At 54.8% G+C, this 57,671-nt stretch carries 35 protein-coding genes, 5 tRNA genes, 3 rRNA genes, 6 pseudogenes and 1 other annotated feature (1 of these 50 running past the window's edge); of the genes and pseudogenes, 27 read left to right on the top strand and 22 right to left on the bottom strand.

The genetic code is table 11. The features are described 5' to 3' along the window. The 11 genes from ACQ86O_RS00245 to ACQ86O_RS00195 form a co-directional block, all read right to left on the bottom strand. Positions 1–668: the 5' end (the start) of a beta strand repeat-containing protein gene (locus ACQ86O_RS00245; RefSeq protein ID WP_431223665.1), read on the bottom strand. It extends 1,726 nt beyond the left edge of the window; only the first 668 of its 2,394 coding nucleotides appear in the window; its start codon is at positions 666–668; its stop codon lies off the left edge, out of view. 62 nt (positions 669–730) lie between these two features. Beyond that, a complete protein-coding gene (locus ACQ86O_RS00240; RefSeq protein ID WP_431223664.1) occupies positions 731–6,196 on the bottom strand; it encodes an Ig-like domain-containing protein in 5,466 nt (1,821 codons plus the stop codon). Next, positions 6,169–9,807, bottom strand: coding sequence for a beta strand repeat-containing protein (locus tag ACQ86O_RS00235; protein ID WP_431223663.1), 3,639 nt, complete (start codon positions 9,805–9,807; stop codon positions 6,169–6,171). Before ACQ86O_RS00235 ends, ACQ86O_RS00240 begins: the two co-directional genes overlap by 28 nt. Then, on the bottom strand, positions 9,804–12,230 hold the full coding sequence (locus ACQ86O_RS00230; RefSeq protein ID WP_431223662.1) for an Ig-like domain-containing protein: 2,427 nt from the start codon (positions 12,228–12,230) through the stop codon (positions 9,804–9,806). The genes ACQ86O_RS00235 and ACQ86O_RS00230 overlap by 4 nt, the downstream gene beginning before the upstream one ends. After that, entirely contained in the window at positions 12,227–13,441 is a 1,215-nt protein-coding gene (locus ACQ86O_RS00225) for an Ig-like domain-containing protein (protein ID WP_431223661.1), read from the bottom strand. The genes ACQ86O_RS00230 and ACQ86O_RS00225 overlap by 4 nt, the downstream gene beginning before the upstream one ends. Then, on the bottom strand, positions 13,438–14,652 hold the full coding sequence (locus ACQ86O_RS00220; RefSeq protein WP_431223660.1) for an Ig-like domain-containing protein: 1,215 nt from the start codon (positions 14,650–14,652) through the stop codon (positions 13,438–13,440). The genes ACQ86O_RS00225 and ACQ86O_RS00220 overlap by 4 nt, the downstream gene beginning before the upstream one ends. Further along, entirely contained in the window at positions 14,649–17,075 is a 2,427-nt protein-coding gene (locus ACQ86O_RS00215; protein ID WP_431223659.1) for an Ig-like domain-containing protein, read from the bottom strand. Before ACQ86O_RS00215 ends, ACQ86O_RS00220 begins: the two co-directional genes overlap by 4 nt. Next, a complete protein-coding gene (locus ACQ86O_RS00210) occupies positions 17,072–17,959 on the bottom strand; it encodes an Ig-like domain-containing protein (protein ID WP_431223658.1) in 888 nt (295 codons plus the stop codon). The genes ACQ86O_RS00215 and ACQ86O_RS00210 overlap by 4 nt, the downstream gene beginning before the upstream one ends. Next, entirely contained in the window at positions 17,920–19,041 is a 1,122-nt protein-coding gene (locus tag ACQ86O_RS00205) for an Ig-like domain-containing protein (protein ID WP_431225613.1), read from the bottom strand. Before ACQ86O_RS00205 ends, ACQ86O_RS00210 begins: the two co-directional genes overlap by 40 nt. A 143-nt stretch (positions 19,042–19,184) precedes the next feature. Further along, entirely contained in the window at positions 19,185–19,568 is a 384-nt protein-coding gene (locus ACQ86O_RS00200; RefSeq protein WP_431223657.1) for a BapA prefix-like domain-containing protein, read from the bottom strand. Positions 19,569–20,266: 698 nt separating this feature from the next. After that, on the bottom strand, positions 20,267–21,646 hold the full coding sequence (locus ACQ86O_RS00195; RefSeq protein ID WP_431223656.1) for an MFS transporter: 1,380 nt from the start codon (positions 21,644–21,646) through the stop codon (positions 20,267–20,269). A gap of 223 nt (positions 21,647–21,869) precedes the next feature. Between ACQ86O_RS00195 and pncC the strand changes: the two are divergent. The 13 genes and pseudogenes from pncC (at position 21,870) to luxS (ending at position 31,685) form a co-directional block, all read left to right on the top strand. Next, a pseudogene (gene pncC, locus ACQ86O_RS00190) lies at positions 21,870–22,356 on the top strand (nicotinamide-nucleotide amidase). Positions 22,357–22,468: 112 nt separating this feature from the next. Further along, on the top strand, positions 22,469–23,533 hold the full coding sequence (gene recA, locus ACQ86O_RS00185; RefSeq protein WP_431223655.1) for a recombinase RecA: 1,065 nt from the start codon (positions 22,469–22,471) through the stop codon (positions 23,531–23,533). Positions 23,534–23,592: 59 nt separating this feature from the next. Beyond that, complete coding sequence (recX, locus tag ACQ86O_RS00180; protein ID WP_431223654.1) at positions 23,593–24,120, top strand: recombination regulator RecX; 528 nt, start codon at positions 23,593–23,595, stop codon at positions 24,118–24,120. Positions 24,121–24,254: 134 nt separating this feature from the next. Continuing rightward, a pseudogene (gene alaS / locus ACQ86O_RS00175) lies at positions 24,255–26,881 on the top strand (alanine--tRNA ligase). 252 nt (positions 26,882–27,133) lie between these two features. Continuing rightward, positions 27,134–27,319, top strand: a complete 186-nt coding sequence (gene csrA, locus ACQ86O_RS00170; RefSeq protein WP_004091602.1) for a carbon storage regulator CsrA — start codon at positions 27,134–27,136, stop codon at positions 27,317–27,319. A gap of 310 nt (positions 27,320–27,629) precedes the next feature. Next, a tRNA-Ser gene (locus tag ACQ86O_RS00165) sits at positions 27,630–27,722 on the top strand. Positions 27,723–27,725: 3 nt separating this feature from the next. Then, a tRNA-Arg gene (locus ACQ86O_RS00160) sits at positions 27,726–27,802 on the top strand. Between the two features lie 59 nt (positions 27,803–27,861). After that, a tRNA-Arg gene (locus tag ACQ86O_RS00155) sits at positions 27,862–27,938 on the top strand. Between the two features lie 51 nt (positions 27,939–27,989). Continuing rightward, positions 27,990–28,066 (top strand) — tRNA-Arg (locus ACQ86O_RS00150). A gap of 300 nt (positions 28,067–28,366) precedes the next feature. Beyond that, entirely contained in the window at positions 28,367–28,933 is a 567-nt protein-coding gene (gene yqaB / locus ACQ86O_RS00145) for a fructose-1-phosphate/6-phosphogluconate phosphatase (RefSeq protein WP_431223653.1), read from the top strand. Then, complete coding sequence (locus ACQ86O_RS00140; protein WP_431223652.1) at positions 28,930–29,358, top strand: YqaA family protein; 429 nt, start codon at positions 28,930–28,932, stop codon at positions 29,356–29,358. The genes yqaB and ACQ86O_RS00140 overlap by 4 nt, the downstream gene beginning before the upstream one ends. 82 nt (positions 29,359–29,440) lie before the next feature. Next, positions 29,441–31,003: a glutamate--cysteine ligase gene (gene gshA, locus ACQ86O_RS00135; RefSeq protein ID WP_431223651.1), complete on the top strand. Its 1,563-nt coding sequence runs from the start codon at positions 29,441–29,443 to the stop codon at positions 31,001–31,003. Between the two features lie 166 nt (positions 31,004–31,169). Further along, positions 31,170–31,685, top strand: coding sequence for an S-ribosylhomocysteine lyase (luxS, locus tag ACQ86O_RS00130; protein ID WP_431223650.1), 516 nt, complete (start codon positions 31,170–31,172; stop codon positions 31,683–31,685). Between the two features lie 63 nt (positions 31,686–31,748). Here luxS and ACQ86O_RS00125 read toward each other — a convergent pair. Together ACQ86O_RS00125 and ACQ86O_RS00120 are read right to left on the bottom strand one after the other, a co-directional pair. Continuing rightward, positions 31,749–33,037 (bottom strand): annotated as a pseudogene (locus tag ACQ86O_RS00125) (HlyC/CorC family transporter). 63 nt (positions 33,038–33,100) lie between these two features. Then, entirely contained in the window at positions 33,101–33,892 is a 792-nt protein-coding gene (locus ACQ86O_RS00120) for a cytochrome C assembly family protein (RefSeq protein WP_431225612.1), read from the bottom strand. Between the two features lie 166 nt (positions 33,893–34,058). On the opposite strand from ACQ86O_RS00120, the gene ffh reads away from it, so the two are divergent. From ffh to rplS, 5 genes and pseudogenes are all read left to right on the top strand, one after another. Beyond that, positions 34,059–35,420, top strand: a complete 1,362-nt coding sequence (ffh, locus tag ACQ86O_RS00115) for a signal recognition particle protein (RefSeq protein WP_431223649.1) — start codon at positions 34,059–34,061, stop codon at positions 35,418–35,420. A 215-nt stretch (positions 35,421–35,635) separates the two neighbouring features. Next, positions 35,636–35,884 carry a 30S ribosomal protein S16 gene (rpsP, locus tag ACQ86O_RS00110; RefSeq protein ID WP_004932501.1) on the top strand — a complete coding sequence of 83 codons (249 nt, stop codon included), beginning with the start codon at positions 35,636–35,638 and terminating at the stop codon, positions 35,882–35,884. Positions 35,885–35,902: 18 nt separating this feature from the next. Further along, positions 35,903–36,451 (top strand): ribosome maturation factor RimM, encoded by a 549-nt coding sequence (rimM, locus tag ACQ86O_RS00105; RefSeq protein WP_431223648.1) that lies wholly within the window; start codon positions 35,903–35,905, stop codon positions 36,449–36,451. Between the two features lie 38 nt (positions 36,452–36,489). Beyond that, positions 36,490–37,247 (top strand): annotated as a pseudogene (gene trmD, locus ACQ86O_RS00100) (tRNA (guanosine(37)-N1)-methyltransferase TrmD). A gap of 77 nt (positions 37,248–37,324) precedes the next feature. Next, complete coding sequence (gene rplS / locus ACQ86O_RS00095; RefSeq protein WP_431223647.1) at positions 37,325–37,681, top strand: 50S ribosomal protein L19; 357 nt, start codon at positions 37,325–37,327, stop codon at positions 37,679–37,681. Between the two features lie 61 nt (positions 37,682–37,742). Here the strand turns inward: rplS and ACQ86O_RS00090 are convergent, their stop codons facing one another. The 5 genes from ACQ86O_RS00090 to ACQ86O_RS00070 form a co-directional block, all read right to left on the bottom strand. After that, positions 37,743–37,961 carry a DNA-binding transcriptional regulator gene (locus ACQ86O_RS00090; RefSeq protein ID WP_431223646.1) on the bottom strand — a complete coding sequence of 73 codons (219 nt, stop codon included), beginning with the start codon at positions 37,959–37,961 and terminating at the stop codon, positions 37,743–37,745. 73 nt (positions 37,962–38,034) lie between these two features. After that, positions 38,035–38,577 carry a lysozyme gene (locus ACQ86O_RS00085; protein WP_431223645.1) on the bottom strand — a complete coding sequence of 181 codons (543 nt, stop codon included), beginning with the start codon at positions 38,575–38,577 and terminating at the stop codon, positions 38,035–38,037. Then, the gene (locus tag ACQ86O_RS00080; protein WP_431223644.1) at positions 38,561–38,779 is read right to left on the bottom strand and encodes an HP1 family phage holin; all 219 of its coding nucleotides are present in this window, start codon (positions 38,777–38,779) and stop codon (positions 38,561–38,563) included. The genes ACQ86O_RS00085 and ACQ86O_RS00080 overlap by 17 nt, the downstream gene beginning before the upstream one ends. 280 nt (positions 38,780–39,059) lie before the next feature. Further along, a complete protein-coding gene (locus tag ACQ86O_RS00075) occupies positions 39,060–39,824 on the bottom strand; it encodes a DUF481 domain-containing protein (RefSeq protein WP_431223643.1) in 765 nt (254 codons plus the stop codon). A gap of 284 nt (positions 39,825–40,108) precedes the next feature. Continuing rightward, on the bottom strand, positions 40,109–41,455 hold the full coding sequence (locus ACQ86O_RS00070) for an anaerobic C4-dicarboxylate transporter (protein WP_431223642.1): 1,347 nt from the start codon (positions 41,453–41,455) through the stop codon (positions 40,109–40,111). Positions 41,456–42,089: 634 nt separating this feature from the next. Between ACQ86O_RS00070 and ACQ86O_RS00065 the strand changes: the two genes are divergently transcribed. Next, a complete protein-coding gene (locus ACQ86O_RS00065) occupies positions 42,090–43,163 on the top strand; it encodes a 3-deoxy-7-phosphoheptulonate synthase (protein ID WP_431223641.1) in 1,074 nt (357 codons plus the stop codon). A 6-nt stretch (positions 43,164–43,169) separates the two neighbouring features. Further along, a pseudogene (tyrA, locus tag ACQ86O_RS00060) lies at positions 43,170–44,290 on the top strand (bifunctional chorismate mutase/prephenate dehydrogenase). A 39-nt stretch (positions 44,291–44,329) separates the two neighbouring features. Here the strand turns inward: tyrA and pheA are convergent. The 4 genes from pheA to bamD form a co-directional block, all read right to left on the bottom strand. Continuing rightward, the gene (gene pheA, locus ACQ86O_RS00055; protein WP_431223640.1) at positions 44,330–45,487 is read right to left on the bottom strand and encodes a bifunctional chorismate mutase/prephenate dehydratase; all 1,158 of its coding nucleotides are present in this window, start codon (positions 45,485–45,487) and stop codon (positions 44,330–44,332) included. A 100-nt stretch (positions 45,488–45,587) separates the two neighbouring features. Further along, positions 45,588–45,713 (bottom strand) — a sequence feature (Phe leader region). Further along, positions 45,665–45,712, bottom strand: a complete 48-nt coding sequence (gene pheL, locus ACQ86O_RS00050; RefSeq protein ID WP_192958309.1) for a pheA operon leader peptide PheL — start codon at positions 45,710–45,712, stop codon at positions 45,665–45,667. It overlaps the preceding feature by 48 nt. A gap of 124 nt (positions 45,714–45,837) precedes the next feature. Then, complete coding sequence (gene raiA, locus ACQ86O_RS00045; protein WP_431223639.1) at positions 45,838–46,179, bottom strand: ribosome-associated translation inhibitor RaiA; 342 nt, start codon at positions 46,177–46,179, stop codon at positions 45,838–45,840. A 317-nt stretch (positions 46,180–46,496) separates the two neighbouring features. After that, the gene (bamD, locus tag ACQ86O_RS00040; RefSeq protein WP_431223638.1) at positions 46,497–47,228 is read right to left on the bottom strand and encodes an outer membrane protein assembly factor BamD; all 732 of its coding nucleotides are present in this window, start codon (positions 47,226–47,228) and stop codon (positions 46,497–46,499) included. 132 nt (positions 47,229–47,360) lie between these two features. Here bamD and rluD point away from each other — a divergent pair. From rluD to rrf, 7 genes and pseudogenes are all read left to right on the top strand, one after another. After that, positions 47,361–48,337, top strand: a pseudogene (gene rluD / locus ACQ86O_RS00035) (23S rRNA pseudouridine(1911/1915/1917) synthase RluD). Beyond that, positions 48,337–49,068, top strand: coding sequence for a purine nucleoside phosphorylase YfiH (gene yfiH / locus ACQ86O_RS00030; RefSeq protein WP_431223637.1), 732 nt, complete (start codon positions 48,337–48,339; stop codon positions 49,066–49,068). Before rluD ends, yfiH begins: the two are co-directional and overlap by 1 nt. Positions 49,069–49,198: 130 nt before the next feature. Continuing rightward, complete coding sequence (clpB, locus tag ACQ86O_RS00025; protein ID WP_431223636.1) at positions 49,199–51,772, top strand: ATP-dependent chaperone ClpB; 2,574 nt, start codon at positions 49,199–49,201, stop codon at positions 51,770–51,772. Between the two features lie 561 nt (positions 51,773–52,333). Further along, positions 52,334–53,875 (top strand): 16S ribosomal RNA (locus ACQ86O_RS00020). A 204-nt stretch (positions 53,876–54,079) separates the two neighbouring features. Beyond that, positions 54,080–54,155 (top strand) — tRNA-Glu (locus ACQ86O_RS00015). A 374-nt stretch (positions 54,156–54,529) separates the two neighbouring features. Then, a 23S ribosomal RNA gene (locus ACQ86O_RS00010) occupies positions 54,530–57,437 on the top strand. Positions 57,438–57,544: 107 nt separating this feature from the next. Continuing rightward, positions 57,545–57,660, top strand: a 5S ribosomal RNA gene (rrf, locus tag ACQ86O_RS00005). Together the 16S, 23S and 5S rRNA genes with 1 tRNA gene alongside form the textbook arrangement of a ribosomal RNA operon. Positions 57,661–57,671: the final 11 nt, after the last annotated feature.

Raw genomic sequence — 57,671 nt, 5'->3', positions numbered from 1 at the left:
TGGGTCACGGTGTTCCCTGCGGCATCGGTGAGTGATGTCGTCACATTGGTTAAGCCATCCAGCAGACCTTGCAGATCCAGGGTGGGGATCGGCAACTGCCATTTTCCGGTGGCATCGACGGTGGTGGTGTAGGTATGGCTACCCAGCGTCAGGCTGATGAGGGTTCCCGCCGCGACGTTGGTGGCAACCCCGCCCAGGGTTTGTGGCGTGAGCAGATCGGTGAGGTTCAGCACACCGTCGCCGAACAGTGGGTTCAGCGTCAGCGTTGGCAATACCGTCGCCACGTTGAGGCCTACGCTGGCACCGCTGGTGTTGCCTGCCGGATCGGTCACTGTTGCGCTAACCGTCAGATTACCTGCCAACAGCCCGGAAAGTTGCAACGGGGTGATGCTGGCAGTCCAGGTTCCGTCGTCCCCCACGATGGCATTCAGGGCCAGAGTACCTACCTGAATAGCCACTTTAGAACCGGCCGCCGCATTGGTGGTGGTGCCGCTGATGGTCTGCGTCAGCAACGCTTCCGCCGCGTTGAGGAAACCGTCCCCGCCAAACAGCGGGTTCAGTGCCAGCGTTGGCAATTTGTTGACGATCACTCCGATCGTCGTATTCAGCACGCCGGTGTTGCCGGAGCCGTCCAGCACCGAAACACCCACGGTGAGATTGCCATCCACCAGCGCCTTCAGATCTACCGGCTGTATCGCCAGGCTGAACTTGCCGTCTGCCCCAACGGTGGTCAGGAAATCTTTACCCCCAACGACACCTTGACCTGAGCGCCCTGGCTGGCAAAGTCGACCGCGCCGCTGATGGTTTGCGCCACCAGCGCTTCGGTGGCATTGAGGAAGCCATCGCCGCCGAACAGGGGATCGAGGGTTATCACCGGCAGTTTTACCTCCAGCTCCAACCCGGCGGTAGCGCTGGTGGTATTACCCACCGCATCGGTCGCCGAAGCGGTAACGGTAAAGTTACCGTTGCCCAGCCCTTGCAGTATTGCCAGGATATCCGGCGTGACGCTGGCGCTCCATTTACCGCCGTCGCCCACCGTGGCGCTCAGAGTTTGCGAACCGGCAATATCCACCTGGATAGTCGCCCCTTTCGCCAGATTGGTCACAGTGCCGCTGATGGTCTGGTTCAGCAACAGATCTGTCACGTTGAGGAGGCCGTCGCCAAAGATCGGATCCAGAACGATGTGCGGCAGGTTGTGGATGATAGCGGTAATATCAATGTTCTTGCTTACCACATTACCGGCCGAGTCGGTAACCGCCACACCCAGAGCCAGCTTGCCGTCGCTCAGTGCCGCCAGATCCAGCGGCGGGATCGCCAGGCTCCAGATGCCGTCGCTGCCTACGCCGACGGTATACTGCTTGGTGCCCAGTGTGAGGGTAACGCTGCCACCGCCGATACCCAGGTTGTTAATCACCCCGCTAACGGTTTGTGACACGCCAGCTTCCACGGCATTGAGCAGGCCATCGCCGAAGGCGGTGACTGGGCCAATGACCGGCAGGTTTTGCGTGAGAACATCAATATCGATCAGATCATTGACCACGTTGCCGTGCGAGTCGACGATTTGTACCTGCACCTGAGCCAGACCGTCACCCAACAGGTTGAGTTGGCTTGGCAGCAGCGACACGCTCCATTGGCCGTTACCGCCCACGTTGGCATCCAGGGTGATACCGGCGATGGTGACGTGAACTACCGCACCGTTGTAGTCACCGGTAGCGTTGCCGCTGATCACCTGAGTCAGCAGTGATTCAGCCAGATTCAGCACGCCATCGCCGCCGAACAGGGCGTTAACCCCGGCGCCGAGCGTTTTGTTCAGCGCAACGTTCAAATTGACATCGGTATGGCTGCTGTTACCGGCAGTGTCCGTCAGGGTGACGCCGATAATCTGCGGCCCGTCAGTCAGGCTTTGCAGGTCAAGAGTGGGTAACGGTATGCTCCATTTGCCGTCTGGGCCGACTACCGCGCTGGCCGTCAATGGCCCCAGCGTGATGGTGACGGTTTCACCAAGGCCGCCGGTACCGGTCAATGTCTGGCCCAGCAGGGCTTCTGCCAGCGTCAGGATATTATCGCCAGTCAGCAGATCGACCGACAGCAATGGCGCCGTAGTGTCGGTGGTGATGATGTGCGTCGCTGACGCACTGTTACCTGCAGCATCCGCCAGGGTAGCGTTGATGGTGCTGCTGCCCTGCGGCAGGTTAACCAGGTCTGCCGGTGGCACATTAACCGACCAGGTACCGGTGGCGCTGACCTGCGCACTGTAAGTTTTGCCATTCAGTGTCACCGTGACTATGCGACCAGCTTCGGAGACAGAGGCCGTGCCGGAAATCGCCTGGGAAACGGTGCTTTCGCTGCCGTTCAGCACATCATTCCCTGCGAAGGTATTGATGTTGAGCGTTGGCGGAATGCGGTCGACCAGAACGGTTTCACTGGCGGTAAACACCGTAGGCAGCGGTGACAGCAGGGTGGTGCTGGCCGATACCACGATATTGCCGTCAACCGGGAAGGTGACTACGGTGCTGAAGGTGCCATCCGCCAGCGTGGTGACAGGGATGCCAAGTGGCAAACCGCCCACGGTAATGGTGACAACCTGCCCAAGACCGATGCCGCCAACCACTTTACCTGTCAGGTTGATGACTAACCCGACTTCGCCGGCATTCACGATGTTATCGCCGGTAACCGGATCGAGCGTAATGGTCTGGCCAGGAGGTGTCAGGTTAACAGTGAAGATGTGGTTATCAACCGCCAGATTCCCGGCCTGATCGCTGACCTGCGCCGTGATATTTGGCGTGCCGCTCAGCGCTTTCAGATCGGCTGGCGGGACTGACACGCTCCAACTGCCATCTGCCAGCACGACCCCGGTGTAGGTTTTACTGTTCAGCGTGACGGTTATCTGCTGGCCGACCGCCACGTTCTGGCTGGTACCGGTAATCAACTGCACCGTCTGGCTTTCGGCATAGTTGAGGATATTATCCGCCGTAACGTTGCTGATGGTGACAGAAGGCAGGGTAATGACCGAGATATGCACCGATGAACCGGCCGTACCCTGGTTGCCTGCGGCATCCGTGGCGGTGACGGTGATGGTGTTATCCCCTTCTGCCAGCGCTTTCAATTGCAGCGGGGTTAGTGGCAGGCTCCAGCTACCGCCGCTGACTTGCGCAGTAAAGGTCTGGCTGCCGATCTTCACGCTTACCGAGGCTGCATCACCTGCGGAACCGCTCAGGGTTTGCCCCAGATTGGCTTCGGCCAGGCTGAGGAACCCATCGCCAAATGGGGTGTTGATGGTTGGCAGCGGTGCGGTGAGATCGCTACTGAAGTTTAGTCTGTTGCTGTTGACGTTGCCAGCGGCATCGGTCGCAGTCACCGTCAGCAGGTGCGGCCCATCAAGCAGCGTACTCAAGGTGCCAGCAGGCAGTGGCAGCGTCCAGTTACCGCTGCTATCTACCAGCGCGTTGTAGCTCACTCCATTGACATCAATCACCACTTTCACCGCCTGGCCCGTGCCGTTCACGCCGGTGGTCCCGGTGATATTCAGGGCGGTGGCAGCTTCGCTGATGCTCAGAATGCCATCAATACCAAAAGGTGGCACGATGGTTGGCAGTGGCAAGGTCAGTAAAGCACTGACATCCAGCGGCGTAGTCGTGGCGGTATTGCCACCCCGATCCTCAACGGTCACCTCAAGGGTATGAGCTCCGTTGGTGAACACGCCAAGCTGTGCCACCGTGAGTTGCAGTGACCAGCCACCCAGACCATCGGCCAGTGCGGTAAAGCTCTGCTCATTAACCGTCCCGGCATCTACCGTCACCGTGACAATCTGGCCATTGCCCAGCAGACCGGTTTTTCCGGTCAGTGTTTGAGCCAGCGCCGCTTCTGCAATATTCAGCAGGCCATCGCCGAAAGGCAGATCCAAGGTTGGCAGCGGCAGTTTGTTGATCAAAATCTCCAGCGAACCGTTGGCGCTGTTGGTGTTGCCCACGCTGTCGGTTACCGTTACGGTGATCGGCCAGTTACCGTCTGGCAGACTGAGCAAGGTGGCGCTGTCGAGTGGCAGTGTCCAGGTGCCGTTGGCATTTACCGTGGCCGCCAGGTTCAGGCCGTTTACGTTGACCATCACCTTCTGGCCAAGATTGCTGGCCAGCCCGGTAGTGCCGGTAAGCGCGCCGCCGAGCTGCGCTTCGATAAGGTTGACGATGCCATCAATAAACGGTATATCCAGCCCGGCCAACGGCAGCCCGGTAAGAATGCTGTCGAAGTCCAGAGTGACGCCGTGGCTATTGCCGCCTTTATCGGTGGCCACCACGCTGATGGTGTGTGTGCCATCAACCAGATCCAGCAGATCGGCCGTTGGCAAGGTGACGCTCCATTGGCCATTGTTGCCTACGGTCGCGTTGTAGTCCTGGCCGTTGAGGCTGACCACCACCTTCTGACCGCTGCCGATAATGCCGGTGGTACCGGTCAGCAACTGGTCGACGCCCGCTTCGGCCAGGTTCAGCGCGCCATCGACAAACGGCAGGTTGATGGTTGGGTTTGGCAGGATATGCGACAGGATCTCCAGCGAACCGGCAGCACCCGCCGGGTTACCCGCAGTATCTACCGCAGAGACCACCACCTGCACGGTGCCATCTGCCAGCAAGGCCAGGGCATTGGCTGGAATGAGCGCGCTCCAGGTGCCATCACCATTGACGATGCCGTTAACCACGTAGCTGCCAATGGTGACCAATACCGGGGTGTTTACCAGCAGGTTGGCAGCGGCGCCGCCGATTGGCGTCGCTACACCGAGTTCGGCAATGTTGAGAATGTTATCGCCAAACAGCGGGTTCAATGTCAGCGATGGCAGCGTATGGGTATTTACCGCCACGGTGATGGAGTCGGAAGTCCCGTTGCCAGCTGCATCAGTGACGCTGACGCCAATAGTGACGCTGCCATCGAGCAACCCTTGCAGCACGTTGCTTGGGATATTGACGTTCCACACCCCGCTTGGATCTGCGAGGGCGGTGTAAACGTTAGCGCCCAACGTCACCGTAACGGTCAACCCAGGATCGGTGTGGCCGCTCAGCACCTGCCCCAGCAAGGCTTCTGCCAGGTTCAGGATGCCGTTGCCAGCAAAAATATCGATATCCAGCAGCGGGGGCACGGTATCGACAGTAACGGTATGCGTTGCGCTGGCCGGGTTTTCGGCGGCATCGGTGACCGTCGCGGTGACGGTCTGTGGGCCCTGTGGCAATGCCTGTGCATCGGCGGACGGAACCGTTGCGCTCCAGCTACCATCGGCTCCGACCACCGCCGTGTAGGTTTTGCCGTTGAGTAACACGCTGACCACCTGGCCAGCCTGCACATGGCTGGATCCACCGCTGATGATAATGGCGGATTTCGCTTCATTGACATTGATAATGTCATCCCCGGCAATCACATTGACCGACAGGTGCGGCAGATTTGCGGCGTCGGTGATCACGGTGACATTGTGGGAGGTATTGGCCGGGTTGCCGGAGGCATCGGTGACCGTCGCGGTGACGATGTCCTTACCGTCCGGCAAGGCTCCGACATCAACCGCCGGCACCTGCAGGCTCCAATTGCCGTCTGCGCCCACGGTGGCAGTATAGGTTTTGCCATTCAGGGTCACGGTGACCTGTTGATCTTGTTCGACACGTTGGCTGCTTCCGCTGATGGTCAGCGGCAGGCCGGATTCCGCCAGGCTGATGTAGTCATCACCGGACAAGGTGTTGATGGTCAACAGCGGAGCCTGGTTTGGATCGGTATCCAGCGTGATGCCGTGGCTGACGCTGCCGGTATTGCCTGCGGCATCGGTCAGAGTCGCGGTGATGGTGGTGCCACCGTTTGGTAGATTTGCCAGATCGCCAGCAGGAATGGTGATGCTCCAGGTGCCATCAGCCAGCACCAACCCGTTGTAGGTCAATCCGTTGATAGTCACTTTCACCACCACCGGCTGGCCGCTGTCGTTCAGCGGTGCGGTACCGGTGATCTGCAGCGGTTGCTGGCTTTCCGCGATGTTGATGATGTCATCGTTGCTCACGGTATTGATGGTCAGCACTGGCAAGGTCAGATCCACCGAGGCGCTGGCATTGACGCTGGCAGTATTGCCAGCCACATCGCTGACGGTAACCGCAATGCTGGCGATCCCATCTGGCAGGGCGGCCAGATCGGCAGTGGGTACGCTTACGCTCCAGTTGCCACTGGTATCCACGGTGCCGGTATAGGTTTTACCCCCAGTATCAAGCTGACGGTTTGCCCGCTGCCGGTTACCCCGGTGGTGCCGCTCAGCGTCTGATCGCTGGTGGATTCCACCTTATTGAGATAACCATCACCGAACGGTGTGTTCAGCGTAGCAATCGGCAAACTGTTGATCAGCACACCTAACTGCTGCGAACCGGTTACCTGATTGCCCACTTCATCAGTAGCACTGACGGTAACGGTCAGTTTGCCATCGCCAAGAATGGTCAGATCGGCCGGCGGGATATTGGTGCTCCAACCTCCACCGGCCTGCACCTGCGCCTGGTAGAACTTGCCGTTGAGCGCGATAGTGACGGTGGCACCGACGGCAACGTTGGTTGAGCTGCCGCTGATGCTGATCCCGGCGGCGGCCTCGATAGCGTTTAGCTGGTTATCGCCGGTAATTGGGGCGATCGCCAACGCGCTCTGGTCTAGATCGACCGTAATGTCATGGGTGGCGTTGGCTGGATTACCGGCCTTATCGGCGACTTGGGCGGTGATTGTCAGGCTGCCGTTAGCCAGCAAGGCCAGATCGGCGGCGGGGACGCTGGTGCTCCAGGAACCATCAGCTTGCACGCTGGCAGTATAGGTTTTGCCATTAAGGGTGATAGAGACAATCTGCCCGGCTTCAACATGATTGCTGCTACCGCTCAGGGTCTGGAGCGTTTGTGCTTCCGCCCCATCGATAATATTGTTGCCGGCAAAGGTACCGATGGTTAACACCGGGGCGTTCAGCGAGCTGGCATCTACCGCCACGGCATGGGTGACGCTGGTGCTGTTACCTGCGGCATCACTCAGCGTGGCCACCAGGTTATAGCTACCGTCGGCCAGTGCGGTGAGATCGGCGGTTGGCAGCGTGGTACTCCAGGAGCCGTCCGGCTGCACCACGGCGGTGTAGGTTTTGCCATTCAAAGTCAGTGTGACCGAGCGCCCCGCATCGGCGACAGAGGCGGTGCCGGAAACGGTCTGGTTGAGTAACACCTCGGCGCTGTTGAGCACATCATCAACACCAATCGCGGTGACAGTGAGCGTTGGCGCGGTTTGATCAACGGTTACGGAGCCATTCAGCGTATTGCTGTTGCCCGCTGCATCGGTCACCGCTACGTTGAGCACCGGAGTCCCGTCTGGCAGTGCCTGCAGATCGGTGCTGGGTACGTTAACACTCCAGTTACCGCTGCCATCCACCACGCCGGTATAGGTTTTTCCTCCTAAGGTAACGGTGACGGTTTGCCCCGGCGAAGTGATGCCGGTGGTGCCCGTGATCGTCTGCGGCTGACCGGCTTCGGTTACATTCAGAATGCCATCACCAAACGGCGTATCCAGCGTGGCCTGCGGCAGAGCGTGAATAAACACACCAAGCGTATGGCTGCCGCTGACCGGGTTACCGGCCTGATCGACCGCGGAAACGCTCAGGTTGATGTTGCCATCGGCCAGCAATGCCAAATCGGCGGCTGGCACCTGGATCGTCCAGGAACCGTCAGCCAGCGTGGTGCTGGTGTAGTTTTTCCCGTTCAAGGTCACGGTGACCGTGGTGCCAGTGAGCAGGTTGAGGCTGCTACCATTGACGCTCAATGGCAGCAGGCTTTCGGCCAGATTCAGCTTGTCATCACCGGCAATGGTGTCGATGGCGATACCGCTCAGGGCCGTATTGACCACCACATTATGCGTGCCGGTCGCCGGGTTACCAGAGGCATCATTGACGCTGACGTTAATGGTGCTGCTGCCCGGAGCCAACTGCCCCAGATCGGCGGCAGATACGCTGGTGCTCCAGGTACCGTCCGCCAGCACGGTGGCGCTGTAGGTTTTGCCATTAAGGGTGATAGTGACAATCTGGCCGGCTTCGACATGAGTGGTGCTGCCGCTCAGCGTCTGGCTGGTTTTGACTTCCGCGCCGTCAATGATGTCGTTACCGGCAAACACATTGATGCTCAGCGTCGGCAGATTCAGTGGGTTGGCATCGATTGTCACGCTATGGGTGATCGTGGTGGTGTTGCCCGCGGCATCGCTCAGTGTGGTGGTTAATGGATAGTTGCCATCGGCCATCGCCTGCAGATCGGCATGGGGAACCGTGGTGCTCCAGGTTCCGTCGTTGGCTACCACCGCGGTATAGGTTTTGCCGTTGAGGGTTACCGTTACGGTGCGCCCAGCGTCACCGATCGAGGCGGTGCCAGACACCACCTGATCGCTGAGGCTTTCCAGGGCGTTAACTTTGTCATCCCCAGCGAAGGGTTGCATTGCCAGCGTTGGCGCTACCAGATCGACCTGCGCCGTGGTGGTGCCGGAAACACTGTTGCCAGCGCTATCCGTAGCGGCCACGCTGATAGTATTGCTGCCAGCAGGTAAGGATTGCAGATCCGCCGATGGGACGGAAACGCTCCAGTTACCACCCGCATCGACGCTAGCGGTATAGGTTTTCCCACCCAGGCTGACAATCACGCTTTGCCCTGTGCCGGTGATACCGGTAGTCCCGCTCAAAGGTTGTGCCGTGGCGGCCTCGGCCTGGTTCAGATAGCCATCGCCAAACGGCAGGTTGATGGTTGGAGCCGGTAAGGTATGGGTATGAACATCCAGCGTATGGCTGTCGCTCACCGGATCAACGCCCGGGTTGGACACGCTAGCGGTGACCGTAGCCAGACCATCTTGCAGTGCGAGCAGGTCGGTGCTGTTAACCGAGACGCTCCAACTGCCATTGGCCAGAACCACGCCGCTGTAGGTTTTGCCATTGAGCGTGACGGTAACGGTTTGCCCTGCATTCACATTTACCGTGGTGCCGCTGATAGTCAGAGGCTGTGAGGCTTCCGTCAGATTCAGCTTGTCGTCACCGGCAATCAGATTGATGGCAATGCTTTCAACCGCCGTATCAACGCTGATGTTATGGCTGCTGGTGGCCGGGTTGCCTGCCTGATCTGTCACACTGGCGGTGATGGTTGCCTGGCCATTGGCCAATAGAGCCATATCCTCCGCTGGGACATTGACACTCCAACCGCCCCCTGCCTGCACGGTAGCAAAATAAGTCTTGCCATTGAGTGTCAGGGTCACGGTGCGCCCGGCTTCCACCTGGGTGGTGGTACCTGACAGAGCCTGAATGACCAGCGCCTCAGCACCGTTAACAATATCATCTCCGGCAAACACGCCGATACTCAGGGTCGGCAGGGTGGCCGCCGCTGCATCCACGGTGATGGCATGGGTGACGCTGGTGCTGTTGCCGGCGGCATCACTCAGTGTGGCCACCAGGTTATGGCTGCCATCGGTGAGGGCTTGCAGGTCCGCCGTGGGCAGGCTGGCACTCCAGGTGCCATCCGGCTGTACCACGGCGGTGTAGGTTTTGCCATTGAGCGTCAGGGTGACGGTACGGCCGGCGTCCGCCAGCGAGGCGCTGCCGGTGACGGGCTGGTTGGCCAGCACTTCGGCGGCGTTAAGCACATCGTCCCCGGCGATCACGTTGACGGTCAGGGTAGGCGCGGTGGCATCGACGGTCACGGTGGTGTTGAGGGTATTGCTGTTGCCCGCCGCATCGGTGACCACCACGCTCAGGGCTGGCGTGCCGTCCGGCAGGGCCTGGAGATCCGCAGCCGGAACGGTCACGCTCCAGTGGCCGCTGCCATCGACGGTACCGGTGTAGGTCTGGCCCCCAGGGTGACGGTAACGGTCTGGCCCGGGGTGGTGACGCCGGTTGAACCGGTCAGGGTCTGCGGTTGTCCTGCTTCGGTGCCATTGAGAATGCCGTCACCAAACGGCGTATCCAGCGTGGCCTGTGGCAAGGTATGGGTAAATACGCCCAGGCTATGGCTGCCGCTGACCGGGTTCCCGGCCTGATCGACGGCGGTCACGGTCACGATGGTGGTGCCATCCGCCAGCAGTGCCAGATCGGCGGCCGGGACCGAGACGCTCCAGGAGCCATCGGCCAGGGTGGTGCCGGTGTAGGTCTTGCCGTTCAGCGTAACGGTGACGGTGGTGCCGGTGGTCAGGTTGACACTGCTGCCGGTAATGGCCAGCGGTGCAGCGGCTTCGGCGGCATTGAGTTTATCGTCGCCCGCGAGGGTATCGATGGACAGCCCGCTCAGGCTGGTATCGACGGTGACGGTGTGGCTGGCGTTGGCCGGGTTACCGGCGCTGTCGCTGACGCTGGCGGTGATGGTTGCCTGGCCGTTGGCCAACAGCGCCAGATCGGCGGCAGGTACGCTGGTACTCCAGGAGCCATCGGCGAGGACGTTGGCGCTGTAGGTTTTGCCGTTCAGCGTGACGGTGACGGTGCGCCCGGCTTCCACCTGGGTGGTGCTGCCGGACAGGGTCTGGCTGGTCTTGACTTCCGCGCCGTCGACAATGTCGTTACCGGCAAACACGCCGATACTCAGGGTCGGCAGGGTGGCCGCCGCCGCATCCACGGTGATGGCGTGGGTGACGCTGGTGCTGTTGCCAGCGGCATCACTCAGTGTGGCCACCAGGTTATGGCTGCCATCGGTGAGGGCTTGCAGGTCCGCCGTGGGCAGGCTGGTACTCCAGGTGCCATCCGGCTGTACCACGGCGGTGTAGGTTTTGCCATTGAGCGTCAGGGTGACGGTACGGCCGGCGTCCGCCAGCGAGGCACTGCCGGTGACGGTCTGGCTGGCCAGCACTTCGGCGGCGTTAAGCACATCGTCCCCGGCGATCACGTTGACGGTCAGGGTAGGCGCGGTGGCATCGACGGTCACGGTGGTGTTGAGGGTATTGCTGTTGCCCGCCGCATCGGTGACCACCACGCTCAGGGCTGGCGTGCCGTCCGGCAGGGCCTGGAGATCCGCAGCCGGAACGGTCACGCTCCAGTGGCCGCTGCCATCGACGGTGCCGGTGTAGGTTTTGCCCCCCAGGGTGACGGTAACGGTCTGGCCCGGGGTGGTGACGCCGGTCGAACCGGTCAGGGTCTGATCCTGGCCCGCTTCTGCGTTATTCAGAATGCCGTCACCAAACGGTGTATCCAGCGTGGCCTGTGGCAAGGTATGGGTAAACACGTCCAGGCTATGGCTGCCGCTGACCGGGTTCCCGGCCTGATCGACGGCGGTCACGGTCACGGTGGTGGTGCCATCCGCCAGCAGTGCCAGATCGGCGGCCGGGACCGAGACGCTCCAGGAGCCATCGGCCAGGGTGGTGCCGGTGTAGGTCTTGCCGTTCAGCGTAACGGTGACGGTGGTGCCGGTGGTCAGGTTGACGCTGCTGCCGGTAATGGCCAGCGGCAACTGGCTTTCAGCCAGATTGAGCCGGTCATCCCCGGCGATCGGGGCAATGGCGATGGCGCTGATGTCGGTATCGACGGTGACGGTGTGGCTGGCGTTGGCCGGGTTACCGGCGCTGTCGCTGACGCTGGCGGTGATGGTTGCCTGGCCGTTGGCCAACAGCGCCAGATCGGCGGCAGGTACGCTGGTACTCCAGGAGCCATCGGCGAGGACGTTGGCGCTGTAGGTTTTGCCGTTCAGCGTGACGGTGACGGTGCGCCCGGCTTCCACCTGGGTGGTGCTGCCGGACAGGGTCTGGCTGGTCTTGACTTCCGCGCCGTCGACAATGTCGTTACCGGCAAACACGCCGATGCTCAGGGTCGGCAGGGTGGCCGCCGCCGCATCCACGGTGATGGCGTGGGTGACGCTGGTGCTGTTACCCGCCGTATCGGTGAGCATGGCCACCAGGTTATGGCTGCCATCGGCCAGTGCCGCCAGGTCGGCGGCAGGCAGGCTGGTACTCCAGGTGCCATCCGGCTGCACCACGGCGGTGTAGGTTTTGCCATTGAGCGTCAGGGTGACGGTACGGCCGGCGTCCGCCAGCGAGGCGCTGCCGGTGACGGTCTGGCTGGCCAGCACTTCGGCGGCGTTAAGCACATCGTCCCCGGCGATCACGTTGACGGTCAGGGTAGGCGCGGTGGCATCGACGGTCACGGTGGTGCTGAGGGTATTGCTGTTGCCCGCCGCATCGGTGACCACCACGCTCAGGGCTGGCGTGCCGTCCGGCAGGGCCTGGAGATCCGCAGCCGGAACGGTCACGCTCCAGTGGCCGCTGCCATCGACGGTGCCGGTGTAGGTTTTGCCCCCAGGGTGACGGTAACGGTCTGGCCCGGGGTGGTGACACCGGTCGAACCGGTCAGGGTCTGATCCTGGCCTGCTTCGGTGCCATTGAGAATGCCGTCACCAAACGGCGTATCCAGCGTGGCCTGCGGCAAGGTATGGGTAAATACGCCCAGGCTATGGCTGCCGCTGACCGGGTTCCCGGCCTGATCGACGGCGGTCACGGTCACGGTGGTGGTGCCATCCGCCAGCAGTGCCAGATCGGCGGCCGGGACCGAGACGCTCCAGGAGCCATCGGCCAGGGTGGTGCCGGTGTAGGTCTTGCCGTTCAGCGTAACGGTGACGGTGGTGCCGGTGGTCAGGTTGACGCTGCTGCCGGTCATGGCCAGCGGTGCAGCGGCTTCAGCGGCATTGAGTTTATCGTCGCCCGCGAGGGTATCGATGGACAGCCCGCTCAGGCTGGTATCGACGGTGACGGTGTGGCTGGCGTTGGCCGGGTTACCGGCGCTGTCGCTGACGCTGGCGGTGATGGTTGCCTGGCCGTTGGCCAACAGCGCCAGATCGGCGGCGGGGACGCTGGTACTCCAGGAGCCATCGGCGAGGACGTTGGCGCTGTAGGTTTTGCCGTTCAGCGTGACGGTGACGGTGCGCCCGGCTTCCACCTGGGTGGTGCTGCCGCTCAGCGTCTGGCTGGTCTTGACTTCCGCGCCGTCGACAATGTCGTTACCGGCAAACACGCCGATGCTCAGGGTCGGCAGGGTGGCCGCCGCCGCATCCACGGTGATGGCGTGGGTGACGCTGGTGCTGTTGCCGGCGGCATCACTCAGTGTGGCCACCAGGTTATGGCTGCCATCGGTGAGGGCTTGCAGGTCCGCCGTGGGCAGGCTGGCACTCCAGGTGCCATCCGGCTGTACCACGGCGGTGTAGGTTTTGCCATTGAGCGTCAGGGTGACGGTACGGCCGGCGTCGGCCAGCGAGGCGCTGCCGGTGACGGTCTGGCTGGCCAGCACTTCGGCGGCGTTAAGCACATCGTCCCCGGCGATCACGTTGACGGTCAGGGTAGGCGCGGTGGCATCGACGGTCACGGTGGTGCTGAGGGTATTGCTGTTGCCCGCCGCATCGGTGACCACCACGCTCAGGGCTGGCGTGCCGTCCGGCAGGGCCTGGAGATCCGCAGCCGGAATGGTCACGCTCCAGTGGCCGCTGCCATCGACGGTGCCGGTGTAGGTTTTGCCCCCAGGGTGATGGTAACGGTCTGGCCCGGGGTGGTGACACCGGTTGAACCGGTCAGGGTCTGATCCTGGCCCGCTTCGGTGCCATTGAGAATGCCGTCACCAAACGGCGTATCCAGCGTGGCCTGCGGCAAGGTATGGGTAAACACGCCCAGGCTATGGCTGCCGCTGACCGGGTTCCCGGCCTGATCGACGGCGGTCACGGTCACGGTGGTGGTGCCATCCGCCAGCAGCGCCAGATCGGCGGCCGGGACCGAGACGCTCCAGGAGCCATCGGCCAGGGTGGTGCCGGTGTAGGTCTTGCCGTTCAGCGTAACGGTGACGGTGGTGCCGGTGGTCAGGTTGACGCTGCTGCCGGTAATGGCCAGCGGTGCAGCGGCTTCGGCGGCATTGAGTTTATCGTCGCCCGCGAGGGTATCGATGGACAGCCCGCTCAGGCTGGTATCGACGGTGACGGTGTGGCTGGCGTTGGCCGGGTTACCGGCGCTGTCGCTGACGCTGGCGGTGATGGTTGCCTGGCCGTTGGCCAACAGCGCCAGATCGGCGGCGGGTACGCTGGTACTCCAGGAGCCATCGGCGAGGACGTTGGCGCTGTAGGTTTTGCCGTTCAGCGTGACGGTGACGGTGCGCCCGGCTTCCACCTGGGTGGTGGTGCCGGACAGGGTCTGGCTGGTTTTGACTTCCGCGCCGTCGACAATGTTGTTACCGGCAAACACGCCGATGCTCAGGGTCGGCAGGGTGGCCGCCGCCGCATCCACGGTGATGGCGTGGGTGACGCTGGTGCTGTTGCCGGCGGCATCACTCAGTGTGGCCACCAGGTTATGGCTGCCATCGGTGAGGGCTTGCAGGTCCGCCGTGGGCAGGCTGGCACTCCAGGTGCCATCCGGCTGTACCACGGCGGTGTAGGTTTTGCCATTGAGCGTCAGGGTGACGGTACGGCCGGCGTCCGCCAGCGAGGCACTGCCGGTGACGGTCTGGCTGGCCAGCACTTCGGCGGCGTTAAGCACATCGTCCCCGGCGATCACGTTGACGGTCAGGGTAGGCGCGGTGGCATCGACGGTCACGGTGGTGCTGAGGGTATTGCTGTTGCCCGCCGCATCGGTGACCACCACGCTCAGGGCTGGCGTGCCGTCCGGCAGGGCCTGGAGATCCGCAGCTGGAACGGTCACGCTCCAGTGGCCGCTGCCATCGACGGTGCCGGTGTAGGTTTTGCCCCCAGGGTGACGGTAACGGTCTGGCCCGGGGTGGTGACGCCGGTTGAACCGGTCAGGGTCTGATCCTGGCCTGCTTCGGTGCCATTGAGAATGCCGTCACCAAACGGTGTATCCAGCGTGGCCTGCGGCAAGGTATGGGTAAACACGCCCAGGCTATGGCTGCCGCTGACCGGGTTCCCGGCCTGATCGACGGCGGTCACGGTCACGGTGGTGGTGCCATCCGCCAGCAGTGCCAGATCGGCGGCCGGGACCGAGACGCTCCAGGAGCCATCGGCCAGGGTGGTGCCGGTGTAGGTCTTGCCGTTCAGCGTAACGGTGACGGTGGTGCCGGTGGTCAGGTTGACGCTGCTGCCGGTCATGGCCAGCGGTGCAGCGGCTTCGGCGGCATTGAGTTTATCGTCGCCCGCGAGGGTATCGATGGACAGCCCGCTCAGGCTGGTATCGACGGTGACGGTGTGGCTGGCGTTGGCCGGGTTACCGGCGCTGTCGCTGACGCTGGCGGTGATGGTTGCCTGGCCGTTGGCCAACAGCGCCAGATCGGCGGCAGGTACGCTGGTACTCCAGGAGCCATCGGCGAGGACGTTGGCGCTGTAGGTTTTGCCGTTCAGCGTGACGGTGACGGTGCGCCCGGCTTCCACCTGGGTGGTGGTGCCGCTCAGGGTCTGGCTGGTCTTGACTTCCGCGCCGTCGACAATGTCGTTACCGGCAAACACGCCGATGCTCAGGGTCGGCAGGGTGGCCGCCGCCGCATCCACGGTGATGGCATGGGTGACGCTGGTGCTGTTGCCAGCGGCATCACTCAGTGTGGCCACCAGGTTATGGCTGCCATCGGCCAGTGCCGCCAGGTCGGCGGCAGGCAGGCTGGTACTCCAGGTGCCATCCGGCTGTACCACGGCGGTGTAGGTTTTGCCATTGAGCGTCAGGGTGACGGTACGGCCGGCGTCCGCCAGCGAGGCACTGCCGGTGACGGTCTGGCTGGCCAGCACTTCGGCGGCGTTAAGCACATCGTCCCCGGCGATCACGTTGACAGTCAGGGTAGGCGCGGTGGCATCGACGGTCACGGTGGTGTTGAGGGTATTGCTGTTGCCCGCCGCATCGGTGACCACCACGCTCAGGGCTGGCGTGCCGTCCGGCAGGGCCTGGAGATCCGCAGCCGGAACGGTCACGCTCCAGTGGCCGCTGCCATCGACGGTGCCGGTGTAGGTTTTGCCCCCCAGGGTGACGGTAACGGTCTGGCCCGGGGTGGTGACGCCGGTTGAACCGGTCAGGGTCTGCGGTTGTCCCGCTTCTGCGTTATTCAGAATGCCGTCACCAAACGGCGTATCCAGCGTGGCCTGCGGCAAGGTATGGGTAAACACGTCCAGGCTATGGCTGCCGCTGACCGGGTTCCCGGCCTGATCGACGGCGGTCACGGTCACGGTGGTGGTGCCATCCGCCAGCAGCGCCAGATCGGCGGCCGGGACCGAGACGCTCCAGGAGCCATCGGCCAGGGTGGTGCCGGTGTAGGTCTTGCCGTTCAGCGTAACGGTGACGGTGGTGCCGGTGGTCAGGTTGACACTGCTGCCGGTCATGGCCAGCGGCAACTGGCTTTCAGCCAGATTCAGCCGGTCATCCCCGGCGATCGGGGCAATGGCGATGGCGCTGATGTCGGTATCGACGGTGACGGTGTGGCTGGCGTTGGCCGGGTTACCGGCGCTGTCGCTGACGCTGGCGGTGATGGTTGCCTGGCCGTTGGCCAACAGCGCCAGATCGGCGGCAGGTACGCTGGTACTCCAAGAGCCATCGGCGAGGACGTTGGCGCTGTAGGTTTTGCCGTTCAGCGTGACGGTGACGGTGCGCCCGGCTTCCACCTGGGTGGTGGTGCCGCTCAGGGTCTGGCTGGTCTTCACTTCCGCGCCGTCGACAATGTCGTTACCGGCAAACACGCCGATACTCAGGGTCGGCAGGGTGGCCGCCGCTGCATCCACGGTGATGGCATGGGTGACGCTGGTGCTGTTACCCGCCGTATCGGTGAGCGTGGCCACCAGGTTATGGCTGCCATCGGCCAGTGCCGCCAGGTCGGCGGCAGGCAAGCTGGTACTCCAGGTGCCATCCGGCTGTACCACGGCGGTGTAGGTTTTGCCATTGAGCGTCAGGGTGACGGTACGGCCGGCGTCCGCCAGCGAGGCGCTGCCGGTGACGGTCTGGTTGGCCAGCACTTCGGCGGCGTTAAGCACATCGTCCCCGGCGATCACGTTGACAGTGAGGGTAGGCGCGGTGGCATCGACGGTCACGGTGGTGCTGAGGGTATTGCTGTTGCCCGCCGCATCGGTGACCACCACGCTCAGGGCTGGCGTGCCGTCCGGCAGGGCCTGGAGATCCGCAGCCGGAATGGTCACGCTCCAGTGGCCGCTGCCATCGACGGTGCCGGTGTAGGTTTTGCCCCCAGGGTGACGGTAACGGTCTGGCCCGGGGTGGTGACACCGGTCGAACCGGTCAGGGTCTGATCCTGGCCTGCTTCGGTGCCATTGAGAATGCCGTCACCAAATGGTGTATCTATGGTTGCCTGCGGTAAATCATGGATATAAACATCCAGATTATGGGTTGTCGTCACTGTTGAGCCATCGTGACCTGTAACGCTGGCAGAAATGCTGTTGCTGCCTTCGGCAAGCAGTTGCAGGTCGGCACTCGGCACCTGCAATGTCCAACTGCCATCGGCCAATATCTGCGCGGTATAGGTTTTGCCATTCAGCGTAACGGTGACGGTAGCACCGACGTCCACATTGGCTGTAGTCCCGTTAATCGCCAGTGGCAACCCGGCTTCTGTGGCATTGAGCCTATCGTCGGAAGAAACGATACCGATATTGATTGCTGAAGCATGACTGTCGACGGTGACAACTTGTGGTGCAGTTGTTGTGGTGTTGCCCGCCAGATCGGTGATCGTGGCGATCATGTTGTAGGTACCATCGGTCAGTGCGGCCATATCGGCTACGGGTACACTGATGCTCCATTTGCCATCGGCACCCACAATACCGGTGTAGGTTTTGCCATTGAATGACACACTGACCGTCAGCCCGGCCTCGCTGAGGGAGGCGGTGCCGGTGATATTTTGTGCTGCGGCTTGCTCATCGATAGTGACCAGATCGTCCCCGGTAAACTTATCGAGTGTCAGCACCGGTGGCAGGGTATCTACCTGCAGATGTTCTGTCACGGTAGTGCTGTTGCCAGCGGCATCGGTGGCGGTTACGGTGAGGGTATTATCCCCTTGGGCCAGAGCCTGCAAATCGGCGGCTGGCAGCTCAACGCTCCATTTGCCATCCCCCCGGTGGTCGCAGTGTAGGTTTTGCCGTTCAGGGTAATGGTGACAACCTGGCCTGGGTTACTGGTACCACTGAGTGTTTGTGATACCTGGGCTTCCTCGGTGTTTAGCTGATTGTCCCCGGTCAGTTTGTTGACAGCCAGTTCAGGGGCGATCAAATCAACGGTAACAGTCTGATTGCTATTGGCAATCTGCCCGGCTTGGTCTGTGACGCTGGCACCCAACGTAATGGAGCCATTAGCCAATGCTGCCAGATCGTCGGCGGGCAATGAGAGTGACCAACTGCCATCGCTTTGTACCAACGCGGTGTAGGTCTTGCCGTTCAGGGTGATAGTTACGGTTTGCCCTGCCTCGACATGCTGTGTTTGGCCACTCAGCGTCTGGGGGCTTTTCACTTCGCTGGCATTGAGCAGGTTATCGCCGGTCAGGGCGTTAACAGAGATTTGTGGGGTAGGATTATCCCCTGAAGTATCAACGCTAATAGTCGATTCGAGGGTGCTCTGGTTACCCGCTTTATCGGTGGATGTCACGACCAGGTGGTAATCACCGTCTTTCAGTGACGCCAGATCGGCCGCAGAGAGTTGCAGGCTCCACTTACCGTCATTGCCGACCGTTGTGGTATAGGTTTTACCGTTAAGGGTAATAGTGACTGTCAGGCCTGCTTCACCGGTACCTGTCAGAGCTTGTGCGGCTTTCAGTTCCACAGCATCCAACTGGTTATCGCCCGTCAACTTATTGATGGTTAGCGCTGGAGGAGTGGTATCCACCAGCACTGCGATAGTTTTCTCAACACTGACACCATTCTGGTTGGTCACTTTAACGGTCAGTTGGTAATTGCCGTCTTTCAGGCCTGAGAGTGCTAATGGGCTGAAATCAAAGCCCCATTTACCATCCGCACCTACGGTAGTGGTGTAACTTTTACCATTGAGTATAAGGGTGATGGTTTGGCCAGCAGCAACACCGGTTGTCAGGCCGCTCAGCAACTGCGCAATTTTGATTTCATTGGCGTTAAGAACGTTATCCTGGCCCAACTTGCCGACGGTCAGTGTAGGCTGTTCCGGCTGTGGAGAAGGGTCACTTTCGTGATTATCACTTTTCCCCGTACCGGTTGCGATGGCGACACCGGCACCCAGAGCGAGACCAGCCAGAATAGCGGCGATGGCGCTATTAGATAAATCATGATTGGTGATCAGCAGGGGGAAATGTCAGAAAGCGTTTCGAATTGCGGTGTGATCAGGACAGTCTGAGTGGCAGAGGCATCTGTAGCCGCCGGGAAAATCGCATGCATGATGGCACCATTGCCATCATCAAAAACCAACTCACTGTGTTTTCCGTCAGCATCCACATCAAAAAAGCTTTGATAACGTACGGTTGTACCATCTTTCATGTGGACAATCAGATCGTTACCTTGACGTTCATAGCTACTTACCAATGCCTGAGTGCCGTGGATACGTACGATACTGCTTTGAGACAAAGTGACCGAACGTGAGCCAGCTGCTACGTCAACGATTTTTGTGCCGCCATGACGAGCAATGATATCAACGGTCCCAAGGGTAAAATTGGATTGTGCCATGTTGTGAGCCTCTGAACGCCAAAGTTAATTTGCATAGCGCGCCGAAGCCATTTGACTGGCTTTTGTTGCGCGCAGAAATGCCCGGTGAGTGATTTCCCGGGCTCAATTCGACCTGGTTATAGATGGTTAATTAATGCAAAAGGAAAGCGTCAGACTTACCCGAAAGGGTTATTTTATTAAATTTACTAATTTATCTGTGAGATAACATATAAGCGAGCTTTGATAAAATTGCCATAAACTCCATTAATTTTTATTTGACGATGTTTTTGATAAAAAAATCCTATTTAGAACGTAATTTTAATAATTGATATTAAATGAAAATTTTTTCACTGTTCAAGTGAGCTTATTTTTCAATGTTTAAAGTGCATTTCATTTACTATTTAAATGTGGGTGATGAATAATTTAAGTCATAGTAATCATGGTGATAAAATTACTGTCGATCTGTTTTTGCATATTATTTTTTTATGCTAGCAGGCATAATGAATAGCTAAATAGCATCAAAATAAAAGTGGGTATTGTGGAGCTTGATCTCGCTTTAGTGGAGAAATAACGGTTTTTTTATTTTTGCAGTGAATTTATTGATTTTGATTAATTAGCTGGGTAAATGAATTGGGGGGTGTGTCCTGCTGATTGGTAAGGCTTTTTGTTAAGTAAAACTTTACTTTCTACCGCGGGCTGCTGCCACAGCCCCGCCCGGCCTATAGCATGGTGTAGGCTTTTTTCAGCCCAGTGTCATCTTCCGGGTCTGCGCCTTGAGGAGACGCGGGGGGATCCTCTGCTGAAGGAGGCGAACCTGCCGGATCTGGTGCCGCTTCCGGCGCTGGCATGGTCTCTTGAATGGTCTGTTCATCAAAGGTCGGGTTTAAGGCTGGTGAAAGCGGGGAGCTGGAAAGGCTGTCTGGTATAGCAATATGGGGGACTGGCGCATCCTGCACAAACTGTGACTCATCTTCTTTAAGCGTTCTGCTGCAGGCCATAATCAAGACGCCACACAGGGCGAAAAAGGCATACAGAATATTGCCGCCCAGAGGTTGGATCAGCGCGCCAACGGCCAGTGGCCCGATACTGGCACCTACGCCAAAGGCCATCAACAGGCAAGCCGCCAGCGAAACTCGGCGTTCTGGTTCAATCATGTCATTAGCCAATGCAACCGCCAGCGGGTAAAGCGTGAACTGCAGCATGCTGACTATAAAACCCACGACCAATAACACCGGGAAATCGATATGCGGCAGCAGCGCCAGTGGCAAAGCCGCAATAATCAGCAATAACGCATTAATCCGCATCAGCAACGTTCGGTTATAGCGATCTGACAGCCAGCTCAGTGGGAACTGGGCCACTAGCCCGGCAAAGATGGCGATGGCCATAAACAGGCCGGTCTGCTGTGTGCTCAACGCTTGCTGGCTGGCGTAAACCGGGGCCAGACCATAGAAGGAGCCTACAACCATACCTATCACCAACGTGGTGGCCAGCACCTTGGGAATGGCATTGACAAAATAACGCAGTTCCATTGGTGCGGGTGACATATGGCGGGCATTGGTGCGAGTGGTCAGGGCGATCGGCACCAGACAAAGGGAAAAACACAGCGCAATCAGTAACAATGTGGCGATGCCGAGATCGGTTTGCAGCATCAGGACGATTTGCCCCAGCGACATGCCAAGGTAAGACGCGGCCATATAAAAGCCGAATACCATGCCGCGCTGGTTGGATTCTGACTGATCGTTCAGCCAACTCTCCAGCACCATGTACTGGCACATCATGCACAGCCCGATAATCAGCCGCAGCACAACCCAGACCGGAATATATTCCGTTAAGCCATGGCCCAGCACGGCTGCGGTAATGATACCGGCGCAGGAGACATAGGCGCGGATATGCCCGACGCGGGCAATCAGAAAGTGGCCAACCTTGCCACCGATCACCAGGCCGATATAGTTGGCAGCGATAATGGCGCCAATCAAGGCTCCACTCACGTTGATGGAAGTTAACCGCAGGGAGATGTAGGTGGTGAGCAATCCTGAGCCCAGTAGCATCAACAGAGTGGTGGTATACAGCGGAAAGAATACACCTAACGTTTTTTTCACACGGTCTCCCTGTCTTTTTCGAAGCTTTGTTGATGGCTGAACAAAAGGGCGTGTAATCCCCTCATGGCAATCTACAGCTCAGTCATCCCGATACTAGCAGCTCAGGCCACAGCTTAAAACCGCATCCCTGCGAAGCACGGCGCATTTGCACTATCGAACCGCCGGTTGCGCTTGATAAATGCTACTATCGGGCGCATATACCTTGATTCACCAAGGAGTGACGATGAGTGAGAACCAACTGCGTGAACTCAGTATTTCATTAGGGCAAAGATTGCAGGGTAGCGGCCAGTGGATCACCTGTGCTGAATCTTGTACCGGTGGGGGCATAGCCAAAGCGATTACCGATATTGCCGGCAGTTCGGCCTATTTTGATCGTGGTTTTGTCACCTACAGCAATGCTGCAAAGCACCAATTACTGGGGGTGGCAGAAGCGACCTTGCAGGCGTATGGCGCGGTCAGTGAAGACGTTGTGCGGGAGATGGCGCAGGGGGCGCTACATGCGGCCAACGCTGATTTGGCGCTTTCGGTAAGCGGCATTGCGGGCCCGGAGGGGGAGTGCGGAAAAACCGGTCGGCACCGTCTGGTTTGGCTTTGCCGAACGTTCTGGGCGTGTTCTGGCCCGCAAGATGCAGTTTGCAGGCGATCGTGATGCGGTGCGCTTGCAGGCAACGGTTTTTGCACTGCAAACGGCGCTTGACGAATTTTTGTAAAATTAGGCTTGATACTGTATGACCATACAGTATAATTAGTGGCATTTCCTGCACAACATACATTCAGCGGCAGTGCGGAGCGACACCGGCATTGCGAAACGAAGGAGCAAAAATGGCTATTGATGAGAACAAGCAAAAGGCGTTAGCTGCAGCACTGGGCCAAATTGAGAAACAATTCGGCAAAGGCTCCATCATGCGTCTGGGTGAAGACCGCTCCATGGACGTAGAAACAATCTCCACCGGCTCGCTTTCGCTTGATATCGCACTGGGCGCTGGCGGTCTGCCAATGGGCCGTATCGTCGAGATTTATGGCCCAGAATCCTCCGGTAAAACCACCTTGACCCTGCAGGTAATCGCCTCCGCTCAGCGTGAAGGTAAAACCTGTGCGTTTATCGATGCCGAGCATGCGCTGGATCCTATTTATGCGAAAAAGCTGGGTGTGGATATCGATAACCTGCTGTGTTCTCAGCCGGATACCGGTGAGCAGGCGCTGGAAATCTGTGATGCCTTGACCCGTTCCGGTGCTGTTGACGTAATCATCGTCGACTCCGTGGCTGCGTTGACACCAAAAGCAGAAATCGAAGGTGAGATTGGTGACTCACACATGGGGCTGGCGGCACGTATGATGAGCCAGGCAATGCGTAAACTGGCCGGTAACCTGAAAAACGCCAATACCTTGCTGATCTTCATCAACCAGATCCGTATGAAGATTGGCGTGATGTTTGGTAACCCAGAAACCACTACCGGTGGTAACGCCTTGAAGTTCTACGCTTCAGTCCGTCTGGATATCCGCCGTATCGGCGCGATCAAAGAGGGTGATGAAGTGATTGGCAGCGAAACCCGTGTGAAAGTGGTGAAAAACAAAATCGCTGCACCATTCAAGCAAGCTGAGTTCCAAATCCTGTACGGCGAAGGGATCAACAGCCGTGGCGAGTTGGTCGATCTGGGCGTGAAGCACAAGATGATCGAGAAAGCCGGTGCCTGGTACAGTTATAACGGTGAGAAGATCGGCCAGGGTAAATCAAATGCCTGCAACTTCCTGAAAGAAAACCCGGCGATTGCCGCCGAGCTGGACAAGAAACTGCGTGACCTGCTGCTGCACAGCAATAGTGAACTGGTTGCTGCCGGTGCTGAAGATGCAGACGACAACGAAGCAGAAACCAGCGAAGAGTTTTAATCTAGCCGGTACTCATACGCACCCAAGCGGTGCGTATGTCGATCACCAAGGTTTAGGATATGCATGAAGTCCATTCCCCAGGCCATAAGCTAAATGCGTTGATAAGCCGCGCCATGCGCTTATTGTCGCAACGTGATCACAGTGAAACCGAGCTGCGCCGCAAACTTGCGGCGCAGCCATTTGTTGCAAATGCCAAATGCGCTGGCAGCCCCTCCTCAGAACCCCTGGAAGAGCCCGTCGATCCCGCAATCATTGAGCAGGTGGTAGCCTATTGTTACCAGCATAACTGGCTGGACGACCGGCGTTTTGCCAATAGCTTTATAGCTAGCCGAAGCCGCAAAGGTTACGGTGCCCAGCGCATCCGCTCGGAGCTGATGCAAAAGGGCGTGGAGAAAGAGATTGTGCAGGCCGCACTGGCAGAATGCGAAATCGATTGGTGCGAACAGGCCAGGGAGATCGCGCTGCGGAAATTTGGCGATCCGCTACCCGTAGAGTGGAAAGAGAAAACCAAGGTTCTACGTTATTTACTCTATCGTGGCTTCTACCAGGAAGAAATTCAGTCAATTTACCGTGATTTTGCGCAATGAACGCACACGGGGTTTTACTTCCCCCTGAAGAAAATTTATCTTATCCCCACATTTAGTTCGTAAACCAGAAGATATCGTCAGGATGTCGGGTCTCTGGTTCACGAGTCGTTATTTTAGCCTTATCCGGGAAAATTATGAGCAAGAGCACCGCTGAGATCCGTCAAGCGTTTCTCGATTTCTTTCATAGTAAAGGCCATCAGGTTGTAGCAAGCAGCTCCCTGGTACCTAACAATGATCCGACATTGCTGTTTACCAATGCCGGCATGAACCAATTTAAGGACGTTTTCCTGGGGCTGGACAAGCGAGCATACTCGCGTGCAACCACTTCACAACGTTGCGTGCGTGCCGGTGGTAAGCACAACGATCTGGAAAACGTCGGTTATACCGCCCGTCACCATACTTTCTTTGAGATGCTGGGTAACTTCAGCTTTGGTGACTATTTCAAGCATGATGCCATCAGTTATGCGTGGGAACTGCTTACCGGCGAAAACTGGTTCAATCTGCCAAAAGAGAAGCTGTGGGTCACCGTCTATGAGACCGATGACGAAGCCTTCGACATCTGGCAAAAGCAGATTGGCGTTCCTGCGGAGCGTATTATCCGCATCGGGGATAATAAAGGCGGAGCCTTTGCTTCCGATAACTTCTGGCAGATGGGTGATACCGGGCCGTGTGGTCCTTGCACCGAAATCTTCTACGATCACGGTGACCATATCTGGGGGGGCCTCCAGGCAGCCCTGAAGAAGACGGCGACCGCTATATCGAGATCTGGAATATCGTATTTATGCAGTTCAACCGTCAGTCTGACGGTACCATGCTCCCGCTGCCTAAGCCTTCCGTGGATACCGGCATGGGCTTGGAGCGTATCACCGCGGTGCTGCAGCATGTGAATTCCAACTATGATATCGATCTGTTCCAGACCCTGATTACTGCCGTCGCCAAACTGACCGATGCAACCGATCTGAGCAATAAATCCCTACGCGTTATCGCCGACCATATCCGTTCTTGCGCATTCCTGATTTCCGATGGTGTTATCCCTTCGAATGAGAACCGTGGCTACGTGTTACGCCGTATCATTCGCCGTGCGATCCGTCATGGCAACATGTTGGGCGCAAAGGATACCTTCTTCTACAAACTGGTTGCACCGCTGATCGAAGTGATGGGCCCGGCTGCTGATGAGCTGAAGCGCCAGCAGGCACAGGTCGAGCAGGTATTGAAAACCGAAGAAGAGCAGTTTGCCCGCACGCTTGAGCGTGGCCTGGCGCTGTTGGATGACGAACTGGCCAAGCTGCAGGGAGATACCCTGGATGGCGAAACGGCGTTCCGTCTGTATGACACCTACGGTTTCCCTGTGGATCTGACAGCCGACGTCTGCCGTGAGCGTGGCCTGAAAGTTGATGAGGAAGGCTTCGAGCAGGCGATGGAGGCACAGCGCCGCCGCGCCCGTGAATCCAGTGGTTTTGGCGCTGATTACAACAGCATGATCCGCGTTGACGGTGCCAGTCAGTTCAATGGTTACGATCGCGAAGAACAACTGGCCAAGGTGATCGCCTTGTTCCGCGATGGCCAGCCAGTGGATGAGATCCATGCTGGTGAAGAGGCTGTCGTGGTGCTGGATGAGACTCCGTTCTATGCAGAGTCAGGTGGCCAGGTTGGCGATAAAGGTGTGCTGAAAGCGGCTGGTATCGAGTTTGTAGTCAATGATGCACAAAAATATGGTCAGGCAATCGGCCATTTAGGCAAGTTGACTGCCGGGACACTGAAGTTGAGTGATCGCGTTGATGCGGCAATCGACAGTGCGCGCCGCAACCGTATCCGTTTGAACCACTCGGCGACTCACCTGCTGCATGCGGCACTGCGTCAGATCCTGGGTGATCACGTGGCGCAAAAAGGCTCATTGGTCAATGACAAGTACCTGCGTTTCGATTTCTCGCATTCAGAAGCGATGAAGCCAGAACAAATCCGTGCGGTAGAAGATTTGGTTAACCAGCAGGTTCGCCGTAATCTACCCGTGCAGACCGAAGTAATGGCGTTGGACGATGCCAAAGAGAAGGGCGCTATGGCGCTGTTTGGCGAAAAGTACGACGACAATGTGCGTGTACTGACCATGGGCGATTTCTCTACCGAGCTTTGTGGTGGTACGCACGCCAGCCGTACTGGGGACATTGGTCTGTTCCGTATCCAGAGTGAGTCTGGTACTGCTGCCGGTATCCGCCGTATTGAAGGGGTTACAGGGGAAGGAGCGATAGCAACCCTGCACCAGCAAAGCGATCTGCTACAGAACGTTGCCCAGCTGGTGAAAGGCGACAGCAATAACCTGAGTGATAAAGTGCGTGCAGTGCTTGATCGCACCCGGGCATTAGAAAAAGAATTGCAACAGCTGAAAGATCAGCAGGCTGCGCAGGAAAGCGCTTCGCTGTCGAGTAAAGCAAAGCTGGTCAATGGCGTGAAGCTGTTGGTTAGCCAGTTAGATAACGTGGAGCCAAAGATCTTGCGTACCATGGTTGATGATCTTAAAAATCAGCTAGGTTCGGCAATTATCGTGTTGGCCACCACGGAAGAAGGCAAGGTCAGCCTGATTGCGGGTGTAACCAAAGATTTGACTGACCGGGTTAAAGCCGGCGATCTTATCGGTCATATTGCGCAGCAGGTTGGCGGTAAGGGCGGTGGCCGCCCGGATATGGCAATGGCGGGGGGCAGCGATACCAGTGCTCTGCCTGCGGCATTGAACAGCGTAGAAGCCTGGGTGGCCTCGAAGCTGTGAATATAAATAAATAGCACACCATAACGCCAAAATCCCTTAAAGATTATGGCGTTATTAAACAGTGCTAACACAATGTAGTTACAATTACGGGAACAAAGTTTTTCAGGTCGGCTAAACTTATCCTTAATCTAGAGTGACACCAAGTCTGCTTACATTTATTGTGGGCTATTGACTTACGTTTTCACTGTATATGATGGATAATGGCGGGGAAACTGAGAGACCCGACTCTTTTAATCTTTCAAGGAGCAAAGAATGTTAATTCTGACTCGTCGAGTTGGTGAAACCCTCATGATTGGCGATGAGGTCACGGTCACAGTGCTAGGGGTTAAAGGCAACCAGGTACGTATTGGTGTAAATGCTCCCAAAGAGGTGTCTGTTCACCGCGAAGAAATCTATCAACGGATCCAAGCCGAGAAGTCTCAGCAGACGACTTATTGATTTCTAAGTAGCGTCTCGTTCCATAACGAGACGCTATTGCCATCCTCACTACCCGTTTTCCTCCATCCTTGGTATTTCTCCCAATAATCTTTCTGTTCTCGCCAAACTTTTCTGCACGGTATGACTGCGTTTGTTAGTTGATAAAACACTCTTTTTGCCGTCAAATCACTCATGTTGCCTGTGATTTGTGCAAACGCGCATTGGTTGGGAAAAATTGTTTGACTTATAAGTGGGGGAAAGTAATATGTGCGCCACGCAGTGCCGATGAGCTTCTCTAAAGCAAGTTAGGCACAATTCGCAAGAAGCGTATGGTGAGGTGGCCGAGAGGCTGAAGGCGCTCCCCTGCTAAGGGAGTATGCGGTCAAAAGCTGCATCCGGGGTTCGAATCCCCGCCTCACCGCCATTTGCATCCATAGCTCAGCTGGATAGAGTACTCGGCTACGAACCGAGCGGTCGGAGGTTCGAATCCTCCTGGATGCACCATATTTTGCAGTATGGTGGGGTGGTAACAACGACCATACGGCATCAAAAAGAATTCCTGTGCATCCATAGCTCAGCTGGATAGAGTACTCGGCTACGAACCGAGCGGTCGGAGGTTCGAATCCTCCTGGTTGCACCATTCTTCAGTGAAGTTTCACGGAACGAAACAAATTCGCTACACAATTAAACTGCATCCATAGCTCAGCTGGATAGAGTACTCGGCTACGAACCGAGCGGTCGGAGGTTCGAATCCTCCTGGATGCACCATATTATAAGTATTCGTCTGAGAGTGTTCACTTTCAGAGGGTGCGAGCTGAAAGGCAGCACAAAGGGGATAACGTTGCTTCAGCAACGGCTCTGTGGGTAAAGCGCGTTGCGCTGAATCATCTCCTTGAATACACCTTCTATACAGAAAAACCCGCTTCGGCGGGTTTTTCGCTTTTAATCACTTTCTACTCTTCTCAACATCGCTCCGATACAGCATTTTCCATCATTCTCTGCCCGCGACAACCCTCCGGCTTTACGCTAAAGTAGCTTTCTTTCCTCATCAATGGTCATGGAGTAACGATGTACGATCGCTACCAAGGTCTGATATTTGACATGGATGGCACTATTCTGGACACGGAGCCGACGCACCTCAAAGCGTGGCATGAAGTGCTGGCACGCTATGGCATGACGTTTGATGGAGCGGCGATGACAGGGCTTAACGGATCACCCACCTGGCGTATTGCCCAGGCAGTTATTGCCGCGCATCAGGCAGATCTCGATCCTCATCATCTTGCCGCAGAGAAAACCCGCGCGGTGGAAGAGATGCTGTTGGACAGCGTGCGCCCATTGCCGCTGATTGAAGTCGTAAAATCTTATCGAGGCCGTCGCCCTATGGCGGTGGGAACTGGAAGCGAACACCGAATGGCAGAGATGCTGCTGCGTCATTTAGGGCTGTTCGACTGTTTTGATGCGATCGTCGGGGCTGATGATGTTCAACGCCATAAGCCAGAGCCAGATACTTTCCTGCGCTGTGCGGAGTTAATCGGTGTACCTCCACAACACTGTGTGGTGTTTGAGGATGCCGATTTTGGCATCCGGGCGGCAAGAAGTGCCAATATGGCTGTGGTAGACGTTCGTACACTGTGAGTAGTACGCTGGCCGTCATGTCGTTGTTTGGCAGCAGTTTCCTCAGTGCGACGCTGTTGCCAGGTAACTCAGAGGTCTTGTTGGTCGCGCTGTTGACCAACAGTAATGCCTCACCAAGTCTATTGGTGCTGGCTGCAACGTTGGGAAATACCCTGGGTGGGTTGACCAATGTCATTATCGGGCGCCTGTTACCGGCGTTAAAACCACAGCGAGGGCTGGAAACGGCACTTGGTTGGTTAAAACGTTTTGGCCCTGCTGCGCTGTTGCTCAGTTGGCTACCGGTTGTGGGCGATTTGTTGTGCGTGTTGGCAGGTTGGCTGCGCATGCCATGGGGCTCTGTTATGCTGTTTCTGTGTGTCGGAAAGGCGTTGCGTTACGTCATATTGACTATGATTACGCTGCAGGGGATCGCCTGGTGGCAATAGCCAAGTGAATATAACTCAATATTCTCTTGAGCGCGGTTTCAGTATGCTTACGGGTTATCGTTTTTAGAAGCGGGAGGTCAATTTGATCCCGGACGTATCACAAGCGCTTGCTTGGTTGGAAGCCCATCCTCATGCATTAAAAGGGATCCGGCGCGGTATTGAGCGTGAAACACTGCGGGTTACCGCCGATGGCACGCTCGCCAGCACTGGTCACCCAGAAAAACTGGGGGCGGCATTAACGCATCATTGGATCACCACAGATTTTGCCGAGGCGCTGTTAGAATTTATTACGCCGGTTGATGACGACCTCGATCATTTGCTGACGTTCTTACGTGATATCCATCGTCACGTAGCCCGTAATCTTGGTGATGAGCGCATGTGGCCGCTGAGCATGCCGTGTTTCATCGAAGCCGAGCAGGATATCGAGCTGGCGCAGTTTGGTTCATCCAACATAGGCCGGATGAAAACGCTGTACCGTGAAGGGCTGAAGAACCGCTATGGCGCGTTGATGCAGACCATTTCCGGTGTCCATTACAATTTCTCCCTACCGCTGGAGTTCTGGCAGGCGTGGGCTGGTGTAAAGGACGCAGAAAGCGGCAAAGAGCAGATCTCGGCCGGGTATTTCCGCCTGATCCGCAATTATTACCGCTTTGGCTGGGTGATCCCGTATCTGTTCGGGGCATCACCGGCTATCTGCTCTTCGTTCCTGAAAGGGCGCGAAACCGCTTTGCCGTTTGAACGCAATGAGCGGGGCATGTGCTATTTGCCGTATGCCACTTCGCTGCGTCTGAGCGATCTGGGGTATACCAATAAATCGCAAAGCAATCTGGGGATTACCTTTAACGATCTGCAAAGCTACGTGAAAGGTTTGAAGCGCGCGATAGCCACGCCGTCTGAAGAATATGCCAAGCTGGGAGTCAAAGAGGGCGATCGTTATCTGCAACTGAACAGTAACGTATTGCAGATCGAAAACGAGCTCTATGCGCCGATCCGGCCAAAACGTGTAACCAACAGCGGTGAGTCACCGTCAGATGCGTTGCTGCGTGGCGGTATTGAATATATTGAAGTGCGGTCGCTGGATATCAACCCGTTCTCGCCAATCGGCGTGGATGCGGTACAGGCGCGTTTCCTGGACCTGTTCCTGGTCTGGTGTGTGTTGGCCGATGCGCCGGAAATGAGCAGCGATGAGCTGCTGTGTACCCGTAAAAACTGGAATCGCGTGATCCTGGAAGGGAGAAAGCCTGGCCAGACCATCGGTATTGGCTGTAATGATACCCGTGAACCATTGGATAAAGTCGGTAAAGCGCTGTTTGACGATCTGAGGCGTGTTGCCGAAGTGCTGGATAGCGAAGCTGGCAATCAACATTATCAGCAGGTTTGTGATGAGCTGGTTGCCGCGTTTGATGATCCGGAGCTGACCTTCTCGGCCCGTATCCTCAAGGAAATGAAAGCGGAAGGCACTGGGCGTGTTGGCCTGGAGCTGGCAGAAAAATACCGTCAGATGCTGATGAAAGAGCCGTTGGAGATCCTGACTGAAGAGCAGTTGGCTCAGGAACAGCAAGCCTCATGGCAGCGCCAGCGCGACATAGAAGCCAGCGATACGCTAAGCTTTGAAGAGTTCCTGAAGGCAAACGGCGGAAGCTGAAAAAGAAAAAGGCCACATCAATGTGGCCAAATATGCATCTCTGATGACAGGGATGATGATAACAAATGCGCGTCTTTCAAGTATTCAGACTCGTAGAGTTAGAAAAGGTTTCATCGGTACGAAAAAAGTTTCGAAATAAATGCACTTTTTACGAGGAGGTGACGACATGCCACTGTTGGATAGCTTTACCGTAGACCATACGCGCATGGCAGCTCCTGCTGTCCGCGTTGCCAAAACCATGAAAACTCCGCATGGCGATACCATTACCGTATTCGATCTGCGTTTCTGCCGCCCGAATCTGGAAGTGATGCCGGAGCGTGGTATTCATACTCTGGAACACCTGTTTGCGGGCTTCATGCGCGATCACCTGAACGGTAACGGTGTCGAGATCATCGATATCTCGCCAATGGGATGCCGCACAGGCTTTTACATGAGCCTGATTGGCGTACCGGAAGAGCAACGTGTAGCCGATGCCTGGCAAGCGGCGATGAGCGACGTGCTGAAAGTGACCGACCAGCGTAAGATCCCTGAACTTAACGAATTCCAGTGCGGTACCTACCACATGCACTCGCTGGAAGAAGCGCAGGAAATAGCCAAGCATATTCTCGATCACGGCGTAGTGGTAAATCACAACGAAGAGTTGGCGCTGCCGAAAGAGAAGCTGCAGGAGCTGCATATCTAGTTCCAGAATTAAAATTCAGTGATAAAAAAAGACGCGATTTGCGTCTTTTCTTTTGGCCCGGGCTTAGTGGTTTTGCACGCTGGATTGCAGCGATTTTATCGGCGTAACGCGCACCTGTTTGATCATATTGTCCTGCACGTCGAGGATGTCGATATCATAGTGGCTGATCCGCACTCTGGTACCGATATTGGGGATATCCTCAAGCTCTTCGAGCAGCATGCCGTTGATGGTTCTGGCTTCGGTGGCTGGCAGAGTCCAGTTGAAAGCCTTATTCAACTCACGCACATTGGCGGTGCCATCGATCAACACAGAGCCATCACTCTGTGGATTGACCTCCTCTGCCAAGGTTGGCGACATCGAGGTAGTAAAATCACCGACGATCTCTTCAAGAATATCTTCCACGGTGACCAAGCCTTGAATATCACCGTATTCATCGACCACAATGCCGACTTTCTCTTTATTGCGCTGGAATTTTACCAACTGCACGTTGAGCGGGGTGCCTTCCGGTACGTAGTAAATCTCATCGGCCGCACGCAGCAGGTTCTCTTTGTTGAACTCTTTTTCTCGGTCATCAGCCGGTAGGCTTCACGCACCCGCAGCATACCGATGGAGTCATCCAGCGAATCGCGATACAGCACGATGCGCCCATGAGGTGAATGCGTCAATTGGCGCATGATCGATTTCCAATCGCCATTGATGTCGATACCGACGATCTCATTGCGTGGCACCATGATATCGTCCACCGTCACCTTTTCCAGATCCAGCACTGAAATCAGCATGTCCTGGTTGCGGCGCGAAATCTGCGATTGGGATTCGTTGACTATAGTGCGCAGCTCATCTTTGCTTAGCGCGCCACTGATACGCACATTGGTGCGGATGCCGAAAATACGCAGCAGCAGGCTGGTGATACCATTGAGCAACCACACCAGCGGGAACATGATTTTTTGCATAGGCATCAGCAGGAAGCTGCTGGGGAAGGCGATACGCTCGGGGTAGAGTGCTGCGAAGGTTTTCGGTAACACCTCGGCAAATAGCAGCACTACGAAGGTTAATACCCCGGTAGCAATCGCTACACCAATATCGCCATACAGACGCATCCCGACAACTGTCCCAAGGGCTGAGGCCAGAATATTGACCAGGTTATTACCGATCAGCACCAGGCCAATCAGACGATCGGGTTTTTGCAGCAGTTTCTCTACCCGGCGTGCGGATCGATTACCTTGCTTGGACAGGTGGCGCAGGCGATAGCGGTTGAGCGTCATCATGCCGGTTTCGGATGCTGAAAAATAAGCGGAGACCACAACCATCATCACCAGAATGAGGATGAGGGTCCCTGTCGAAACGTGCTCCAACGCGGTATTCCTTTTATGGGAGAAAAGAAAGCCTCATCGGGATGAGGCGGGCCAACTTTTATTCTAGCGCACCATCACTTCCTGGATCAGGCGACTGCCGAAGTAGGCCATGGTAAGAAGAAATGAACCGGCGAAGCTGAACCAGACGACACGACGCCCACGCCAGCCTTCATGGTAATGCCCCCACAGCAGAACGATGTAGACAAACCATGCCATGATAGACAACACGGCCTTATGTACGTTCTCTTTGCTGAACAGGTTATCCATATACAGCAGGCCGGTACACAGAGTCAGTGTGAGCAGCACTACACCAATCTGGGTAATATGAAACATTTTGCGTTCAATGCTCATCAGCGGCGGCATGTCGGCACTGAACCTGAGTTTTTTGTGCTTTAACAGGTAATCCAGCCAGGCGAGTTGCAGCGCGTATAGCGTGGCGATTATCAAGGTCGCGTAAGAAAACAACGCCAGACCGATATGCACCATCAGCTCGGGGCTGGCCTCAAGGTGGGTAATAAATTCCCCTGGCAAAAAGCTGGCGAAGGCTAGATTGATCATGGCAAAGCTGTAGACGATCGGCAGCAGGAACCAGCCGCGATCGCGCGATGCAGCGAAGGTCATCACCGAGCAGATTATCAGGCTGACGATAGAACCGATATTAAGCAGGCTGAGGTTTTGCCCGGCGCTAACGTCAAAAATACGCTGTTGCAGCGCAATGGCATGGCAGATTAGCGCCACAATCGCCGAGACAATGGCCAGCCGACGGTATGCGCTATTCTTCCGCAATAAACTGGGAATGATCAGTCCAAGGCTGAGCAGGTAGGCCATCAGAGCCACAATAGAGAAAACAGGCATAGCGTTATTTAGCATCGGCATGGTTAATTAGAATGCCAGTATAGCGTCGAGCGAGCCCTACTCCAACCAATCTCCAACGCCAGAGCAGAGATCGTTTGCTCTTCGTGTTATAATCGCCGCAATTGTGTCGCCACTGCGGCCTGACTCTTACGTTGAGCATGAGACGATGTTTGAAAATTTAACCGATCGATTGTCGCGCACCCTGCGCAATATCAGCGGCCGTGGGCGGCTGACCGAAGAGAATATCAAAGACACCCTGCGTGAAGTGCGTATGGCACTGTTGGAAGCGGACGTTGCGCTGCCGGTAGTGCGTGACTTTATCAACCGCGTAAAAGAGAGCGCGGTTGGGCATGAGGTCAACAAGAGCCTGACGCCTGGCCAGGAATTCGTCAAAATCGTCAAGAGCGAGCTGATTGCCGCTATGGGCGAAGTGAACACTGAGCTGAACCTGGCGGCACAGCCACCGGCAGTGGTGTTGATGGCTGGCTTACAAGGGGCGGGTAAAACCACCAGCGTGGCCAAGCTTGGCAAATTCCTGAAAGAAAAACAGAAGAAAAAAGTTTTGGTGGTTTCTGCCGACGTATATCGCCCTGCGGCGATCCGGCAGTTGGAAACCCTGGCGGAAAGCGTAGGTGTCGACTTCTTCCCGTCTGACGTTAAAGAAAAACCGATCGACATTGTTAATCGTGCGCTGCAACAGGCCAAGCTGAAATTTTACGATGTACTCATCGTCGATACTGCGGGCCGTTTGCACGTAGACGAAGCGATGATGGATGAGATCAAACAGGTTCATGCGGCCATCAAGCCGGTGGAGACCCTGTTTGTGGTCGATGCCATGACCGGCCAGGATGCGGCCAACACCGCCAAGGCTTTCAATGAGGCGCTGCCGCTAACCGGCGTGGTGCTGACCAAGGTTGACGGTGATGCGCGTGGTGGTGCGGCGCTGTCTATCCGCCACATTACCGGCAAACCCATCAAGTTCCTTGGCGTGGGCGAGAAAACCGAAGCGCTGGAACCTTTCCACCCGGATCGTGTTGCCTCGCGCATTCTCGGCATGGGCGACGTGTTGTCGCTGATCGAAGATATCGAAAGCAAGGTTGACCGCGAGCAGGCGGAAAAACTGGCCAACAAGCTGAAGAAAGGGGACGGTTTCGATCTGACCGACTTCCTGGAACAGCTGAAGCAGATGCGTAATATGGGCGGTATGGCCAGTATGCTGAGCAAGCTGCCAGGCGCCGGCCAACTGCCGGACAACGTAAAATCGCAGATGGACGATAAAGTGCTGGTGCGTATGGAGGCGATCATTAATTCAATGACGCTGAAAGAGCGGGCCAAGCCGGAAATCATTAAAGGCTCCCGTAAACGCCGTATCGCGATGGGATCCGGGATGCAGGTGCAGGATGTTAACCGCTTGTTAAAGCAGTTTGACGATATGCAGCGCATGATGAAAAAGATGAAAAAAGGCGGAATGGCGAAGATGATGCGCGGCATGAAAGGTATGATGCCGCCGGGTTTCCCAGGCCGTTAAAACCGAGCCGCAGGCTTGATGCGGCTGGTTTACTGATTTGCCGTTAGTGGTAAAAACCGTCCGGAAATAAAATGGCTGCAAAAACGAATTCTGGGCAATCTACGCTTTAGATTGCTTTTTGCGCCAAAATGAGTAAAATTTTCGGGCTTTTTATATTGCAACCGGGCCCCGTCCCTCAATGGGGCCCGGCTGTTTTATTAACTAAAGAGGATGTTATGGTAACAATTCGTTTGGCACGTGGCGGCGCTAAAAAGCGTCCGTTCTATCAAGTAGTAGTGACCGACAGCCGCAATGCTCGTGATGGTCGTTTCATCGAGCGTGTAGGCTTCTTCAACCCGATCGCATCTGGTCAGGCTGAAGCACTGCGTCTGGACCTGGACCGCATTGAGCATTGGGTTGGTCTGGGTGCTACCGTTTCTGATCGCGTTCACGCGCTGATCAAAGACGCTAAGAAAGCAGCTTAATCTGTCGCGGTGGTGGCAATGAGCAAGCAACTCAAACCGGTAGCACCGATCGCGCCGATTGTACTCGGTAAAATGGGATCTACTTACGGCATTCGTGGTTGGCTCAGAGTGTTTTCATCCACCGAGAACGCCGAAAGCATATTTGACTACCAGCCCTGGTTTATCCAGCGCTCAGGTCAATGGCAGCTTGTCGAGTTGGAAGACTGGAAGCGCCACAGTCAGGATCTGATCATCAAGGTCAAAGGCATTGACGATCGGGATGCGGCGAATTTACTGACGAATTGCGAAATCGTTGTAGATTCCAAGCAATTGCCTCCGCTGGAAGGCGATGATTATTACTGGAAAGACCTGATGGGCTGCCAGGTAATCACCACTTCCGGATACGAACTGGGTAAAGTCATCGATATGATGGAAACCGGTTCAAACGACGTAATGGTCGTGCGGGCAAACCTGAAAGATGCATTCGGCATGAAGGAGCGGTTGGTCCCGTTTCTTCATGGGCAGGTTATCAAGAAAGTCGATCTCGCTGCCAAGGTAATCGAGGCAGAATGGGATCCTGGTTTTTGACCTCGGAATGTAATGGTCGAAGCATGTGGAATTGCAATATGGGGATGGGCTGGTGTTCATTGGTATCGTAAGCCTGTTTCCTGAGATGTTCCGCGCAATCACCGATTACGGGGTAACTAGCCGGGCAGTAAAAAATGGCCTGCTGAGCGTGCAGTGTTGGAGTCCACGTGACTTCACCTACGACCGGCATCGTACCGTGGATGATCGCCCTTATGGCGGTGGCCCGGGAATGTTGATGATGGTGCAACCTTTACGGGAAGCCATTCATGCAGCAAAAGCAGCGGCAGGCGAGGGAGCAAAGGTGATTTATCTGTCACCTCAGGGGCGCAAACTGGATCAAGCCGGTGTGTGTGAACTGGCGGCTAATCAGAAGATGATTCTGGTGTGTGGCCGCTACGAAGGGATAGACGAGCGCGTGATCCAAACCGAAATTGACGAAGAATGGTCAATCGGCGATTACGTTCTCAGCGGCGGTGAACTGCCAGCAATGACCCTGATCGATTCGGTCGCCCGTTTTATACCGGGTGTTCTGGGCCATCAGGCGTCAGCGGAAGAGGACTCTTTTGCTGATGGATTGCTGGACTGCCCGCACTATACCCGCCCGGAGGTATTGGAAGGGATGGAGGTTCCGCCAGTTTTGCTGTCGGGCAACCATGCCGAGATACGTCGCTGGCGCTTAAAGCAGTCGCTGGGCCGTACCTGGCTTAGAAGACCTGAACTTCTAGAAAGCCTAGCTCTGACTGACGAGCAAGAGGTGTTGCTGGCGGAGTTCCAACGGGAACATTTAGCCAAGTAACAGGACTATGAAGGGAACGTCGGAGCATTGTCTCGACGAGACCGATATATCAGTTTACCTAGGGTAAGAGACATATTATGAGCAACATTATTAAGCAAATTGAACAAGAGCAGATGAAGCAAGACGTGCCTGCATTCCGTCCGGGTGATTCCGTGGAAGTGAAGGTATGGGTCGTTGAAGGTAGCAAAAAACGTCTGCAGGCATTCGAGGGCGTGGTTATCGCTATCCGTAACCGCGGTCTGCATTCTGCATTCACTGTTCGTAAGATTTCCAACGGCGAAGGTGTTGAGCGTGTATTCCAGACTCACTCCCCAGTAATCGACAGCATTACTGTCAAGCGTCGTGGTGCCGTTCGTCAAGCCAAACTGTACTACCTGCGTGAGCGTACTGGTAAGTCTGCTCGTATCAGAGAGCGTCTGAACCGCGTAGGCTAACGCTGCATCCAAAAGTTAATAATTATCAGGGGATTACCGTCAAGGTAATCCCCTTTTTTGTTTACAGAGCTGCCACGCGCTGCTTGCTGACTGCCGGGTGCGGTTGCGCTGGAATGATGTCGCCTGGTTTGACGATGACACGGGCAAGCGATTCATGAGTAGCGAATGTACAGCTGCAATTAATATTCCGGCATTGGTGATAGCGTTCTTTGGTTGATTCACTCAGGTAACGGCTGGAACGGGTGTGTGCCACGCTACCGCACAGTGGACAATGCATCATAGAAACCCCCTCTTGGTAAAAATGGTGAAAAACTATTCGGTTAACCCTGGCCAGAGAAACGCCTCTAGGTGGGTTATTCTTTCCCTAAAAAAACTGTCGGGCTCGCCTGATTGAGGCCTTGTAGGCACAGATGTTGTTCGGCGGCCCGGCGGCGTTCAAGCCCGCTGCTCTTTACTCCATTGGCGTAGATCCAGCGTGGCAGTTGATCACATGCCTGTTGCCATTGGTGTTGGTTCAGGAAATGAACCAAGGTTGAGCGGCAGGCGGCACCGTTGCCGACGTTAAAAGCGAAGGCAATGACGGCGTCATAAATCGGCTGGGGCATATCTGGCGGCAGACAAGCCGCCATGCGTGTTTCAACTTGGCGAATATCGTCCAGGAGATCCTTAGCTGCCTGTTCCGGTGTAATGGGCTTGCCTGGAAGCACACCGGCAGTGTGGCCAACTCCCTGCGTCCAGACCCCGGCGCTGCATTGATAGGGGGCCAACTGGCATCCTTCAAAATCTGCAATCAGATAAAGCCCCTTCTCGGATGTATTGATTCGATCAAACTGCGGTAGAAGCATGGCGAGAGCCATAATTGCCAATGCACTACAGCGTTTAACGATTGAGTTCATCGTAAAGCCTCCGTGACGCGGCATCGCGCTCAATGGTTTTCAAGATCTGCAGGCTTTTACGTCTGTAGTACCAATTGACCAGGAAGGTGCCAATCCCTACCGCAGCACCCACTAAAAAAGCGATATCCTGAGGTGAGAGCCCACCAAGCCAGGCGAGAAACAACGCCGCAGAATAGGTAATGAATGAGGTAACTTTCTCCATTGCATTAGCTCCGCATGGGTTGGGGCTGAAGGAAATTTTGTAGGATAGTGGTGCTGCCGATCTCAATAAAAAAGACCCTGCTGCTTTTTTTATTCGGGTTTCTCATGGTCTGTTCCTCAAGAATAATTACTGTATATGCATACAGTATTAAGCTAAATGCTAAAGTCGTCAAGCGAGATATTTATCTTTTTAGCAAAATGTGGAAAGACGCTATGGAGGCATAAAAAAAGCCCATTAATGATGGGCTTAGTTGAGAAAACTTATAAAGGACGCCAGGAGATTACAAACCGTACACCACAGTCACTGAGGTTGTAGTATCTGTATTCTTAGGTGCGGAAGCCGGTGGTTTGCTGTTGTAGGTGAGGGTGTAGGCCAAGCGTAGGGAGAAGTCGTTATTGATAGCGACGTTCAGCGCGGTTTCCGAGTTAACTGTGGTTTCATCGTTAGCCAATGCAGATAGACCTTCGGAGAGACGAGCATTGTCTGTCAGCCTGTAGGAGTAGTTGGCAGCGCCGTAAGCCAGTGCGCGAGTGGTGCGGCCACCGCCCTGGTATTCATCATGACGGACACCCGGGCCAAATTCGACACGCAGATCGTGAAGTGGACCGTTAAAAATCTGACGGCCATAGCCACCGGTTAAAGTAGTACGGGAATCATAGCCATTAAAACGATCGTTCAACCAGCCCAACTGCCCGAACATATAGTTACGGTCTGTCAGATTGTAACGGGTACGGCCACCTGCCTGATACCTTTCTGAAGAACGAACATTTGAAGAAGTGGTGTTGTTCGCCGCACCCCATAGGCTGTAAGCCGTATCGGCGTTAAACCAGGTCATCGTGGTGTTGGCCAGCAAGGTGGAGCTTTGCGAATTGCCAGACTGTGAGTTATAGCCAGCCTGAACATTGCCATCAAAAGGCTTCTTGGCAGTGGCCGGGTCGTCCATTGCAGTGAACAGGGTATTGTCGGCAAAGGTTGAAACACTGGTGAAGGCGGTCAAGCAGCTAAAAAACAGCGGAATGGCGCGACGAGCGCGTAAAGAAAGCATTTTGGATCCAGTTGTTAAGATTGAAATTATACCCTCTGGATTTCAAGTTGTAGCGAATCCTGCTGAAGCTCGAAAGTGACGGGTAAAGGTGATAACGGTCACATTATATCGATTAGCAATGGGGACAAAAATAGCCTCGATTAGCTTAAGTTTTTAATATAACAACGCTGCTTATTCACTTTTCGTCTACTGACGGTTGCCGGACAGAGCGGGATGGCCAACGGGAAAGTGCGGGGTGATAGACGGCAACGGGAATGACCCCGTCGCCGTGTCGCAGTAGGAGATTACAGGAAGGTGGTGACCAGGAGATAACCGGTGATACAAGAGCACAGTACGCCGATCAAGCCTGGAATAATGAAACTGTGGTTGATGATAAATTTGCCGATTTTTGTTGTCCCGGAACGGTCAAAGCCGATACAGGCCAAATCACTTGGGTAAGTTGGCAACACGAAGTATCCGTAAGCTGCCGGGAAGAAGGCAAGCAGCATTTTGGGATCGACACCCAACTGTAAACCCATCGGGGCGATGGCGGCCAGTGCGGCAGCCTGGCTGTTAACCAACTTGGAAACCAGGAACAGCACGATGGCATAAGTCCAGGGTTGGTTTTTCACCACATCTTCCAGCAGCAGCTTTAAATCTCCCATATGTGCCTGGAAGAAAGTATCACTCATCCATGCCACACCGAATACGGAGAATATGGCTACCATACCCGCTTTGAATACGGCCCCGTTGGCAATGTCACTAGGTTTGACTTTGCAGCCCATCAGGATAACGGCACCGGCAATCAGCATCATCATCTGGATCACCAGATTCATCGATAGCGGTTTCAATGTACCTTTGGCGTCTGCAAATGAAGGGCGCAAATCAGCGAAAGCGCCCAGCATGACCACGATAGCGATGGCAGCGAAGAAGATGAGGGTGGACCAGTAAGCCTGCTTCGGGAATTTTTGGTTGAGCAGGGTTTCAGTGCTGCCATAGATATAGGCGCGTTGCTCCGGATCTTTGATTTTTTCCTGAAACTCAGCGTCTTTATCCAGATCTTTACCGCGGCGCAAACTCCATAATGCCGCCATCAGTACACCGACCAACGAAGCCGGGATCGAGACGGCAAGGATCTCAAGCAGTGAATAGGCTTTACCAACCCCATGCCCTGCAGCAATGATTGAAACCAAGGACACCACGGCTACGGAAACTGGCGAAGCGGTGATCGCCATTTGTGACGCGACAGAGGCAACGGCCATGGGGCGTTCTGGGCGGATCCCTTTCTTGATGGCGATATCAGAAATGATCGGGAACATGGTGTACACCACATGGCCAGTACCGCACAGGAAAGTCAATGTCCAGGTGGTGAATGGGGCTAACAGTGTAATGTGTTGAGGGTGGCGCCGCAGTAGCCGTTCGGCATATTGCATCATGACGTTCAGACCGCCTGCGGTTTGTAAAACCGAAGCACAGCCGATTACGGCCAGAATGGTCAGCATAACATCTACGGGGGGCTTACCAGGCTCCAGTCCGAATATAAAACAAAGCAGAAATAAACCAATCCCGCTTATTAAGCCTAGCCCCATACCGCCAAATCGGGTACCGACTAATAAGCAGATAATAATAATTGCAAATTCCAGTGTAATCATGAGAATCCCTTGTCAGAAAAGAAAAACTACCAGCACTCATAGCCCCTCGATGCAGATGGTACGGGCTCTGTCTATGCAGATTACCCCTAAAGAGGTGCAAGTGATTTAGGGCCATGATTATTTATTTCGCGAAGGATAACTGTGAGATTCCGCAATATTTATCTAATACACCTTATTAATCTTCCACTATAAACAGAAATGAATAATGAATGAAAAGCAAATACCAGTTAATTGTATGTTAATTGTATTTCAGATGTTTAATTTAGGTGCTGATTCAATTCCCCAGCCAGGAATTGCCATTTGCTGAATTTTGTTGGCTAGGTTGTTTGCGGAAACCGCAATGAAACACAATAAAAAACGAAATGTACAAATATATTTACACATACTGTGATTCTGCTCTTCTTTAATCAGCTGCTTAATGGTGATTTCTTGCGTTATTTTTCAGCTTAATCTTATCTAAAACAATCAATTAATCACTAATTTCATGAATTCAACTTGTTCTGCTTGAGTGTGGTAATTTTTTATTTACAGCAAATGGATTGAAATCTTTACAATGCGTGGTAATGTAGAGACCTGTAACGCTCAAAGTTCCATCCACGCTCACGCATAACGGCAAATGACAGGAAACAGCATCATGCAAAAAGACGCGCTCAACAACGTACATATCAGTGCAGAACAGGTTCTGATCACCCCGGAAGAGCTGAAGAACCAGTTCCCGCTCAGTGTCAGCGATGAAAACGAAATCGCGGCGGCCCGCCAGACCATTGGCAACATTCTAAAAGGCCAGGATCACCGCCTGCTGGTAGTTTGCGGCCCCTGTTCGATTCATGATCCCGACGCCGCGTTGGATTATGCGCGTCGTCTGAAATCCCTGTCGGCTGAATTGAGCGATCAGCTGTATATCGTTATGCGTGTCTATTTTGAAAAACCAAGAACCACAGTCGGCTGGAAAGGCCTGATCAACGATCCGTTTATGGATGGATCTTTTGATGTAGAAGCCGGTTTGCACATCGCGCGTCGCCTGTTGTTGGATCTGGTTGGGATGGGGTTGCCGCTGGCGACGGAAGCGTTGGATCCTAATAGCCCGCAATATCTGGGCGATCTGTTTAGTTGGTCAGCGATCGGTGCCCGAACTACCGAGTCTCAAACGCATCGTGAAATGGCCTCTGGCCTCTCAATGCCGGTAGGTTTCAAGAATGGCACAGACGGTAGCCTGAGCACGGCGATCAATGCTATGCGTGCAGCGTCAATGGCACACCGTTTTGTGGGCATTAATCAGGCAGGGCAGGTTTGCCTGCTGCAAACCCAGGGCAACCCGGATGGCCATGTGATCCTGCGCGGTGGTAAAGCACCAAACTATAGTGCTGAGCATGTTGCGGCCTGCGAAAAACAGATGCAGGAAGCGGGACTCTATCCGTCCTTGATGATAGATTGCAGCCATGGCAACTCTAATAAAGACTATCGTCGTCAACCGACCGTTGCCGAGTCCGTTGTTGATCAGATCAAGGCGGGTAACCGTTCGATCACTGGCATTATGCTGGAAAGCAACCTTCATGAGGGTAGCCAATCTTCTGAGCAACCACGTGTGGATATGCGTTACGGTGTTTCAGTGACAGATGCCTGTATCAACTGGGAAAGCACAGAGACGCTGTTGCGCCAAATGCACCAGGAACTCGGCGCTGTGCTGATGGCACGCACTGGAGAGTAGTGAGTTATGGTGGCTGAACTGACCGCATTGCGGGATCAAATTGACGAAGTGGATAAAGCGTTGTTGGCCCTGTTGGCAAAACGCCTGGAACTGGTAGCTGAAGTAGGAGAAGTCAAAAGCCACTACGGTTTACCGGTCTATGTACCAGAGCGAGAGGCGGCAATGCTGGCCTCTCGCCGCAAAGAAGCTGAAGGCCTCGGTGTTCCCCGGATTTGATCGAGGATGTGCTGCGCCGGGTAATGCGTGAATCTTACACCAGTGAGAATGACAAAGGATTCAAGACGCTGTGCCCGCAGCTGCGCCCGATAGTCATTATTGGTGGTAACGGCCAGATGGGGCGTCTGTTCAACCGGCTGCTGACGCTGTCCGGTTATCAGGTAAAAGTGCTGGATCAGGAAGACTGGCCGCAGGCGGATACTTTGCTGGCGGATGCCGGAATGGTAATTATCAGTGTGCCAATTCATGTTACGGAGCAGGTGATAAGCCAATTGCCACCGTTGCCTGAAGATTGCATTCTGGTCGATCTGGCCTCGGTTAAGAACCGACCACTGCAGGCGATGTTGGCGGTGCATAGTGGGCCAGTACTTGGTTTACATCCAATGTTTGGCCCGGATGTAGGCAGCGTGGCCAAACAGGTGGTGGTGTATTGCGATGGTCGCCAGCCGCAAGCCTACCAGTGGTTGCTGGAGCAGCTACAGGTTTGGGGGGCACGCTTGCACCGTATCAGTGCCGTTGAACACGATCAGAACATGGCTTTTATCCAGGCGTTACGCCACTTTGCCACTTTTGCGTACGGTCTGCATCTGGCCGAAGAGAACGTTCAGTTGGAGCAGTTACTGGCGCTTTCTTCACCAATATATCGCTTGGAATTGGCCATGGTAGGGCGCCTATTTGCCCAGGATCCGCAGTTGTATGCGGATATCATCATGTCATCAGATGAGAATATTCGCCTGATCAAACGTTACTATCAGCGTTTTGGTGAAGCGATCGAACTGCTGGAGCAGGGGGACAAACAGGCCTTTATTCAGAGCTTCCAAAAGGTGGAGCACTGGTTTGGGGATTACGCCCAGCGCTTCCTGGTTGAGAGCCGCTCGTTATTACGGCAAGCGAGCGACAGCCGCCAATGACAGACTAAGGGTTCGGCAATGCCGAACCCTTTTTCTCTATCAGGAAGGGTTTACCGGAACGACGTTTTCGCTCGGGTAGCATCCCAGCACTTTTAACGAGCGGGTGATTGGCGCCAGGCTTTTCAGCGCCTTCTCCATCGCTTCAGAACGCAGGTTAGCCTGCACATCGATATAAAACATCTCTTCCCATGGGTTGCCATTAATCGGGCGTGATTCCAGCTTGGTCATGATGATGCCGTTGTCTCGCAGAACCAGTAAGGCTTCAACCAAAGCACCAGACTGTTGGCCGGTGGCCATAATCAGCGTGGTTTTGGCTGGAACCTGCTCGGAAACCTCAATCGATTTGCGTGCCAGAATAATGAAACGCGTGATGTTCTGCTGCTGATTAGCCAGGTTATGCTCAAGCACCTGCAGGTTGTACAGCGCACCGCCGGCCTCACTTCCCAATGCAGCGGCTTTTGGTGAGTTCAGTTTGGCTACTTTTTCCATGGCAGCAGCAGTGCTTTCACAATACTCGATCTTCCATTGCGGATAACGATTAATAAACTGGCTGCACTGCTGGAAAGGTTGTGGATGGCTGTAAACGATCTCAACCTGGTTCAGATCGGTCGTTCCAGCAACTAATACACAGTGGTCAATAGGCAACGTTAACTCGCCGACGATCGCCAGATTGGTGTGTTGCAGCAGGTCGTATACATCATTGATGGAACCGGAACTGGTGTTTTCGATAGGCAAAATGGCGTAATCCGCCTGACCGGTTTCAACCTGGGTGAAAATATCCTGGAATTTCTGACAGCCACATTCGATTAACTGATCGAAATGGCGGGCGGCATATTGGCGGGCGGCCAGGTGTGAGTAGGAACCCTTTGGCCCGAGGAAGGCAATACGAGCAGAATGCTGGCTGATTTGGTTAAGCTGGTGCTGTAACAAGGCCTGCTGAGTCAGAACGGAATCTTCGATAATCAGTTGGAATAGACGGGTGACGTAGAAACCGTCAAGGTCGTAAGGTTTGGCAGCGGTAATCAGCGCATCCAGCAGATCGCGTTCGCGCTCTTTATCGCGGATCGGTCGGTGTGAATGCAATTTGGTCTTGCCCACTTCTACTGCCAGCTCACGGCGCTCTGCCAGCAGGGCCAGCAATTTCATATCCAATGCGCTGATACGTTCGCGCAGTACGAGTAACGGGTTATCTGTCATAGTCAGCTTTGCCTTGTATTCATTCTTATATCCCAGCGTCTTTCAAACTGCGGCCTTGATACTGCAACTTGAAATTCATAGGGCGAGTTGTCAAATAGCCATAAAAAAAGCCCCCTGTTTCAGGAGGCTTTGTTGTTCGTCTTCGCATTCTTTCTTACACGACGAAACGCCTCCCGATCAGGGGAAGGTAAAAAAGAATGCGAAGAAGAACGGTTTACGGCTCATGCTTTTCCAAAAGGTATGGGGATCAGGCTTTAAAGTAACCGCTGGCTTTTCTCTCTGTCAATAAAAACCGGCAGACAAAAAACGCGCCCTCGAGCGCGTTTGATGCGAAACAACCGCTTAGGGGATTATTCCTCTTCCGGAATGACTTCCGGAACGATGTCTTTCACACTGGCATAAGCGCGGCGCGCTTCGCTTTTATGTTGTACCTTGTTCAACTGACGCTCCAGTTTGGCAATCAGTTCATTAACGGCGGTATACATGTCTTCATGTTTTGCACTGGCGACCAGTGGGCCGTTAGGTGTGGTGATGGTGGCGTCTACAGAAAACCCTTTAGGTTCTTTGGATAAGACAATATGCGGGTTAATCAGCTGCGCCTGCCATTTTTCCAGTTTGGTGAGACGGTCTTCGACATGGCTACGGATTGCGGGGGTGATATCCATTTGTTTGCTGGTAATGTTGACTGTCATATAACTTACCTCTCTGTCTTTCTTTCCGTCTTGGATAGGTTCAGCATACCCCGCTTTTTGCCGAAATGCGTGAGAGAAATCACGTATTTTTGTCACTTTTTGCAAAGTTAGTTCAATCTGTGATTTAGCCTCTGAAACGGCCATCTAACGCTTGAGTCTTACCGTAAGATCGCGCATTATCGATAAGTTAATCGATGGTGCAACCTTGCTAACATCGTGTTTTTTCTTGTGTATTTATCCAATAATGGTTGAATTTACAACAAATGAAAACGGCAGCCGAAGCTGCCGTTTTGTCTTTCTGCTGTGGGGCAGAATGCTTAAGCCGGATTGGCGGCGATGATTTTCGCTACTTTATCTGCCTGAGCATTCAATTCCATCTGGCGATAGGCATTTTCCATCAACGGCAGCGCATCACGGGTCGCTTTGGTATCCGGGAACTCGCGCATCATCTGCTCAACACGATTAACTACCGCGACGTAAGCACCACGTTTAGTGTAGTATTCCGCCACTGAAAGCTCATACTTGGACAGGCGGTCCTTCAGGAACACCAAACGCTTATAGGCGTCTGTCGCATATTGGCTGTTCGGATATTGCTGGATCAACTGGCTGAAGTCGCGGAATGCGGCGCGGGCATGCTGTGGATCGCGGTCAGAACGATCGACCCCGAAGAAGCCCTGCAACGCACTGTCATCCAATGCCATATCTGTCAGACCGCGCATGTACATGACGTAATCAATGTTTGGGTGCGTCGGGTTCAGGCGCATAAAGCGATCGATCGAAGCCTGTGCCAACGGTAAATCGGCAGATTTGTAATAGGCATAAATCAGATCCAACTGGACCTGCTGTGAATACGGCCCGAAAGGATAGCGGTTATCTAACGCTTCGAGTTGCGTAATCGCGCCCTTAAAGTTACCGTCCTGCAGTTTTTGCTGGGCAGTAGCATAGATTTCCGAAGGTGGGCTGTCGGGAACCGCATCCTTGGATGTGGAGCAACCTGCCAGCGCCAGGCTCAACGTGGCTGCCGCCACCAGATATTTCATACGCGTCATGACGTTTAGATTATCCTCAGGGTGTTATTCCGGGAGACTGTCCGTTAAGCTCCCGACAAAAGACCAGTTACAATAGCACATTATATTAAACGGCATCGCCGTGAAAACCCAACGTTAACGAAGAAACTGCATATGGCACAACAAGTACAACTCACCGCAACGGTCGCCGAAACTCAACTCGGACAACGTTTAGATCTGGCTTTGGCCGAATTGTTCCCTGATTATTCAAGATCTCGCATAAAAGATTGGATCCTGGAAGATCGGGTTCAGGTCAATGGCAAAACGATTAACAAGCCCAAAGAGAAGGTGCTGGGGGAGAGACGGTCGCCATTGATGCACAGATAGAAGAAGATGCTCGTTGGGAACCGCAGGATATCGCACTGGATATCGTCTATGAAGATGCCGATATTCTGGTGATCAACAAGCCACGTGACCTGGTGGTGCACCCAGGCGCGGGTAACCCGGATGGCACAGTGCTTAATGCATTGTTACATTATTTCCCTGCCATTGCCGATGTACCCCGTTGCGGGATCGTTCACCGTCTGGACAAAGACACTACCGGTCTGATGGTGGTAGCGAAAACCGTTCCGGCGCAAACCCGCCTGGTAGAGGCATTGCAGGCGCGAGATATCACCCGTGAATACGAAGCGGTGGCGATCGGTACCATGACCGCTGGTGGCACGGTGGAACAACCCATTGCGCGTCATTCCACCAAACGTACTCATATGGCGGTGCACCCGATGGGGAAACCCGCGGTAACTCACTACCGCATCATGGAACATTTCCGCGCTCATACACGCTTGCGCTTACGTCTGGAGACGGGCCGTACGCACCAGATCCGTGTCCATATGTCGCATATCAACCATCCGTTGGTTGGCGATCAGTTGTATGGCGGCCGCCCGCGTCCGCCGAAAGGGGCTTCAGAAGCATTTATCCATACGCTACGCGGTTTCGACCGCCAGGCTCTGCATGCCACGATGCTGCGTCTTTACCACCCAATCAGCGGGATCCAGATGGAATGGCATGCGCCATTGCCGCAGGATATGGTCGATCTGATCGACGCGCTGAAAGCCGATACTGAAGAATTCAAAGATCAGATGGATTGGTAATGCGTTCGCTTATCCTGCCAGATTGGCTGTTGCCTGCAGGTGTCAAAGCCTGCAGCAGTACTCGTCACGGTGGCGTCAGCTTGCCTCCTTATGATTCACTGAATCTGGGGGATCATGTTGGTGATGATGCGCAGAGCGTGGCGCAAAACCGCCAACTGCTGGTGGCTGCAGCAGGTTTGCCGCAAATGCCGCTGTGGTTAGAACAGGTGCATGGCACAAGGGTGCTGACGCTGGATGGGAAACCGCCAGAAGATCTGCGTGCGGACGCGGTTTACAGCAATCTGGCGGGGCAAGTGTGTGCAGTGATGACGGCGGATTGCCTACCGGTATTGTTTGCTTCGCAGGCAGGCGATGAGATCGCCGCCGCCCATGCCGGTTGGCGTGGTTTATGCCATGGTGTATTGGAAAATACGGTTGAGCATTTTACCGCCGCGCCTGACAAGATAACGGCCTGGCTCGGCCCGGCCATCGGTCCCAGTCAGTTTGAAGTCGGGCCGGAAGTGCGTGCCGCATTCATTGCTGTCGATACCGATGCGGCGGCTGCATTCGTTCCTCATGGCGAGAAATTTCTCGCGAATATCTATTTATTAGCTCGTCAGCGTTTGCAACGTGCTGGTATTTTCGCCATTTATGGCGGAGATCGTTGCACAATGAACGAAATGAGTCATTTTTTCTCCTATCGACGCGACGGAATAACCGGACGTCTGGCAAGTTTAATCTGGGTGATATAACCTACTGTCCTAGGACGATCCACAGATGCATGACGTTGTACTCATAATATAGTGTCGAAATAACCTTGAAAATTTGAGGGATGACCTCATTTAATCTCCAGTAGCAATTTTGACCTACATTGGAGGTGTTATGCGTCTGGATCGTCTTACCAACAAATTCCAGCTTGCCCTCGCCGATGCCCAATCTTTAGCTCTTGGGCGCGACAACCAATTTATTGAACCGTTACATCTGATGAGCGCCTTGCTCACTCAGGAAGGGGGCACGGTTCGCCCGTTATTAACTTCTGCCGGGATTGATGCTGCGCGCGTGCGTACGGACATCGATCAGGCTTTATCTCGTCTGCCGCAAGTTGAAGGTACCGGTGGGGATGTTCAACCGTCCCATGAACTGGTGCGCGTACTCAACCTGTGTGACAAGCTGGCGCAAAAGCGTGCGGACAAGTTTATATCTTCTGAACTGTTTGTTCTGGCGGTGCTTGAAGATCGCGGTGCTTTGACCGACCTGCTTAAGGCCGCGGGTGCAACGGCAGACAAAATATCCAAGGCCATTGAGCAAATGCGGGGTGGTGACAGCGTGGATGATCAGGGTGCTGAAGACCAGCGTCAGGCATTGAAAAAGTACACGATCGATCTTACTGAGCGTGCCGAGCAGGGCAAGCTTGATCCGGTGATAGGCCGTGATGAAGAGATCCGTCGAACCATTCAGGTACTGCAACGCCGTACCAAAAACAACCCGGTATTGATTGGTGAACCTGGTGTGGGTAAAACCGCCATCGTTGAAGGTTTGGCACAGCGCATTATTAATGGTGAGGTGCCGGAAGGGCTGAAGCACAAACGTGTGCTTTCCCTTGATATGGGGGCGTTGATTGCCGGGGCCAAATACCGCGGTGAATTTGAAGAACGCCTGAAAGGCGTACTAAGCGATCTCTCCAAGCAGGAGGGCAGCGTCATTTTGTTCATCGATGAACTGCATACGATGGTGGGTGCAGGTAAAGCTGATGGCGCGATGGATGCAGGCAATATGCTCAAGCCTGCACTGGCCCGTGGTGAGCTGCACTGTGTAGGCGCCACTACGCTGAACGAATATCGGCAGTATATAGAGAAGGATGCTGCGCTTGAGCGTCGTTTCCAGAAAGTCTATGTAGCGGAACCGAGCGTTGAAGATACCATCGCAATTTTGCGTGGGCTGAAAGAGCGCTACGAATTGCACCACCATGTGCAAATTACCGATCCGGCGATTGTAGCGGCAGCGACGTTGTCACATCGTTATATTTCCGATCGCCAGTTGCCGGATAAAGCCATCGATCTGATCGATGAAGCGGCATCCAGCATTCGTATGCAGATGGACTCCAAACCGGAGTCACTGGATCGTCTTGAGCGCCGTATTATCCAGTTGAAGCTGGAGCAGCAGGCGCTAAACAAAGAATCGGATGATGCCAGTAAAAAACGCCTGGAAATGCTGAGCAGCGAACTGGAGCAGAAAGAGCGGGAATACTCGGAACTGGAAGAAGAGTGGAAAGCTGAAAAAGCCTCACTTTCTGGCACCCAGAATATCAAAGCAGAGCTGGAACAGGCCAAGATTACACTGGAGCAGGCGCGCCGCGTGGGCGACCTTGGGCGGATGTCTGAACTGCAATACGGTAAAATCCCTGAGCTGGAGAAACAGCTCGCGGCAGCCACGCAGCTCGAAGGCAAGACCATGAAGCTGCTACGTAACCGTGTTACCGACGCAGAAATTGCTGAAGTGTTGGCGAAGGCTACCGGTATCCCAGTTGCCCGTATGCTGGAAGGCGAACGCGACAAACTGCTGCGCCTGGAACAAGAGCTGCATTCGCGGGTGATTGGGCAGAATGAGGCCGTGAACGCGGTCTCTAACGCGATTCGCCGTAGCCGTGCAGGTCTTTCAGACCCTAACCGGCCAATCGGTTCGTTCCTGTTCCTTGGGCCTACAGGGGTAGGTAAAACCGAACTGTGTAAGGCACTGGCTTCGTTCTTGTTCGACAGTGATGATGCGATGGTGCGTATCGACATGTCCGAGTTTATGGAGAAACACTCCGTATCGCGGCTGGTGGGTGCACCTCCGGGTTACGTCGGTTATGAAGAGGGCGGTTATCTGACAGAAGCGGTACGTCGCCGTCCTTACTCGGTGATCCTGCTGGATGAAGTGGAAAAAGCGCATCCAGACGTATTCAACATTCTATTACAGGTGTTGGATGATGGTCGTCTGACAGACGGGCAGGGCCGTACTGTTGATTTCCGTAATACCGTGGTGATCATGACCTCGAACCTGGGTTCCGATATGATCCAGGAACACTTTGGTCAGATGAACTATACGCAGATGAAGGAATCGGTCATGGAGATGGTGAGCCATCATTTCCGTCCGGAATTTATCAACCGTATAGATGAAGTGGTGGTCTTCCATCCTCTCGGCCAGAAGCATATTGCGCAGATTGCCAAGATCCAATTGGCTCGACTGTACCAACGCCTGGAAGAGCGCGGTTATGAAGTCAGCATTACGGAACCTGCGTTGGAACTGCTGGGTAAAACCGGTTACGACCCGGTATATGGCGCACGGCCATTGAAACGAGCTATTCAGCAGGAAATCGAAAACCCGCTGGCGCAGCAGATCCTGTCAGGGAAGTTAATCCCAGGCAAACCGGTGACGCTGGACGTGGAAAACGACCACATTATTGCCAAGCAATAAATGCAGTCGCGGTTTATAGCCATAAAAGGGGGCGGATTTACCGTCCCCTTTTCTTTATCATTAGCGTGGTTGATGCTTTTTCTCTATTCAACCCTCTTAAATCTAGCTTCTTAGCCCATTAATTAGCCTTAAATGGCGATTTTGTTCGTTATTTGAGCGCTTGAAAAGTTTTTTGCATTTAGGGGTTGCGGCGTTCTCAGAACTCCCTATAATGCGCCTCCACTGACCGGGAACAACGACTCCTTGATAGCAAATAATGTCGCCCAGCCAGGAAGAAGCAACCCGGTGAAAACACCGCCTCTCGCAAGAGAAAAAGGTTGACTCTTCAGCGGGAAAGCGTAATATGCACCTCCCGCGTTACCGAGAAAGATAGCGGTAACCAACGCTCTTTAACAATTTATCAGACAATCTGTGTGGGCACTCACAAGACGATATCCAGCCACCTCGGTGGCAAAAAAATATCAAGTCTTGAAGAGTGACCAAGCAGTAATTCATGCGAATGAATTATTACGAAAGTTAATTTTCGAGCATCGCTGCACGAGTTGCAGCAAATCAAGCTTTTAATTGAAGAGTTTGATCATGGCTCAGATTGAACGCTGGCGGCAGGCCTAACACATGCAAGTCGAGCGGTAGCACAGGAGAGCTTGCTCTCTGGGTGACGAGCGGCGGACGGGTGAGTAATGTCTGGGAAACTGCCCGATGGAGGGGGATAACTACTGGAAACGGTAGCTAATACCGCATAACGTCTTCGGACCAAAGTGGGGGACCTTCGGGCCTCACACCATCGGATGTGCCCAGATGGGATTAGCTAGTAGGTGGGGTAATGGCTCACCTAGGCGACGATCCCTAGCTGGTCTGAGAGGATGACCAGCCACACTGGAACTGAGACACGGTCCAGACTCCTACGGGAGGCAGCAGTGGGGAATATTGCACAATGGGCGCAAGCCTGATGCAGCCATGCCGCGTGTGTGAAGAAGGCCTTCGGGTTGTAAAGCACTTTCAGCGAGGAGGAAGGGTTCAGTGTTAATAGCACTGGGCATTGACGTTACTCGCAGAAGAAGCACCGGCTAACTCCGTGCCAGCAGCCGCGGTAATACGGAGGGTGCAAGCGTTAATCGGAATTACTGGGCGTAAAGCGCACGCAGGCGGTTTGTTAAGTCAGATGTGAAATCCCCGAGCTTAACTTGGGAACTGCATTTGAAACTGGCAAGCTAGAGTCTTGTAGAGGGGGTAGAATTCCAGGTGTAGCGGTGAAATGCGTAGAGATCTGGAGGAATACCGGTGGCGAAGGCGGCCCCCTGGACAAAGACTGACGCTCAGGTGCGAAAGCGTGGGGAGCAAACAGGATTAGATACCCTGGTAGTCCACGCTGTAAACGATGTCGACTTGGAGGTTGTGCCCTTGAGGCGTGGCTTCCGGAGCTAACGCGTTAAGTCGACCGCCTGGGGAGTACGGCCGCAAGGTTAAAACTCAAATGAATTGACGGGGGCCCGCACAAGCGGTGGAGCATGTGGTTTAATTCGATGCAACGCGAAGAACCTTACCTACTCTTGACATCCACAGAATTCGCTAGAGATAGCTTAGTGCCTTCGGGAACTGTGAGACAGGTGCTGCATGGCTGTCGTCAGCTCGTGTTGTGAAATGTTGGGTTAAGTCCCGCAACGAGCGCAACCCTTATCCTTTGTTGCCAGCACGTCATGGTGGGAACTCAAAGGAGACTGCCGGTGATAAACCGGAGGAAGGTGGGGATGACGTCAAGTCATCATGGCCCTTACGAGTAGGGCTACACACGTGCTACAATGGCATATACAAAGAGAAGCGAACTCGCGAGAGCAAGCGGACCTCATAAAGTATGTCGTAGTCCGGATCGGAGTCTGCAACTCGACTCCGTGAAGTCGGAATCGCTAGTAATCGTAGATCAGAATGCTACGGTGAATACGTTCCCGGGCCTTGTACACACCGCCCGTCACACCATGGGAGTGGGTTGCAAAAGAAGTAGGTAGCTTAACCTTCGGGAGGGCGCTTACCACTTTGTGATTCATGACTGGGGTGAAGTCGTAACAAGGTAACCGTAGGGGAACCTGCGGTTGGATCACCTCCTTACCTAAAGATATTGGTTGAGTGCAGTGTCCACACAGATTGTCTGATGAAAAAGTAACGAGCAAAGAAAACCTGTGGTAGGGGTAAGTGCCGAGGGGTTTGTGGCTGCCAGGTGCAGTGACAAACAACAATGGCGCTCGATTTTTCACGAAAAATCTCACCTTTACCCGAAATTATCGGATCGCTGTTCCGATAAGAAAATTTCGGGTCCCCATCGTCTAGAGGCCTAGGACACTGCCCTTTCACGGCTGTAACAGGGGTTCGAATCCCCTTGGGGACGCCAATCCGATAATGAGTGAAAGACATTATCACCGGTTATTTATAACCCAAAAATCTTAAAGATGACTCTCACGAGTCGTGTTTAAGATATTGCTCTTTAACAATCTGGAACAAGCTGAAAATTGAAACATGACAGCTGAAACTTATCCCTCCGTAGAACTATTGGGGTAAGGATTAACCTGTCATAGAGTCTCTCAAATAATTGCAATGCGAAGGTCATCTTCCTTGTTGCAGTGTGAGCGAGAAGATACTCGGCAAGGCGTACCGCGCACAGCAACCGCAGTGGACTTAAGGTCCATGAGGATTGCGCGCACGGAACAACGCAGCAGAGTGTGTTCGCAGCCACACCAATAAAGAAAAGACACCTTCGGGTTGTGAGGTTAAGTGACTAAGCGTACACGGTGGATGCCTAGGCAGTCAGAGGCGATGAAGGGCGTGCTAATCTGCGAAAAGTGTCGGTAAGCTGATATGAAGCGTTACAACCGGCAATACCCGAATGGGGAAACCCAGTGCAATCCGTTGCACTATCGTATGGTGAATACATAGCCATACGAGGCGAACCGGGGGAACTGAAACATCTAAGTACCCCGAGGAAAAGAAATCAACCGAGATTCCCCCAGTAGCGGCGAGCGAACGGGGAGGAGCCCAGAACCTGAATCAGTTTGTGTGTTAGTGGAAGCGTCTGGAAAGTCGCGCAGCAAAGGGTGATAGCCCCGTACACTAAAATGCACAAGGTGTGAGTTCGATGAGTAGGGCGGGACACGTGACATCCTGTCTGAATATGGGGGGACCATCCTCCAAGGCTAAATACTCCTGACTGACCGATAGTGAACCAGTACCGTGAGGGAAAGGCGAAAAGAACCCCGGCGAGGGGAGTGAAATAGAACCTGAAACCGTGTACGTACAAGCAGTGGGAGCCCACTTTGTTGGGTGACTGCGTACCTTTTGTATAATGGGTCAGCGACTTATATTTTGTAGCAAGGTTAACCGTATAGGGGAGCCGTAGGGAAACCGAGTCTTAACTGGGCGAATAGTTGCAAGGTATAGACCCGAAACCCGGTGATCTAGCCATGGGCAGGTTGAAGGTTGGGTAACACTAACTGGAGGACCGAACCGACTAATGTTGAAAAATTAGCGGATGACTTGTGGCTGGGGGTGAAAGGCCAATCAAACCGGGAGATAGCTGGTTCTCCCCGAAAGCTATTTAGGTAGCGCCTCGTGAACTCATCTTCGGGGGTAGAGCACTGTTTCGGCTAGGGGGCCATCCCGGCTTACCAAACCGATGCAAACTCCGAATACCGAAGAATGTTATCACGGGAGACACACGGCGGGTGCTAACGTCCGTCGTGAAGAGGGAAACAACCCAGACCGCCAGCTAAGGTCCCAAAGTCATGGTTAAGTGGGAAACGATGTGGGAAGGCATAGACAGCCAGGATGTTGGCTTAGAAGCAGCCATCATTTAAAGAAAGCGTAATAGCTCACTGGTCGAGTCGGCCTGCGCGGAAGATGTAACGGGGCTAAACCATGCACCGAAGCTGCGGCAGCAACGCTTAGGCGTTGTTGGGTAGGGGAGCGTTCTGTAAGCCGTTGAAGGTGGACTGTGAGGTCTGCTGGAGGTATCAGAAGTGCGAATGCTGACATAAGTAACGATAAAGCGGGTGAAAAACCCGCTCGCCGGAAGACCAAGGGTTCCTGTCCAACGTTAATCGGGGCAGGGTGAGTCGACCCCTAAGGCGAGGCCGAAAGGCGTAGTCGATGGGAAACGGGTTAATATTCCCGTACTCGGTGTTACTGCGAAGGGGGGACGGAGAAGGCTAGGCTAGCCGGGCGACGGTTGTCCCGGTTTAAGCGTGTAGGGGGTGTTCCTGGTAAATCCGGAATGCTATTAACCCTGAGGCGTGATGACGATGCACTACGGTGCAGAAGTAGTTGATGCCAAGCTTCCAGGAAAAGCCTCTAAGCATCAGGTAACATTGAATCGTACCCCAAACCGACACAGGTGGTCAGGTAGAGAATACTCAGGCGCTTGAGAGAACTCGGGTGAAGGAACTAGGCAAAATGGTGCCGTAACTTCGGGAGAAGGCACGCTGGCGCGTAGGTGAAAGGATTGACTCCTGGAGCTGAAGCCAGTCGCAGATACCAGCTGGCTGCAACTGTTTAATAAAAACACAGCACTGTGCAAACACGAAAGTGGACGTATACGGTGTGACGCCTGCCCGGTGCTGGAAGGTTAATTGATGGGGTCAGCCGCAAGGCGAAGCTCTTGATCGAAGCCCCAGTAAACGGCGGCCGTAACTATAACGGTCCTAAGGTAGCGAAATTCCTTGTCGGGTAAGTTCCGACCTGCACGAATGGCGTAATGATGGCCAGGCTGTCTCCACCCGAGACTCAGTGAAATTGAACTCGCTGTGAAGATGCAGTGTACCCGCGGCAAGACGGAAAGACCCCGTGAACCTTTACTATAGCTTGACACTGAACATTGAGCCTTGATGTGTAGGATAGGTGGGAGGCTTTGAAGTGTGGACGCCAGTCTGCATGGAGCCAACCTTGAAATACCACCCTTTAATGTTTGATGTTCTAACTCGGCCCCATAATCTGGGGTGAGGACAGTGTCTGGTGGGTAGTTTGACTGGGGCGGTCTCCTCCCAAAGAGTAACGGAGGAGCACGAAGGTTAGCTAATCACGGTCGGACATCGTGAGGTTAGTGCAAAGGCATAAGCTAGCTTGACTGCGAGAGTGACGGCTCGAGCAGGTACGAAAGTAGGTCTTAGTGATCCGGTGGTTCTGAATGGAAGGGCCATCGCTCAACGGATAAAAGGTACTCCGGGGATAACAGGCTGATACCGCCCAAGAGTTCATATCGACGGCGGTGTTTGGCACCTCGATGTCGGCTCATCACATCCTGGGGCTGAAGTAGGTCCCAAGGGTATGGCTGTTCGCCATTTAAAGTGGTACGCGAGCTGGGTTTAGAACGTCGTGAGACAGTTCGGTCCCTATCTGCCGTGGGCGTTGGAAGATTGAGAGGGGTTGCTCCTAGTACGAGAGGACCGGAGTGAACGCACCCCTGGTGTTCGGGTTGTCATGCCAATGGCACTGCCCGGTAGCTACGTGCGGAAAAGATAAGCGCTGAAAGCATCTAAGCGCGAAACTTGCCTCGAGATGAGTCTTCCCTGGGCCTTTAAGGTCCCTGAAGGAACGTTTAAGACTAAGACGTTGATAGGCTGGGTGTGTAAGTGCAGCGATGCATTGAGCTAACCAGTACTAATGAACCGTGAGGCTTAACCTTACAACACCGAAGGTGTTTTAGAGAGATGAGAATTGATTTTCAGCGAAGTTCCGAGATTGGATTGGCTGGCATGACGGAAGTGATGCGGGTTGATAAAACAGAATTTGCCTGGCGGCCTTAGCGCGGTGGTCCCACCTGACCCCATGCCGAACTCAGAAGTGAAACGCCGTAGCGCCGATGGTAGTGTGGGGTCTCCCCATGCGAGAGTAGGACACTGCCAGGCATCAAATAAAC

This window comes from Serratia sp. L9, from assembly GCF_050632285.1.
In the GTDB taxonomy this organism is placed as follows: domain Bacteria; phylum Pseudomonadota; class Gammaproteobacteria; order Enterobacterales; family Enterobacteriaceae; genus Chania.
The sequence above is the reverse complement of the archived record's forward strand: the minus strand, read 5'-3'. Positions and strand labels throughout refer to the sequence as shown.

What these genes read in the sequence shown, in the direction of transcription:
- recA (WP_431223655.1), top strand. Translation starts at nt 22,469, where the DNA reads ATGGCTATTGATGAGAACAAGCAAAAGGCGTTAGCTGCAGCACTGGGC.
- raiA (WP_431223639.1), bottom strand. Translation starts at nt 46,179, where the DNA reads ATGACAGTCAACATTACCAGCAAACAAATGGATATCACCCCCGCAATC.
- ACQ86O_RS00085 (WP_431223645.1), bottom strand. Translation starts at nt 38,577, where the DNA reads ATGAACTCAATCGTTAAACGCTGTAGTGCATTGGCAATTATGGCTCTC.
- csrA (WP_004091602.1), top strand. Translation starts at nt 27,134, where the DNA reads ATGTTAATTCTGACTCGTCGAGTTGGTGAAACCCTCATGATTGGCGAT.
- rplS (WP_431223647.1), top strand. Translation starts at nt 37,325, where the DNA reads ATGAGCAACATTATTAAGCAAATTGAACAAGAGCAGATGAAGCAAGAC.
- recX (WP_431223654.1), top strand. Translation starts at nt 23,593, where the DNA reads ATGCATGAAGTCCATTCCCCAGGCCATAAGCTAAATGCGTTGATAAGC.
- ACQ86O_RS00065 (WP_431223641.1), top strand. Translation starts at nt 42,090, where the DNA reads ATGCAAAAAGACGCGCTCAACAACGTACATATCAGTGCAGAACAGGTT.
- ACQ86O_RS00090 (WP_431223646.1), bottom strand. Translation starts at nt 37,961, where the DNA reads ATGATGCATTGTCCACTGTGCGGTAGCGTGGCACACACCCGTTCCAGC.
- yfiH (WP_431223637.1), top strand. Translation starts at nt 48,337, where the DNA reads ATGCGTTCGCTTATCCTGCCAGATTGGCTGTTGCCTGCAGGTGTCAAA.
- ffh (WP_431223649.1), top strand. Translation starts at nt 34,059, where the DNA reads ATGTTTGAAAATTTAACCGATCGATTGTCGCGCACCCTGCGCAATATC.
- ACQ86O_RS00070 (WP_431223642.1), bottom strand. Translation starts at nt 41,455, where the DNA reads ATGATTACACTGGAATTTGCAATTATTATTATCTGCTTATTAGTCGGT.
- ACQ86O_RS00075 (WP_431223643.1), bottom strand. Translation starts at nt 39,824, where the DNA reads ATGCTTTCTTTACGCGCTCGTCGCGCCATTCCGCTGTTTTTTAGCTGC.
- ACQ86O_RS00080 (WP_431223644.1), bottom strand. Translation starts at nt 38,779, where the DNA reads ATGGAGAAAGTTACCTCATTCATTACCTATTCTGCGGCGTTGTTTCTC.
- rpsP (WP_004932501.1), top strand. Translation starts at nt 35,636, where the DNA reads ATGGTAACAATTCGTTTGGCACGTGGCGGCGCTAAAAAGCGTCCGTTC.
- luxS (WP_431223650.1), top strand. Translation starts at nt 31,170, where the DNA reads ATGCCACTGTTGGATAGCTTTACCGTAGACCATACGCGCATGGCAGCT.
- clpB (WP_431223636.1), top strand. Translation starts at nt 49,199, where the DNA reads ATGCGTCTGGATCGTCTTACCAACAAATTCCAGCTTGCCCTCGCCGAT.
- pheA (WP_431223640.1), bottom strand. Translation starts at nt 45,487, where the DNA reads ATGACAGATAACCCGTTACTCGTACTGCGCGAACGTATCAGCGCATTG.
- rimM (WP_431223648.1), top strand. Translation starts at nt 35,903, where the DNA reads ATGAGCAAGCAACTCAAACCGGTAGCACCGATCGCGCCGATTGTACTC.
- bamD (WP_431223638.1), bottom strand. Translation starts at nt 47,228, where the DNA reads ATGACGCGTATGAAATATCTGGTGGCGGCAGCCACGTTGAGCCTGGCG.
- ACQ86O_RS00120 (WP_431225612.1), bottom strand. Translation starts at nt 33,892, where the DNA reads ATGCCTGTTTTCTCTATTGTGGCTCTGATGGCCTACCTGCTCAGCCTT.
- yqaB (WP_431223653.1), top strand. Translation starts at nt 28,367, where the DNA reads ATGTACGATCGCTACCAAGGTCTGATATTTGACATGGATGGCACTATT.
- ACQ86O_RS00200 (WP_431223657.1), bottom strand. Translation starts at nt 19,568, where the DNA reads ATGGCACAATCCAATTTTACCCTTGGGACCGTTGATATCATTGCTCGT.